Genomic DNA, 56,097 nt, shown 5'->3' on the forward strand with positions numbered 1-56,097 from the left:
CCTCGAGGCACAGCAGGAAGTCCTCGCCGATCCGGACGCCTTCGTCGTACCGGATCTTGTGCCGGTTGAGGGTCTCGGCCCGGATCATGGGCTTGAGGTAGCCGAGCTTGGTCCCTGGCCTGAGAAGTTGATTGCAGGCGATGTACTTGGCGAGATCGATCTCGAACAGGTACGGCTCCCGGCCGCCCTCCATCATCCCCGGTCCCCGGGGATCGAACACGTCCGTGAACGGGATCGGGTTGTCGGCGACGATGTCGGCATCCGCCGCCAGGGCAAGGTCGAGCAGCGACCGGGAGCGATCTGGCAGGATCAAGTCGTCGGCGTCGAGGATCGCGATCCAGCGGCCCCGGGCGGCGTCCAGGGCCGCGTTCCGGGCGCTCGACGGGCCCCGGGGCGATCCCGGCCCGGCCCCGGCGAGGGAGATCACGCGGACGCGCCGATCGGCCTCCGCCAAGCGCGCCAGCACGGTCCCGGTCCCGTCCCGCGAGCCGTCATCGACCGCCACGACCTCCACGGCGACGCCGGTCTGGGCGAGGGCGGAGCGAACGGCCATCTCGATCCAGGGCGCCGCATCGTGCGCGGCCATGATGAACGAGACATCCACGGACGTGCCCCGGGCATCGGACAAGAGTTGATCCGCCATCGCGTTTCCTGGCCCGACGGGCGCGGCCTCCCGGGCCGCCCTCGACATGAGCCCGAAGTGATCGGCGCGCACGACGCTCAAAGGGCGTAGGGCCGCCGGCAGCCCTTCCTCTTGCGGCGGATGGCTCCGGTGGCGGGGGGCGCTCAGCGCGACCCGGGCTTCGATTCGCCGCCGGGACGCGGCTCCTGCGGGGTGAGGCCCTGCGTCAGGATCGACCGGACATGGGCGCGCAATTTCTGCTTTCGCTCCGCGGAGGCGGAAGGATCCTTCTTGAGGCTCGAATCGCCGGAGGCTGTCATGTCGAACGCCGCTGAGGCCCGTCACCGCGCGTCGCCATGGCCGACGCGGCCGGAAGGGTGATCGGCGATACCTATAATGGATTATTTGGATGGAATCTCGACATTATTGCAACGCGACTGGCGAAAACAGTTTTGGTGTTTGTTAAGGTTTATGTCTCCTACTGAGCATTGTCGGGCACGGGCGAACTACGTAGGTAGTATCCGAGGGGGCCCTCCCGAGGGCAGCATTCAGGGAGGAGATGGGTGCCCAGTCGCTTCTATTTCGATATCGAGAACGGCAAGGAAACGATCCGCGACGCGCAGGGCGTGGAAGCCGAAGACCTGGCCGAGGCGCTGGCGGAGGCCCGCAGCGTGATCGACGAAGTGGCAGGCGATCTGGGTGCCGCAGGCTCGGACGGCAGGTGGACGCTCGTCGTGCGCGACGCCACCGGTGCCGAGGTCGGCCGGTTGCCGATCAAGAGCTAGACAGGGCCCGCCCGCGGGCATCCGCAAACCGGCCCGGCCGCTGCCGCCGCGGGACGCGGCTACGGGCCGATCAGCGCAGACGAGCCGACCCGCCGGGGTGGCGCCCGCAGGAGCCGGCGGGCCGGCGCCTCGAGGAGCCGCCACGACAATTCCGCCAGCAACAGCGTGAGGATCAGGTCCAGCGCCATCGAGACCGGGCGCGGGCCGGCGACGTCGAGGCCGATTGGCGCGAGCACCCGTTCCGCGTGGAGCGGAACGTGGAACAGGTAGGCGGCGTAGCTGATCACGCCGATCCGGCGCAGCCACGGGATCTCCAGCAGGGCGACCGCGCGGCCGTCCCGCACCTGAACCACCTGCAGCAGGAGCAGCGCCGCCAGGACGCCGCTGAGGCGGCCGAGGATCAGCCACCAGCCGGTCGGCGCGACCACGAGCGGCAGGGTCAGGAACAGGATCGCCACGCCGGCCAGGGCGGCGTCGTGGGCGAGCCAGGCCGGAAGCGGCTTGGTGCGCAGACCGGCGAGGCCGCCCAGCGCGATCAGCCCGAGATTGGCCAGCGTATCGACATCGAAGCGCGTCGGCCCGGCGCCCGACAGCCACAGGGCGCCGTGCGTCACGACGCTGACCCCGATCAGGATCCCGCACAGCGTGCCGAGGTGCCGCCGCGGCAGGAACAGCGCCGCCGGCGCGAACAGCAGGTAGAATTGCTGCTCGACGGCGAGGCTCCAGAGGTGGCCGAGTTCGGTCCCCCAGCCGTTCTGCGCGATGTAGACGTTCGTGACGTAGAACCACGTCGCGCCCTTGAACGCGGCGGTGCCGAGACTGGACGGGTCGCCGGGCCGGACCGTGTAGAGCACGAACAGGAAGACGTAGTAGACCGGCACGATGCGGGCGATCCGGTTCCGGTAGAACAGTCCGAGGCTGCCGAGCGGCGTCGCCGTGCCGGCCTCCACCGCCGCGCGGGCGGCGTCGAGGATGCGGACGATCAGGAAGCCGCTCAGGACGAAGAACAGCCACACCCCGGCTGTGCCGAGGGCTTCGGTCCTCGGGCTCGACGCCTTGTGGCTGATGAACACCATCAGGAACGCCACGGCCCGGAGGCCGTCGAACCCGATGATGCGGCGCTCTGGAGGGGCCACGGCGCGCCTCGTCCGGTGATCGTCCGCGCCGCGCCGGGGCAGACCTGAGTGCCGATCTCGCCCGTGCGGCTTCGTTCGCGTCCGGAAGGGCCGGACACGCCGCCATAGACCGGGCTGAGAGCCGGAGGTCCCTACCTCGATCGGGGGAGCGGGGCTCCCCGAAAGCGGTCTTGCCGCTCAGCGGCGCCGGGCGAGGAGGGCGACGAGGCCGACGGAAACGGCCGCCGCAGCCTGGGCGGCCAGCAGCGCGACCAGGATCCCCTTCGGCAGGACCAGTGTGAAGCCGATCGCTCCTCCTATCAGCGCAGCGAAGACCAGCACCACCAGCAACGATTTACCTCCATTGATGGATCGGCGGCCGTCTTGTTGCCGAACCTCTCGCCGGCCCAGAGTCGGCGCAAGGGTTCCGCCTGCGATCGACGCCCCTTCGGACCGGCTGACAGCCGTCGAAGCCGGCTGCGGCGACGCGGGCCGGACCGGCCGGGCGCGCACGCCGCTCCGCAGGTTCGGACCCCGTCTCGCTTCGAGTCAAGGAGCCGACATGTTGCGCCCGGCCGGGACCCCGACGCCGATCGAGTCGTCGACGCCGCAGGATGTGGTCGAGACGATCAACGAGGCCTTGGTCAAGACGTTGCCGGCGACGGTGCAGGCCGGCCCGGGCCTCAGGGCGAGCTGGGTGACGAAGCGCATCCTCGACGCCACCATCGCCCTGACGGCCCTGCTCCTGCTGCTGCCGCTCCTGCTGTTCATCGCCCTGCTGATCTGGGGGAGCGACGGCCGGTCGCCGATCTTCCGCCACAAGCGCCTCGGCCGGTACGGGCGCCCCTTCGGCTGCCTGAAGTTCCGGTCCATGGTGCCGGACAGCGACACGGTTCTGACGCGGCACTTCGCCGAGCATCCCGAGGCCCGGGCCGAGTGGGAGGCGTCCTACAAGCTCACGCACGACCCCCGCGTGACGGCGCTGGGCCAGGTCCTGCGCAAGACCTCCCTCGACGAGCTGCCGCAGCTCTGGAACGTGCTGTGCGGAGAGATGAGCCTCGTCGGTCCGCGGCCGATCGTGCAGGCGGAGGTCGTCCGCTACGGCGCCGACTTCATCACCTGCTTCTCGGTTCCGCCGGGGCTGACCGGCCTGTGGCAGGTCTCCGGGCGCAGCGACACGGGCTACGCCGAGCGCGTCGCCCTGGATTGCGCCTATGCCAGCCAGTGGAGCCTCGCCCGCGACCTCGGCATCCTGCTCAAGACGGTGCCGGCCGTGTTGAGCCAGCGCGGCAGCCGCTAGGGCCATGGCCTGGCGGCCGCGTCCCAATCGCCGCGCACACCGTGGAATGCGCCGATGAAGGGCATGATGCTCAACGCCCTGCTGGGTGTGATGCTCGGACGCTTCGGTTCGGTCTGGCGGCTGCTGGTCTTCGTTCCGATCGTGGCGGCGGAGGTCGGCTACGGCCTCTGCGTCTACAACCTGAGCGCAGGTGCGTGTCTGCGCCGCGGTACGGCGCTGCTGATCTGCGGCCAGCTGGCCTTTCTGCTCGGCGCGCTGCTGCGGCCCATCGCCAATCCGCGGTGACGCCCCCGGGGCCGGCCCGGGCCACCGCGGCGACGCGGGCACGTCAGGCCGCATCGTCCTCGGCGGTGGGTGCCTCGATGCAGAGGCGCCAGAACTCCACGAATCCGGCGGCGTAGGCGGCGATGACGAGGCTCGACCAATGCATCGCGCAGCTCCGGGCACATTCGCGGGCTGAGCGTGATGCGGAGACGTTAAGATTCCGCCCCGTCCGGTGTCCGGGGCGCGGCCGACCGACGGGGGCCGCTACCGGCAGACGATCGATTCCTTGAAGCCGCACGGATCGCCCATCCGGGTGAACGCCACCCGCTCGAACAGCGCGATGACCGGCCGTCCCGGATAGACCGTCGGCCCGAGCCAGGACGCGAAATCCTGGCCCTGTCCCGACCAGACGCTGAGCATGATCTTGCCCGGATGCGACGGGAGCGGCCGGTCGGGCGCGGCGCGCACCTCGCGCAGCAGGCGTCCGTTGACGTACCAGCGCAGGCGGTCGGGCAGCCACTCGAGGGCGTAGTCGGCGGTGGCGGTCGCGGCGTCGAATCCGAGCGGGTCGAAGCTGTCGTGGCCGCCGACGCCGCCGACGAAGTAGTTGAGCTGGACCTTGCCGGTGTCCTTGCCGAGGAACTCGAAGTCGATCTCGTCGTTCGTGCGCCGGTCGCCGTTCTCGGGGCCGTTGTAGGTGAAGAACGCCGAGACCATGCCGGACCCGGCGCCGGGCCGCATCCGGACCTCGTAGGTGCCGTAGCCGTAGCGCTCGTGGGTCTGGATCTCGGCGCAGCTGAACGGGCGCTCCTTGTAGGCGATGTTCGCCAGGGCCAGCGTCAGTTCGCCGGGCTTGGCGATCCGGACGCGCTGCTTCGACCACATGCAGCCCTGCCAGTCGCCGTTGGCCCAGCCGTCCGAGATGTACCAGCGGCGGTCGCTCAAGGTGTTGAAGGTCTCGACGAAGGATCCGCCGCCCTGTTCGGCCGGGGCGCCGGCCGGCGGAGCGGCGGTCTCGCCGGCGCTGCCGGGATGGGCCTGCAGGAGGAGCGTCGCCGCCACGCAGAGGCGGCGGACCGGGCCGGACCAGATCGTCATGCGCGCGTCCTTATCTTCGCCGCCCGATCGCGGCGGTGCGGATCGTAGCGACGGGGGCGCCGCGGACCGGTGATCATTCGGACGATCCGGGCCGGGGCGCTCCCTCTCCTTTCGGACGATCTCGCGCCCCGCGGCGGAGCCGTCCTACCGTGCGGCGGACCGGCCGCGGCGCGGACCGGCCCGTGAGTCGCGGAGTCGTCCGGTGCGCAGATTACAGGCCCCGTCCCCCGTCCCGGAGGTCTGCGTCATCATCGCGGCCCGGGACGCCGCGGACACGATCGCGACCGCCATCGCCTCGGCGCTCCGGCAGCCGGAGGTCGCGGAGGTCATCGTGGTGGACGATGCCTCCGCGGACCGGACCGGCGGGGCCGCCGCGGCGGCCGACGACGGTTCGGGCCGCCTGAAGCTGATCCGGCTGTCCGTCAATGTCGGACCCGCGGCCGCCCGCAACCGGGCCATCGCGGCCGCGACCGCCCCGCTGCTCTGCATCCTCGACGCCGACGACCACTTCATCGACGGCCGGCTCGGCCGGCTCCTGTCCGCGCCCCGGACCTGGGACCTGATCGCCGACGACATCATCATGGTCCGCGGCCGCGAGGCGGGCTCCGCCGCCGGCCTCGTGACCGGGCCCGGGCGGCCGCAGCGGCTCACCCTCGCGACCTTCGTGGCCGGCAACATCCCCCGTCCCGGCGCGTACCGGCGCGAACTCGGCTTCCTGAAGCCGGTCATGCGGCGGGGATTCCTGGAGCGGCAGGGGCTGCGCTACGACGTGCGCCTGCGCCTCGGGGAGGATTACGCCCTCTACGTGGAGGCGCTGGCGGCCGGGGCGGTGTTCGCCGTGACGGCGCCCTGCGGCTATGTGGCGGTCGAACGGGCGAACTCGCTGAGCGCCCAGCACCGGACGGACGATCTCGCGGCGATCCTGGCCTTCGACGACGCCATGCTGGACCGGCCGGGTCTCACCCCGGATGCCCGGGCGGCGCTCCGGGCTCACCGGACCGCGACGGCCAAGCGCTGGCAACACCGGCGCGTTCTCGACCGGCGACGCGCCCAGGGCTACGCGGCGGCCGTGAGGGAACTGCTCGGCACGCCCATGGCGTGGCGGCACATCCTGTCGGTGACTCTTGCGGCCAAGCTCGCGCGCCTGATGCCCGCGGCTGCGCCGGACCGGGAGATCCGGCCGCGCCTGCTCCTCGGGCCCGAGCGCCGCCTCGAGCCCGTGCGCTGATCCCAGGCTCCGGCCGAGCCTGCCTGGCGGATCAGCGGTCGCGCTCCGCCTTGCGGGTGCGCACGGCCGCCACGTCGAAGCAGACGTCGTCCAGCGCGCAGCGGACCCGTTCGAGGGCGGTCGAGAACGCCGCGTCCAGATTCGGATCGACGGCGTCCCGCTTCGTGCCCTGGTGGAAGCTGTCCAGCAGGTAGGGCATCATCTTGCCATGGAGCGCCACGTAGGCACCGGGGCTGGACAGCTCGTAGACGACCGCAAGAGCGTGATAGGCCCGGATCAGGACCTCGAGCGCGACATCCGCACTGCGTGCGCCTCGATCACAATCATCGCTACATATCATCGTGATTGATATTCTATTGCTGCCCTTTTCTCCGGGTAACATGCTCAATTATATCTGTCGATATTGAGGCCATTTGCAATTCTCGACACAGCGTGCGGCACGGCGATTTAGCGGAGGCCCATGGCTCGACTGCAACAGTCGCGGAATGGACAAGCTCAGCGCAAGTCTATGTCAAGCCTATGTCAAGTCTATGCCTAGCCGCGCACATGTCGTGTCGGCCGGATCATCGTGGCAATCTTGTTTTCAACCTCAACGAGGACACTGTTCACAAGTTGAACGGCGTCATCGACCGTCCCGGTTGTCAGGCTTCCGTTGCGGCTAGTTTCTTGAATGATGCGGAAATTATCTTCGACGAACGAGCGGATCTTCTGCTGAACATCGCCGAACTCGCCAGGATGAGCCGTCTCATAGAGCAGGGCGAGGGCCAAATAGGCGCGTCCGACCATGTCCAGCGCCAGGGTTGTGCTGATATCCGAATTTTCCGCTTCTGGCGCCGGCACGACGACTGAATTTCCTGTCGCAAGCTGAACTGCTACTCTATCACATTCTCAATTCGACGCCAGCCATGTCGAATTTTTTCAATGGGATGGCGCCTTTCACGCATCCCGTTCGGACCGCGACCGTCCCGGAACCGCTTTCCGGCGGAGCTGGCCCGCGGGGGGACTGTCCAAGACACGGCGTGCCGCTTCGGCCGGATCGGGCGCGAGGCGGGCGACCGCGCGTGGAGAGCCCGCATCCGCCGACGCCGAGCGGCACGGTCGCCGCATGGCCGGATCGGCGGATCGGCCGCCCCGGGGGCATCGGTCAGGGCCGGGCCCGTCGCATGACGGGACAGGCGCCGGCCGTGGAGGCGCGGCGCGCAATCGGCGCCGGTGCGGGCGCGGGGGCCTGTGCCCGGGACGCCCTGTCTCGACGGGAGCGGAACCGGACGTGCCGCGTCGCTCCGGGCGGAACCGTCAGCGGGTCGCGCTGTCCTGACGCCGGGCGCGGTCGCGGCTCGGGAGCGGCGCGAGACCGTGCTCGACCCGCAGCTTGAGTCCGAGGATCCGGTTGTGCCGCGCCATGGCGCGAAGCGATTCGGCCGTCTCGATATCGCCGCGCAACTGCAGGGCGTCGGCGGCCAGCGCCATCTGGGCGGCCATGGCATCAGCCTGCAGGGCGGCGCGCGGGTCGGTCGAGGAGTGGGGCATTCCGGCCATGGCTGCCACGGTGCGAGGGCTGGCCCGATCCTCAAGACGATCCGTTAACGATATCTTAACAGCGCGCCTGGGAGGCGGCGGGTGCGGCCAGTGCCGTCACTTCCGGATGGGCAACCGGCCGACCAGCCAGCCGGCCTCGTTGCGCACGAGCAGGGTCCAGAGCGGTTCCCGGCCGCCTCCGGTGATCTCCTCGGCCATCTCGGCGATCACGCTGCGGGCCTCGATCAGGGCTTCCTCGAGGCCCGCGGCCTCGACGCCGACCAAGTCGCGGATCGTCTCCTCGGCATTTGCGATCTCGAAGTAGAAACGCGCCGCCAACAGGATTCTCCTCGGTCGGAACTCTTTCGGGAGTTCTCTGCTATAGCCCGATGCGCGCATCTTAGCCGCGTGCGCCCTGAGATGAAGCGGTCAGAAAAGAGCAGCCGTCTTTGGCAATTCGGGTGATGCCTGTGCGCAATCTTCGCCGGATCGCCGAAGGATGGCTCGATCTAGGCCGAAGGGCGTAGCCGTCTGACACCCGCGATGTCCGGACGGTGATGTCGGGGCAGCACGGGTGCGGATCGAAGGACGGGGGATGTCGAGCCCTGCGCGGACGTGCCGGCGCCTCCCAGGCTCCCAGGCTCCCAGGCTGGGGCGGGGGGACGCGTCCGGCGCCGCGCTGCGGGGCGCCGCCAAGCGCGAGGCGGGCGTGGCCCTGAATGCGGGTGGCGGCGGTCGGCGGCCGGGTGCGCGATGCCTGGACGGGCAGCGGCCCGCCAGCGGCCGAAGCGGCCAGTTCCGGTGCGGCCCGGCGCCCGCATGCCCGACGGGGCGGGCGACACGCTGCGCGAACTGCCCGCGACGGAGCGGGGCGGCCGGCAGGGAAGCGATCTCGACTTCGCCCGCGATGGGGCCCGTCGCCGCGCGAGCCGGGATCTGCGCCGATGATCGCGCCCGCCGGGGCGGCGCGGGCGATCCGTCCGCTTCAGGAGCCCGATGCATCAAGCGGCGGCGAGGCTGACGAGGCCCCTCCCGGGCCGATCAAGCCGTCGACCGGAGAGGAGTCCGTGAAGCCCCGCTTGGCGCCGCCGGATCGCGGTCTCGCCGGGGTCACCCTGCGACCGCGGGAGGGGCGCCGGGAGCGATCAGGCCGCGGGGGCCTTCACGCTCGCCAGGCTCGAATCCTCCCGGAGGAAGTACTTGTTCGTCAGATAGGCGACTTCCGTCCGGTTCTTGGCCTTGAGCTTCTTCATGATATTGCGGACATGAACCTTCACGGTGCTCTCGCACATGTTCAGTTCATACGCGATGATCTTGTTCGGCGTGCCCTTCCGCAGCGCCCGCGCCACGCAGAGCTGCCGCGGCGAGAAGATCTCATCGTCGCCGGCCTCGACCGGCTCGTCCACCTTGATGTTGGCCAGCAGGGGCAGGAGGCACTCGGCCGGGATGTAGACGCCGCCGGCCTGCACGAGCTGGAGGGCCTGCAGGGCGATGTCGACGGAGGTCGTCGTCGGAATGTAGCCTTTGACCCCGAGCTTGATGATCCGCACGATCTGCTCGAGGTGCTCGCCGTCCGAGATGACCGCCACCGGCGGCGTGCCGGCCTCGCCCTGCAGGAAGGTCAGCTCCCGGGTGATCTCGGCCCACTCGGTCTCGGACAGATTGCCGTCCGGCCGACAGAGGACGACCACGCTCGCCGGAACGAAGGGCGTCTGACGCTTCCACGATTCGATGTCCGCGAAGACTTCGAACGAAGTCTCCCGGTCGGCCTCGCTGAGCGAGGCGGCGAGGCATCGGCCGACGAGCTGGCGTCGATCGATGATCACGATGCGGCTGGAGCGGCCCCGGGACTGGTCCCGTTGCTCGACGACGGCCGGGTTGTCACCGGCATGTGCACCCGAAAAGCCGCCGCGGCTCTCGGCCGTGTCCCGCTCAACGATGATGAGCGCGTCTCGAGTACCAAGACTGGCCATGAGAAATTACCTCCTTTCGAAGGAAGTCCATTGTCAGCGATGACGTGAGTACCCAATGAGCCCGCCGACGGCGTGACACTGAGATACGCGGTCGCTCCGGTCGTCTGGGGCGATGGCCGATGACCACGGATACAATGCTAACTTTCGTAAAATCGCCTGTAAATACCCTGTATGAAATTAACTGCCTAAATTTCTTCTCTAAATACAATCATCGCTCACTACGTACGTACAGGGTGATTTGTTTGATAGCCGGTTCTTGAACTGATCGAGATGTGCATTCGCAAGGTCGTTTGTCGTCGGGCAGCGATCGGTCTCAAGATCTTTGCGAATGTAGTCCATCGTTCATCGATTTTCTGAATGATCAAACTTTGCTTTGCTTGCCTCCGCTTATTGCTAAGGCGTTTGGCTTGGCTTTCGAACCGATTTCGATGATCCGAATGCGCTTCAGGTATTCGATTGCAAGTATTCGCCCCAATGCGATCCGGTGTCAAATGATGAGGCTAAAATGCAACATATGTGGGTGTTTGTTGGGGCTGTTTTGAGTCGAGTACTGATTTCATGGGTACGCTGCGGTACCGAATGGCAGGGCATCCGGATCCGCGGCGCGGCTGGGCGTGCCGCCCGGCGCGGCGGGCGAATCAGCCCGCGCCTGCGCGCCGGAATTGCGATGCCCGGACTGCTCTGAAGAGGCCTGTTCAGTCCACCCGGACCAGGAGATCGCGCATGCCGCCGACATCGACGAACGTGGCGAGGTCGCAGGCGAGCAGGCGGGCGTGTCGCTGCGCGTAGACGGCGGGCGTCAGCGTCCGCAGGAACGCCGTCACGGAATCCGCGAGCGGCTCGGGGAAGGCCCAGCCGAGCCCTTCGGCGACCGCGTAGCGCCCGGTGGCGGTCGAGGCGCGCGCGAGCGTCAGCGCCCCGCACAGGCCGCCCTCGTAGAGCCGGTTCGGCAGCAGCCAGTCCGAATTCAGTCCGTCGTCGAGGTAATCGACGGCCCAGCTGAAGTGGATCCCACTGTAGATCTCGGGGAGATCGCGGGGATTGGCGTAAGGACCGCGGAACGCCATGTTCGCACGGCCGTCCAGGGTTTCGGCCAGCATGTGCGGGGCTATGTCCTCCTCGGAGAGACGCCCGGCCAGGACGATCCGCACCGAGTCGCCAAGGGCGTCGGCAATGGCGGCGAGAAGCGTCAGGCTCCTGCGGCAGCGCAGCGTCCCGAACCAGCCGATCACCCAGGGCGGCTCAGCCGCGCGGGTGCGATCGAGCCGGTCCGCCACCTCGCCGAGGCGATGGCCCATGACCTTGTTCTCCAGCAGATGCCACGCGCCGGTGAAGCCTTGGACGGGCCGGAAGTACCGGTCGATGAAGTCCGGTGCGCTCACGACGAGGAGGGCGCTGCGGCGGAGGAGCCAGCGCTCGACCGTGCGGGCGATCCACCCCGGGGCGTCCGGCCGGACCATCAGCCGCTGGATGTCGAGCACCTCGTAGACGAGGCGCGCGCGGCTTCCGGCGAGGCGTGATGAGGTCCAGGCCACGAGGGCCATGTCGAGGTTGCGCACGTAGATCACGTCCGCCGCGCGCAGGTCGGGCCCGCGGCGCAGGGCGCGGAGGATGCCGAGGGCGAGGCGCGGCAGCCGGCTTGCGTAGTTCCGGTCGACGGTCCGGCCGAGCGGGACGGTGTCGTCCGCCTCCCGGGGCGTGGCTGCGCCGCCGGGTCGGGCCCGCTCGAAGGCGTAGACGACCACGGACCAGCCGGCTTCCCGGATGGCATCGACCCGCTTCCGGACCGTCGGCTCGGCCAGATCGTGGCCGAAGAAGGCGACCCGACGGCCGGGCACGGTCTTCGGGTTCGCGACCGCCGGGGGCGCGGTGGCCGCGCCCGGCCCGAAGGCCGAGGTCCGGCCGATGCCCCGGCTGAGCGGGTCGATCACAGAGCCGCCTGGGTTGCGTCGTGGGGCCGCCGCGGGGCCGTGGCCCAGCGCCGGAGCGCGCTCCTGAGGCCGCCCCGCCGGACCGTCGTCCCGTCGCTCGTCTTGTTGAGCACGATGCCCAGGACGGTGCTGCCGCTCGACTCGAGATCGTGGACGGCGGCGGCGACCTCGTCGATGCTCGTCCGCCCCGCCTCCACCACGATGATCAGACCGTCGAGGCTGTCGAGGAGCGGCTGAAGCGTGGGCAATTCGTCCACCGGCGGCAGATCGACGACGACGCGGTCGAGGGTGGTGCGCTCGTCCCCGACGACGGACGCGACGCCCTCCGGGGTCATCAGGTCGCTGAAATGGGGGTCGTTCGGGTGGCGGTTCCCGCAGGCGAGCAGGCGGACTTCCCCGGGCTGGGGCCGGACCGCCTCCGTGGCGCAGCAGCGGCCGGCGAGCACATCGAGCAGGCCGCGCTGGTCCGTGGCCCGGTTGATCTGCGAGAGCGTCGCCCGCCTGACGTCCGCGTCGATCACCAGCACCCGCCCGGCGCTCGACCGGACGCGGGCGAGGAGCTGGCCGAAATTGCTCGCGAACAGGGTCTTGCCCGCGCCGGACCCCACCGAGGTGACGCCGATCGCGAAGACCGCACCGCGGCGATCGCTGCCCAGCACATGGGCCTTCAGGCTGTGCAGGCGCTCGACGAAGACCGATTGGGGCATGAACCGCACCGCGCTCGCCTTGAACGCTTCGACATTGGCCGGGCGCTGCGCCTCGCTGGCATGGGCCTGAGCCAGCGCCAGGGCGGCCCGGAAGCCCGGCTCGCGCCGCAGCTCGGGGAGAGCGGCGAGGCAGGTCAGGCCGTGGCCGGTGAGCTGCCGGGGCGAGCGGATCGTCCGGTCGAACCAGTGCCGCGCGAAGGCGCCGCTCACCCCGAACCCGGTGCCGACGAAGAGGCCGAGGAGCAGGATCAGGCTGCCGCGGGGCGCGCTCGGAGCCTCCGGCACGGTCGCCGGCGTGATCACGTGGGCAGAGGGCTGCGGATAGGATTGCTGGTTGACGGCGTCGATGTAGCGCTGGAGCAGGTTCGTGTAGATCTGGTCGTAGGTCTCGGCGGTGCGGTCGAGTTCTTTCGCCTTGACCCGGGCATTGCTCATGATCAGCGTCTTCGAGATCAGGGCGTCGAAGGCCGCCGTCATGCTGTCCTCACGTGCCTTGGCGACCTCGTAATCGTGGTCCAGGGACATGGCGAGGCGCTCGAGTTCGGTGCGCAGCGACTGCTTGGCCGCCTGAATGTCCCGCTGGATCGCCTGGACCGCCTCGTGGTCGGGGCCGAGCCGGCGCTTCAGGTCGTCGGCGCGCTGCACGAGGTCGACATATTGCCGGCGCAGCTGGATGATCACGCTATCCTTGAAGGCCTCGGTGATCCCGGGATCGGCGATGTCCGAATCGAGGAGCCCGCGGATCTGGTCGCGCACCGCCCGGGCATCCATGGTCTTGGCGCGGGCCGCGGCCACGGCGGTGTTGAGCTCCTCCACCTGCTGCTCGCCCACGAGGCCGCGCTTGCCCAGGTCGATGATGGTGTGCTCGGCCTTGTAGGTCTGGGCCTCGCGCGAGGCCTGGCTGGCGCGCTGCTGGAGTTCCTTCAGCCGCGGCAGCATCCACTCGCCGGCGACCTTCCAGATCTGGGCCCGGTTTTCCAGCTCGGTGCTGACATAGGCCTCGGCCACCGCGTTCGCGACGGCGGCGGCGGTGGTCGGGTTGTCGGCGCTGTACCCGACCTCGATGACGTAGGCCGCGCCGATGCGGTTGGCCTCCACGTTCTCCCGGAGGGTCCGTGCCTGGCTCAGTTCCGGGCTCACGGGGGCAGTCTCCCGGACCGGCGGTTCGGTGCCGATCAATCGATGGGGGAGCGCCTTGAGGGCCTTCACGACCTCACGGATCTTCGCCACCAGCGGGTGCGAGGGCACCGCGAGGTCCTGCAGGGGGGGGAGGCCGAGCCGGCGCACGGCGGCCAGCGCGATCTTCTCCGAGCGTATGTACTCGACCTGGCTCTCCACCTCGGCGATCTCGAGCGGGGCCCCGGCATTGGGCGTGTCGCGGGCCGTCACCGGGCTGGTGCGGCTCTCGATGTAGATGCGCGTCCGGGCCGTGAAGATCGCGGGCGCGGTCGCGACGTAGAATCCGGCGCAGACCAGGCCGATGGTGGCGAAGACCAAGATCGACCGCCAGTTCTGCCGGGCAATCGTCAGGATGGAGACCTGCGCCTCCGTCTCGGACGAGAACGGCAGGCTGCGCCAGGGGCCCGTCCCACCGGCGCGGGCCGCACCGATCGGCAGGAAGGACGCGCTGGTCGAGTGTCGGTTCATGGCTCTCTCCTCACCGCGGCGGACACCGCCTCGGAGCGCTCTCTGTCAAAGGGGGTGTCGGCTCGGCCCATGGGGTGCCGAACCGGGGGGCGTCAGTTCTGGCCGGCTCCGTCACCGATGCCCCGCAGGGTGGGATCCGGCTTGAGCGCGACCTCCAGGACGTCGCCCGGCTGAAGCTCCATGTCCTCGGCGGCGTCGAGCTGGGTCCGGGACGTGCTGCCCTGGCGGAAGACCGAGATCGCGGCCTGCGCCCGGCTTCCGGATAGGAGCTGGGCCCGCAGGGCGCCGGTGTAGACGAGCTTGTCGTTGATGCTGTTCAGCTTCGAGCGAAGTGCCGACAGGTTGCTCTCCGCGGCCTGGAGCTTCTCCAGGGCGTCCATGGCCTGCAGGTCCTCGACCCGCTCGAGCTTGCGGGCGACGTCGCTCTTGTCACGGTCGAGCTGGGTGAGCTGGACCGTCGTCTGCAGGGCGCGGGTCGAGGAGAGCAGCACCGCCCGCCGGGCGTCGGTCAGCCGCGTGGTGACCACCGCGCCGCGCTGGAACAGGGCACGCACCGTGTCGTACTCCTCGGCATCGGCGTTGACGCCCTCCTTCTCCTTGACCTGCTGCTCGCTGAGATTGGCGTACTGCGTCTGGGCCCGGGCGAGGGAGCGCTGCAGATGCTCCTTCTCCTTCGCGATGTCGGTCAGCTGGATCCGGAGCTGCTGCTCGGCGAGCTTCTGCGCCGGTGTCGGGCGGCCGCCCGAGGCGGCCTGCGGGTCCGCGGCCGGGGCGCTCCTGTCCCGCGGCGCGGCGATGATCGCCTTCAGGCGCCAGATCGTCGCATTCTCCCGCGCGATGCTCGCCCAGGTCGCGTCGTAGTCGGCGCGCAGGTTCGCGGATTCGATGATCGGGTTCTCCATCCGGAACCGCAGGAGATTGTAGCCGCCCGCGAGGGCGACCGCCTGCCGGACGGTCATGCCCGGATGGAACGGGTGCTCGCCCTGCTTGGTCACGTCGCCGCTCAGGTAGATCGGCTGGTACTTCGCGACCCGCACGCCGATCTCGTCCGGCTCGATCACGGCGATCGTTTCCCTGCCGTCCGGCCCGCGCTGCCGCACCGCCTTGGCGGCCAGGGTCTTCTGCAGGTTCCGGCGCAGCTCCGCGAGGGTCAGGCCGGCGGCCGGCACGTCCCCGAGCAGCGGGACCATGAGGGCGCCATCGGTCGAGACCGTGGATTCCTGCTTGAAGTTCGGGAGGCTCAGGGCCGACACCTCGATCGTGTCCCCGGGGGCGATCCGGTACTCCGCCGCCGCGGGGACCGTGAACAGGGCGAGCAGGCAGGCCATGATGCCGGCTCGGGAGGCGCGCCGGGTGACGGCGGACCGATATCCGGCAGGCATAGGCTCAGTCTTCGCCAGAATCCTCGACACGCGTCGTCCCCTCGAATGCGCTGCCATGTCCGGGCGTGGCCATCGAGCGGCGAACCGCGCGTCGGCCTCACGGGCTTATGGGTGGCTGAGGCGGCATGATGCGTAACGGCAAAGTCCGCCGGGACTCCTCCAAAAGGTGGGCCGGCGCCGTCCCGTCGGGGCAGGATCCCCGCCTTTCGGCGTAGGCGCGGCGACCGGAGCGCCGCCGGATCGCGACGGCCGGCAGCATCGGGCAGACGCTATTCGCCTTTCGACGGACGAACGACATCGAAAGCCTGGGTTCCCGGCCACCTGCAGCTCTGTGCAGCTTTACCGCACGGAAATTCGGCGGGTGGAGCGACCGGTATGCCGATTAATGATGTCAATATTGGTTCTGATGTGGGCATATTGTACCCAGATCTGGTCAATATTTATGGATGTCGAATCGAAGACGGCTCGCGCATCGGCCCGTTCGTGGAGATCCAGCGCGGCAGCCATATCGGCCCGCGCTGCAAGATCTCCTCGCACAGCTTCATCTGCGCGGGCGTCTCGATCGGGGCCGAAGTGTTCATCGGCCACGGCGTGGTCTTCACCAACGAGCTCTATCCGGAAGCCACCAACGCGGACGGGAGCCTGAAGCGGGACGGCGAGTGGGAGCTCGTCGAGACCGTGGTCGAGGCCCGCGCCTCCATCGGCTCCAACGCCACCATCGTGGCGGGGATCACCATCGGCGAGGGCGCCCTGGTCGGCGCCGGTGCCGTCGTCACCCGGGATGTCCCGGCCTTCGCCATCGTCGCCGGATGCCCCGCGCGGGTCGTCGGGGACACGCGCACCAAGCGCGCCGAGAGCGCCGCGCGCGCCCGTTCCGTCCAGTCGCCGCGGCCCGAGCCGGCCGAGCCTCTGCAGATTGCTTGAGGGGAATGCACTCATGATCTCGATCGGTATCGTCGGATACGGCTACTGGGGGCCGAACCTCGCCCGGTGCACGTCGGAGAGCGAGCGCTGCCAGCTGGTGGCCATCGCCGACCAGTCGCCCGCCGCGCTCGCCCGGGCCGGCAAGCGCTACCCCGCCGTCCAGCTCCATCAGGACTGGCGCGACCTCGTGGCCGATCCCGCGATCGACGCCGTCATGGTGGCGACGCCGGTGAGTTCGCATTTCGAGATCGCCATCAACGCGCTGCGGGCCGGCAAGCACGTCTTCATCGAGAAGCCGATCACGCCCTCGGCCTTCGAGGCCCGGCTGCTGATCGAGGAGGCGGCCAAGCGCAACCTGAGGCTGATGGTCGATCACACCTTCGTCTACACGGGTGCGGTCGAGAAGATCCACGAGCTCGTCACGACCGACGCCATCGGCGACGTGTTCTACTACGACTCGACCCGGGTGAACCTCGGCCTGTTCCAGCGCGACGTGAACGTGATCTGGGACCTGGCGGTCCACGACCTCGCGATCCTCGACCACATCCTGGACCTCGCCCCGGTGGCGATCTCGGCGAGCGGCACCGGCCATTTCAGCGGCCGTCCCGAGAACATGGCCCACCTGACCGTCTTCTACCCGCGCGGCGTCGTCGCGCAGATCAACGTCAACTGGCTCGCGCCCGTGAAGGTGCGGCAGACGCTGATCGGCGGCAGCAAGAAGATGATCGTCTACAACGACCTCGACCCGATCGAGAAGGTCAAGGTCTACGACCGCGGCGTCACGGTCGGCGGCGGCTCGGACGACATCACCGAGCTGATGGTCTCCTACCGGACCGGCGACATGTGGTCGCCGCACCTGTCCTTCCGCGAGGCGCTGATCGTCGAGATCGAGCACTTCGCCGATTCCATCGAGAACGGCACCGCGCCCATGACCGACGGCCACAGCGGCCTGCGCGTCGTCGAGATGCTCGAAGCCGCCATGCGCTCCCTGCGCCAGAACGGCGCCCCCATCGACCTCATGCCACTTGCGAGGGCCTCGTGATCCCCTTCCTCGACCTCAAGGCGCAGTACGCGGCGATCGGCGGCGACGTCGAGACCGCAATCCTCAACGTCCTGCGCAGCGGCGACTTCGTCCTCGGCCCGGCGGTCAGCGCCTTCGAGACGGCCTTCGCCGAGGCCTGCGGCGCCCGCCACGCGGTCGCCGTCAGCAGCGGCACCGCGGCCCTGCACCTCGCCCTCCTCGCCCTCGACATCGGTCCGGGCGACGAGGTGATCACGGTCTCGTCGACCTTCGTGGCGACGGTCGCGGCGGTCCTGTATGCCGGTGCCACCCCGGTCCTCGTCGACATCGACCCGGTCGGCTGGACCATGGACCCGGCCCTGGTCGAGGCGGCGATCACGCCCCGCACCAAGGCGATCCTGCCGGTGCACCTCCACGGCCGGATGGCCGATCTCGACGCGCTCGGCGCCATCGCCCGGCGCCACGGGCTCGCCCTCGTCGAGGACGCCGCCCAGGCGCATCTCGCCGAGCGCGGCGGCCGCAAGGCCGGCACGATCGGGGATATCGGCTGCTTCAGCTTCTATCCCGGCAAGAATCTCGGGGCCTACGGCGAGGGCGGCGCCATCGTCACGGACCGGGACGACCTCGCCTCGGCGGCCCGCTGCCTGCGCGACTGGGGCCAGCAGGGCAAGTACAACCACGTCCGCCACGGCTTCAACCTGCGCATGGACGGCGTCCAGGGCGCGGTGCTGGGGGTCAAGCTCCCGCACCTGGAGGGCTGGACCCGCGCCCGCCAGGCGGTGGCGGCGGAGTACGGTGCCCGGCTCGCGGGCCTCGGCCTGGAGCTGCCGGCGCCCGCCGGGCTCGACCACGTGTTCCACGTCTACGCCGTGTCGACGGCGGACCGCGAGGGGCTGCGCCAGTACCTCAACGCGGCCGGCATCGCCACCGGCATCCACTATCCCGTCCCGGTCCACCGGCAGCCCGCCTACAGCCACCTCGACGACGGCGCCGGCCGCCTGCCGGTCACCGAGCGGCTGGCCGCCCGGACCCTGTCCCTCCCGATGTTCCCCGAGATGACGTCCGCGCAGATCGACACCGTCTGCCGGGCCGTCGCGAGCTACTGCGAGGTCGCCGATGCCCAAGCTGCGTGAGGTCACCAAGGGAAGCCGGTTCAGCGGCGACCTGCGCGGGACCCGGATCCTGGTCACCGGCGGATCGGGCTTCATCGGCTCGCACATCATCGACCTTCTGGTCGAGGCCGGCTGCGAGGAGATCGTGGCCATCGACAACATGATCCGCGGCCGCCCCGAGAATCTCGGGGACGCCCTCGGCTCCGGCCGCGTCCGCCTTGTCCAGGGCGACATCCGCGACCGCGCCCTGATGGACACGCTGGTCAAGGGCACCGACGTGGTGTTCCACCAGGCGGCCCTGCGGATCACGCAATGCGCCGCGGAGCCGCGCCACGCCTTCGAGGTGATGGCCGCCGCGACCTTCAACCTGCTTGAGAGCTGCGTCGAGGCCGGCGTCGCCAAGGTGGTGATGGCCTCCTCGGCTTCGGTCTACGGGATGGCGGAGGTCTTCCCGACGACCGAGAAGCACCACCCCTACGACAACCGGACCCTGTACGGCGCCGCCAAGTCCTTCGGCGAAGGTCTGCTGCGCTCGTTCAACGACATGTACGGGCTGGACTACGTCGCGCTCCGGTACTTCAACGCCTACGGCCCGCGGATGGACCTGACCGGCCGCTACACCGAGGTCATGGTCCGCTGGATGCAGCGCCTGGCCGAGGGCCAGTCGCCGATCGTCTTCGGCGACGGCCTGCAGACCATGGACCTCGTCCATGTCCGCGACATCGCCCGGGCCAACATCCTGTCGGCGATCTCGCCGGCCACCGACGTGGTGCTCAACGTCGGCACCGGCGTCGAGACCTCGCTGGTCGACCTCGCCGGCCACCTCACCCGGATCATGGGCCGGGACGGCACGCCGCTGATCCACGAGGCCGAGCGGGCCGTGAACCCGGTGCCCCGGCGCCTCTGCGACACGAGCCTCGCCAAGGCGCTGATCGGCTTCGAGGCGAAGATCGGGGCGGCCGAGGGCCTCGCCGACCTCGTCGCCTGGTGGCAGGACGAGTCCCGCTCGGAACACCTGCGGCGGGCGCTGGCATGATCCCGATCGCCAAGCCCGAAGTCGGCGACCCCGAGGCCGAGGCCGCCGCCGCCGTCGTCCGCTCCGGATGGCTGACCCAGGGGCCGCAGGTCGCGGCCTTCGAGACGGAGTTCGCCGCGATCGTCGGCGCGCCCCATGCCTGCGCGGTCTCGAACTGCACGACCGCGCTGCATCTCGCCCTCCTCGCCGTCGGGGTCGGCCCCGGCGACGAGGTGGTGACGGTGAGCCACAGCTTCATCGCCACCGCCAACGCCATCGCCCAGTGCGGGGCGACGCCGATCTTCGTCGACATCGACCCGGCGACCTACAACATGGCCCCGGACGCCGCCGCGGCGGCGATCACCGGGAAGACGAAGGCCATCGTCTGCGTCCACCAGATGGGCATGCCCTGCGACCTGGAGGCGATCGTGGCGATCGGGCGCCGGTCCGGCATCCCGGTGATCGAGGACGCGGCCTGCGCCATCGGCTCCGAGCGGCTCCAGGGCGACGTCTGGCGGCCGATCGGCAGCCCGGCGGGGGACATCGCCTGCTTCTCGTTCCACCCGCGCAAGGTGCTGACCACCGGCGACGGCGGCATGATCACCACCGCCAACGCCGCGTGGGACCGAACCTTCCGGCTGCTGCGCCAGCACGGGATGAGCGTCTCCGACATCGCCCGCCACGGCAGCGCCCGGGTGGTGGTCGAGGAATACGCCATCGCGGGTTTCAACTACCGGATGACCGACGTGCAGGCGGCCATCGGCCGGGAGCAGCTGAAGCGGCTGCCCGACCTGATCGCCCGGCGCCGCGACCTCGCCGACGGCTACCGCGTGCGGCTGGCCGACCTCCCCGGGGTGACGCCGCCGCCCGAGCCGATGGGGCTGCGCAGCAACTGGCAGAGCTACTGCGTCCGCCTCCCGGACGATGCGGACCAGCAGGCGGTCATGCAGGCGATGCTCGACCGGGGCATCGCCACCCGCCGGGGCATCATGTGCGCGCATCTGGAGCCGCCCTACGCCGAGGCGCCGCGGCGGTTCGCGCTGCCGGAATCCGAGCGGGCCCGCGACCACGCGATCCTGCTGCCGCTCTACGCGGCGATGACGGAGGCGGCGCAGGATCAGGTCGTCGACGGCCTGCGCGCCGCCCTGCGATGATCCCCGCACCGGTCAAGAGCCTCGCCCGGACGGTCGGCCTGACCCGCCCGCGCGTCGCCGCCGCCCGGATGGCCTGCGAGCGCACGACGCTCGCCCTCGCCCGCCGGCGTCGGGCCCTGCCGGGCGGGCGCATCCTCTGCTACCACTCGGTGGGCCAGCCGGAATGCGGCGTCAACGACGTCGCCCCCGGGCGCTTCCGGCATCAGATCGAGCGGGCGCTCCGTCTGGGCTACCGCTTCGTGCCGGCGGCCGCCATCGCCGAGGGACGCGGCGGCGCCCGCGACCTCGCCATCACCTTCGACGATGGCTGGCACAGCGTGCTGAGCGCGGCGGCCCCGATCCTGCGTGATTACGGGATCCCGTGGACCCTGTTCATCGTGGCAGGCTGGCTGGACCGGCCCGAGACCGGGCCGCGCGGCATCCTGGACTGGCGCGCCATCGAGGCGCTCGCCGCGGCCGGGGTCGAGATCGGCAGCCACTCGGTGACGCACCCGGATTTCGGGCGCCTCGACACAGATCGGACCGTCGAGGAACTCGTCGTCTCCCGGGCCATCATCGCGCGGCGCCTGGGCGTCGCTCCGGCGAGCTTCGCGATCCCGCTCGGTCAATCGATGAACTGGACGCCCTTCGCCCAACAGGCGGCCCGCGAGGCCGGCTACCGGACCCTCTATGCGCAGGCGGAGGAGACCAAACCTGAGGGCACCGTGGGGCGGACCTTCGTCACCTGCTTCGACCATGATCTGATCTTCCAGGCCCTGCTGCGCGGCGCCTTCGATGCGTGGGAAGAATGGGTCTGATCTCCGGCGTCTCGGGGTGTTCCGACAGTCCGAGGCCGTACTGCCCTGTCATGTCGCAGCAGATCCATCGGCCTGGGAGGCGCCCCGATGCAAGACGGTCCGAGGCTGGTTTCGGTCATCGTGCCGACATTCCGGCGGCCCCATCTTCTGCGCGGTGCGCTCGCAAGCATCCGGCGCCTCGAAGATCGCGATCTCGCGTTTGAAATCCTCGTCGCGGACAATGGGGGCGCGTGCGAGAACCGGGCGATCGCCGAGGCGTTCGGGGCCACCTACGTGGCGGTGGAGCGCCGCGGGCCGAGCGCGGCACGGAATGCGGGCCTGCGTTTGGCGACCGGCGACTTCATCGCTTTCCTCGACGATGACGACGCGTGGCTTCCGGGGAATGTGCGTGCGCAGATTGCAGTCCTCGATGCGGATCCCGCCTTGGACGGCGTTCTGGGGCAGGCCGTCGGCACGGACCCGGACCTGAAGAATCCCTCAGCCCCTTGGCCGGAACGGCATCCGGGCGTCGGCGACGCGCTTCTTCGGACCATGCTGAGCGGCTACTTTCCTCAACTGGGCACGCTCGTGGTCCGCAGACGCGTCCGCGATTTGGTGGGACTGTTCGACGAGACGCTCATCGGTGGAGAAGACCTGGATTGGCAGCTCCGTATCGCCCGCCGGCGGACCCTGGGCTATGTCGAGACACCCTGCATGCTCTTCCGCGGCCGCGCCCACGGCACCTACGACGCGATTCAGTACGACCGTCTTGCCTACGACCGGCTGGTCTTCTTCAGGCATAGTGTGCCGGAATGGCGTATCTGGCCCTCGCCCCTCGCGTTCCTCAGGGCGTATCAAGGAACGCTGCAGCACTTTTACTGGTATTTCGTCACGATCATGATCGCCGCGGCCTCGCGCGGCCAGAAGCGCCGGGCCTTCAGGGCCATCGTCGGAGCGCTGAGGGTCTTCCCGGTCCGCGCGACCTATCATCTGGTCGCGCGCCGGGATTGCCGAAGGGCGCTGGTTCAGATGGCCTCGATGCATCGGCCGATCTGATCGGACGCCAGCCGGGCCGTCACGGGGATCGGCGGGATCGCCCCCCGCGGCCGCCCTCACGCCGTCAAGCGCATCGACCGCATCGACGCGGAACGGGCCGAAGCCGATGCCCGTCCGGTCGCGCGCAGGCCCGAACCGCCGCGGGACCGAACGAACCGATCTATGGCAGAGGCGACTCCGTCGACGGCCGCATCCAGCCGGGTGTCGCGGCTCATCTGCGGCTCCGCATGCGACAGCTGCTGCAGACGCTTCGCGGCGATCCAGGTCAGCATCTGATTGACGGGCTTGAGAGTCGGCATCGTGCTCGAACGCGCCGCGCGCCAGACTTCGGCGTTGGGCCAAACGGCGTGATACATCTCGCGGATGTTGCTCGGCAGCAAGGCATGCGGGCGCAGGTCGATCTCGAGGGACTCGGACCAGTCCCGCCACTTCATGCGATGCGAGTGATGGAGCGGCTTGGCGGCGATCCAGGGCGTGCGGAGGGCATCGGCGACGATGGCGCCGTGCATCGCCTCGGTGATGAGGAGCCTGGCGCCCCTGATCTGGGACAGGATCCGCCCGACATCGTCCCGGGGATCGATCAGCGTGACGCCCGCCATCCGGCAGGCCACCTGCCAGAAGCCACGCTCCAGGCTTTCGTAATGCGGCATGAAGGCGACCGTGATGCCCGACGCGGCCTCCGGCAGCGGCAGCAGGCGCAGCAGGACGGCTGGATCGCAGATCGCCCGCTCCGCCGGGAGGCCGAGGCGCCGCGCGGTCCCGGGGCCACGGACGAACAGGACGTCCCAGGATCCGTCATGCACGTCCGGCATCGCCGAATAGCCGCCGTAGCCGGACCCGATAACGTATTTTCTTGCCGATCTCGGGTAGATGTCTTGGATGATCGAGCCGATCCCGAGGAACAGCGCCTCCTCGCGATCATCCAGAAAGCCGTCCGGAAGCATCGCGCTCCAGACCAGCGGGTTGAGTTCATCCCCGAAGTTCGGCGGATCGCCGGCAAAGTAGGTCAGCTTCATGTCGGGCGCCGTGGCGTGTCGGGGTTCGACCGGGGCCGCGTCGGCGCGTTCGGCGCCGGCACGCTTCCGAGAAACTCAGGAGAAGGCCGGCTTCGCTATTGGAGGCCGAGGTTCCATCTGCAGAAGCATCTGAAATTCCACAGCAGCCAGCGCAGACGCCATTTGAGCCGGGTCTTGAAGCCGATGCCCGCATTGCGCAGGAGGCTCAGGCCGAACTCGGCACCGCGCAGCTCCTTCAGGTAAAGCCACGCCAGAGGATGCCATTCGTCGCGGCGCCAGGGTTTGGTCGCGTCGGTGAAGTGGATGATCTTCGGCCGCGGGGCGCTCCGGGTCAGAGCGGTCCACGTTGCGAACTTCTCGTAGAGGAAATTGCGCTGGAAGTTCCAGTCCGGTGGAATGCTGGTCCAGCGGTTCCAGAAGCTGATGTTCAACGCATCCTGATCGTCGTAATCGTAGACGTTGCTTGCAAGGAGCGCGATCGTGTGATCGAAGCTCTGGTCCGCTCTGAGTTTCTGGACATCCAGCAGGAGCACGCCCGCGTTGAAGTATCGGCCCTGGGCCGGCAGGCCGTACCGCGCGGCGAAGTCGCGCGGGTTGAGGCCGGCATCGACCACGGCTCCGAGCGCATGGGCGCCGAGGTCGAAGTCCCAGAGTTCGGCGATGTCGCTTTGAAGGATGAGATCGGAATCGAGATAGATCGCACGGCTGACGTCAGGCGGCATAAATCGCGGGATCATCAACCGGAAATACGTCGCCCGACTCATGCTCGGGCGATGGGCGTCGAACCCGAGCAGGACCGGATCGCAGATCTGAATCCACTCGATCGTGGCGCGTTGGGTCGAAACCTGGGCTCGGCTGGCCGCGTCGATGCCGTCATGGAAGACGAAAAACCGCAGCGGGTTGCGTTCGTTTCGTGTCTCGATCGAGCGCATGACCACACGAAGTTGTGGGATGTACGACTGATCGATGCCGAATGCGACGTTTATGACGGGCCTCTGCACGTCGTCCTCCGCTCGATTGCACCTGTGCTGACATGCGGCGCCGAGAAGGCACCGTCCGCGACAGGATGTTCAGGCGGGCCACCAGCCGGTGACCTCGCCATGGTTCGTCCAGTCGAGACGACACTCCCGGATCGACCGTCCGTTCGATCGGTGCAGCTGCCTGCGGAAGGTATGGAGCGCCGGACGACCGATCACCCGCTTCAGGGCGAGCTTCCACCAGTCGCGCCGCAGGAGCAGGTGCGGATCGAACTCCGCTGCAGCTGCGAGGATCTCCTTCCAGTCGTCGTCGTGATGCAGGGTGAAGGAGTTGCTCGCCGTGATCAGGAGTTCGCGTCCGATCCGCCGCTGCATCGCGGCCACCCATCCCTGAAGCTCGGGGATCCTGTCTCCCTGCTCCTGCAGGATGACGCGGCAGGTTTCCATCTGCTCACGGCGATCGCTGATCGCCTGTGCATAGTAATGAGAACTCATGTTCTGGTTATGCCAGCGGTAATAGGCCTGCTTTGCATTCAGGATGACCACGGGCCCATGGCACGCGAAGCGCATCCACATCTCCATGTCGGAGGTGTGCCGCATCTTCGGATTGTAGCCGCCGAGACGATGCTGGACGGATGTGCGGACGATCACGACCGGGGACGCGAACTGGTTTCCGAAGTCGCAGAAGCGCTTGATGAACGTGCGCCCCGGGACGAGCCGGCATTCCGGGTCCGACGCGTCGGCGACGGCCACCGGCTCCACGTCGCCGGCCTGGGACACCGCCATCCCGCAGACGAGCCCCGCTTCGGGATGCCGGTTCAGCGCCTGCGCCGCGCGGGCGAGCGCCCCGGGCGTCAGCATGTCGTCGGCCGAAAGCAGCAGCGTGTAGTCGGCCGTGGCCCAGTCGATGATTCCTTCGTTGAAGGTCTTGATGTGTCCCTGGTTGACCGTGTGGCGCCGATAGGTGACGCGGGCATCCTCCCGGGCCAGGGCCCGTCCCACCTCTTCGGATGAGTCGTTCGACATGTCGTCGATGATGAGAATCCGGACGTCCACATCGCGCTGCGTCAGGATACTGTCGACGCATGCGCGGAGGTAGCGGCCGTAATTGTAGCAGGGGACGACGACATCGACCGTGCTCATGGTTCCTTGCCTTCCCGATAAGTCTACCTGCCGAAGGTCCAGTGACCTTCTTCGTGGAAGATGCCGAAGATGTACGGATCGAGATCCGGGTGCTGAACGTGGAACCGGGCGCCGATCTTGGCGTCGGCGATCGTGTCGAAGCCCTTGCGGCGCACGGAGATCGACACCCGGTAATCGTCCGCGGTGAGCCGGAGCGGCGGTGTCAGCAGCTCGATCGTCCCCGTACCGGTGATCACCGGCACCGGTGCCGCGTCGAGCAGCGTGCTGAACGTGCAGCAATGGGTCTCGTCGGCGCGGGTGAAGGAGCAGGAGACGTTCGCGTCGTGGATCGGCAGATCGGCCGCATACCGCATGCGGATCCGCATCCGCTCGCCGTGGGAGAAGACCGTCTTGCCCTCTCCGGCCGCGTCGACGATCTCGACGCCGGTGATCCGGAAGTCCTGGCTCGACTGTTCGGGTCTGTACCACGAGGGGTGGGACAGGTAGCTGTCCTGCTCGTAGATTTTGAGGCCCGCATCCACGGGCCCGTCATAGGCCACCGTCCCGTTCTTGATGTAGATCACGCGCTTGCACATCGTCTTCACGCTGAACATGTTGTGCGACACGATCAGGATGGTGGCGCCGCTCGCTTGCAGGCGATGGGCGAAGTCCATGCATTTTCTCTGGAAGGCGTAGTCTCCGACGGCCAGGACTTCATCCAGGAGCAGGATGTCGGGCTCGAGATGGGCCGCGACCGAGAAGGCCAGCCGGACATACATGCCGCTCGAGTAGCGTTTGACCGGCGTGTCGATGAAGTCTCCGATCTCCGAGAACGCGACGATCGCGTCGAACTTGTCGGCGATCTCCTGCCGGCCCATGCCCAGGATCGAGCCGTACAGGAAGATGTTCTCCCGGCCGGTCAGCTCTCTGTGGAAGCCGGTGCCGACCTCGAGCAGGGCACCGACCCGACCCTCGAGGCGGATGCGGCCGGTGGTGGGGGCGGCGATCCGTGAGAGCAGCTTGAGGAGCGTGCTCTTGCCGGCGCCGTTCAGGCCGATGATGCCGACATTCTCACCGTGCTTGATGCCGAAGCTGACGTCCCTGAGCGCCCAGAAGGATTCCCGTGCCGGGCGCGCCTCGGAGCGGCGGGACAGGAGGCCCCGGACGCCCTCGCTGAGGGCGTCGCGCAGGGAGTTCTGGTGCGCGGCCCGCGGCGCGCGCCAGTACTGCTTGCCGATATCTTGTACGCTGATTGCCATCGACATCAGATTACATCCGCGAAGGAGCGCTCCATGCGCTGGAAGAAGATCAGTCCGCTGACGAGCAGGACGAACGCTGCCGTGACCGAGACCGTGATCGCGAAGGCGTCGGGCGGCGTCCCGCCGAGGACGGCGAACCGGAACGCCTCGATCAGGCCGACCATGGGATTGAGTGCGTAGAGCCAGCGCACCGAGGCGGGCACGATGCTCGACGCGTAGACGATCGGCGAGGCGTACATCCAGATCTGGATCAGGAACGGCAGCGTATGCTTGACGTCCCGGAAGCGGACATTGATCGGGCCGAGCCACAGACTCACGCCGAGGGCGAGCATCGCCGTGACGATCAGGGTCGGGACGGCCAGCACGAGGTGCCAGTCCGGCACCACGCCGTACCAGACCATCAGGGCCAGCATGACGGCCAGCGCGATGGCGAAATCGACCATCGGCGAGATCACCGTGGCGAGCGGGATGACCAACCGCGGGAAGTAGATCTTGCGGATGAGTTCGGCCTCCGCCACGAGGCCGTTGGCGCTGCGCCGGACCGCTTCGGCGAAGTAGGTCCACAGGACGACCGCGCTGCCCGCGAACAGCGCGTAGGGCGCGCCGTCGGTGGGGATCTTGGCGAAGTGGCCGAAGATCACCGTGAAGATCAGCACGGTGAAGAGCGGCTGTGCGATCGCCCAGCAGGCGCCGAGGGCGGTCTGACGATAGAGGACCTTCAGGTCCCGCAGGATCAGGACGCGCAAGAGACCGCGATACTGCCAGAGGCCCACGGCGTCGAAGGCGATGATCCGGTCGTCGGGCGCAATCTCGGTGACCCGCAGCGTCGACGGATCGCCTCGCTGTTCGGTCAGCCCGCATTCCGACGGGCCGAGGGCAAGCGCATCCAAAGATTTCATCATTCGAGGGGGTCCCGCATGACGCTTCGAGCCCGTGATCGAGCTCGCGGGATCCGGTTCGAATCGACTGTCGAGCCGTCCGGCTGTCCCGCCGGAACGGGCTATCATTGCGGTGGGGCGGTCAGAATTACACCTTTCGTCGTATCGGAGCGGCCAACCGAAGTGGTGGTTGTGATCAATGACCGTAATCGCGGCCAATCACGGCAGATGAGCCCTCGGATGCGGGACCGTCGGCGTCCGCTTCCCTCCGGAACGGCCGGCCCGGATCCGCCGACCACCGGGGCCCGGTGTCGGGAGAGCCCCCATGAGATCACCCACGAGCCCCCCCGCGCGCGCCGCCGGTGCTCCGCTCGTGACGATCGCCATGCCGGCCCTCGACGAGGCCGGCCACATCGCCGAGGCCATCGCGTCCGTTCTGCCCGACCGGGATGCGGTCGCCTGCGAATTGCTGGTGTTGGACGGCGGCAGCCGCGATGGCACCTGCGCGATCGTCTCCGCCCTGAGCGCCGGGGATCCGCGGATCCGGCTCGTCCACAACGAGCGCCGGATCCAGGCGGCGGCCCTCAACCTCGCGGCACGGCTGGCGCATCCCGCCTCCGCCTACCTGGTCCGCGCCGATTGCCACGCCGTCTATCCGGAGGGGTTCGTGCAGAACCTCGTCCGCACGATGCAGCTGCGGGAAGCCGTCTCGGTGGTCGTGCCGCTCCGGACCGTCGGGGTCACGCCGCTGCAGCGGGCCATCGCGGCGGCGCAGAACAGCCGCCTCGGCAACGGCGGCTCGGCCCACCGTCAGGGCGGCATCTCGGGCTACGTCGCCCACGGCCACCACGCGGCCTTCGACCGGCGGGCGTTCCTGCGGGTGGGCGGCTACGACGAGACCTTCACCCACAACGAGGATGCCGAGCTCGACCGGCGGCTCTGCGCGGCGGGCGGGCGGATCTACCTCGCCGCCGACCTCGCGATCACGTATTTTCCCCGCGCGCGCTTCGGCAGCCTCGCGCGGCAATACCGTCAGTACGGTCGCGGCTGCGCGCGGACCCTCGAGAAGCACGCCAGCCTGCCGCGCGCCCGCCAGATGCTGCCGGCCCTGGTTCTGCTCTACGCCGTCGCGGCCCTGCCCCTGGCAGCCCTGATGCCCGCCCTGCTGATCCCGCTGCTGCTCTACGCCGGAGCCTGCGGCCTGTGCGGCCTCGCCCTGGCCCTCAAGGCGCGGGACCCCGTCCTGCTCCTGAGCGGACCGGCGGCGGTGGCCATGCATCTGTCCTGGGCGGCGGGGTTCCTGTCCCATCCGGGCTACTGGCGGACCGTCCTCCGGGCCGCCCTGCGCCGCAAGCGGCCCGGGCTCGGCGTCCCGCCGGGATCCGACGCGGCGCGCGTCAACTGACCGGTTGACGCCGGGCCGGTGCCGCGCCTGGCGATGGGCTGGGCGCGGCCCTGCCATGTCAGAAGCCCGACGCTCTCTCGCATCCGTCGCCCATTCGCCCATTGGGGCGGTGGCCTCACGGGGCCAAGGCGATTATCGACACGCGCAACGATCCGGCCGCGCAGGGCCCGGAGACCGGCCGCGCCCCGCGTGCGGCAGCGCAGGAGAGTTGTGACCGTGCCCGACAGTACGCCGCGTCCCGTGATGCTCGTGATCCTCGACGGCTGGGGTCTGCGGGACGCGGTGGCCGACAACGCCGTCCACCAAGCCAAGACCCCGGTCTTCGACGCGCTGATGCAGGCGCATCCCCGGGCGCAGCTGAAAACCTTCGGCGCCGATGTCGGCCTCCCCGCGGGGCAGATGGGCAATTCCGAGGTTGGGCATCTCAATATCGGGGCGGGCCGCGTGGTCCTGCAGGACCTGCCGCGGATCGACTCCGCCGTCGCCGACGGTTCGCTCGCCCGGAATCCGGCGCTGATCCGGTTCATCGAGACCCTCCGCGCATCGGGGGGCACCTGCCACCTCGTCGGCCTGCTCTCGCCCGGCGGCGTCCACGCCCATCAGGACCACGCCGTGGCGCTGGCGCGGTTGCTGGTCGCGGCGGGGATCCCGGTCCGTCTCCATGGCTTCACCGACGGGCGCGACATGCCGCCCCGCTCCGCGGCCACCTGCATCGCCGATGTGGCGGCCACCCTGCCCAAGGGCGCGCGCATCGCCACCCTGTGCGGCCGCTATTTCGGGATGGACCGCGACCGGCGCTGGGAGCGGGTCCAGACGGCCTACGACGCCCTCACGGAGGCGCGCGGGACCCGGTTCGAGCGGGCCGGGCAGGCGGTCGCCGCGTCCTACGCGCAGGACGTGTCGGATGAGTTCATGCGGCCCGCGATCATCGGCGACTATGCCGGCATGCGGGACGGCGACGGCCTGCTGTGCTTCAACTTCCGCGCCGACCGGACCCGGCAGATCCTGGAGGCGCTCCTCGACCCGGCCTTCGCGGGATTCGACCGCACGCGGACGGTCCGGTTCGCCGCCGCCCTGGGGATCGTCCAGTACAGCGTCGAGATCGACGCCTTCGCCGAGACCCTGTTCGGCCCCCTCGACCTGCCCAACGGCCTCGGCGAGACCGTAGCCCGGGCCGGCCGCACGCAGTTGCGCATGGCCGAGACCGAGAAGTACCCGCACGTCACCTACTTCATGAACGGCGGCCGCGAGGACCCGTTCGCGGGGCAGGACGCGGTCCTCGTGCCCTCGCCCAAGGTCGCAACCTACGACCTGCAGCCGGAGATGTCGGCGCCGGAACTCACCGATCGCGCCGTGGAGGCGATCGGCTCCGGGCGCTACGACCTCATCATCCTGAACTTCGCCAATCCCGACATGGTCGGCCATACCGGCAGTCTCGCGGCCGCCGTGAAGGCGGTAGAGACCGTCGACACCTGCCTCGGCCGCGTAGTCGAGGCGGTGACGGCGCAGGGCGGGGCGCTGCTGGTGACCGCCGACCATGGCAATTGCGAGATGATGCGCGATCCCGAGACCGGGGAGCCCCACACCGCCCACACCCTCAACCCGGTCCCGGCCCTGCTCATCGGCGTCGACGGCGTGTCCCTGGCCGACGGCCGCCTGGCGGATGTGGCGCCCACCCTCCTCGACCTGATGGGGCTCGACCAGCCGGCCGAGATGACCGGCGCGTCGCTGATCCGGAAGCGGGGCGCGGGCTGAGGGCCGGGGCCGGCGGCACGCCGCCTGCACGGCCCGGGCTGTCATGCCCGCCGTCCCTGCGTTACGTCCCGCCACGAAGCCGGTCTGTCCCAGCGTGGTGCGAGGTCGTGGTGCGTGTGACCGGTTCTAGGACATGATCGCCCGACACAGCCTGATCTATGTCGGCTCCCGGGGCTTCGCGGCAGCCCTGAACATGGCCTCCGTGGCGGTGTTCACGCGGCTCGCGCCGGTGGAGAGCTACGGCACCTACCTCTACGTCCTGTCCTGGTCGCTGGTGCTCTACGGGGCGACCTGCCAGTGGCCGAAATTCGCGTTCTTCGCCCTCTACGACGAGGCGCGCGAGCCCGCGCAGGTCGGCACCGTGGTGCGGATCCTGGGCGGCACGCTGCTGCTCGCGGGGCTCGGGAGCGCGCTGGCCGCCGGCCTCGGGCTGATGTCGGCGCGGATGGCGGCCGCGATCCTGGCGCTCGCCTTCGGGAGCACCCTGTTCGAGGGCTCCACCGAGATCGCCCGGACGCGCCTCCGGGCCGGGGCGGTGGCAGCCTCGGTGATGAGCCGGGCCGTCCTGATCCTCGCCCTCGGCAGCCTCGCGCTGCATCTCTCGCAGGATCCGCTGCATCTCGCCTTCGCGGTGGCGGCCGCCAACGTCCTGGCCTCGCTCCCCGCCGCCGCCACGATCGCGCCGATGATGCCCGGCCGCGGCAGCCGGGCCGAGGCCCTGCGGCTCTTCGCCTATGGCTGGCCGCTGGTCCTGTCCTTCGGGACGGCGGCGCTCGCCCAGAGCCTCGACCGGCTGATCATCGCCAAGACGGTGGGGCCAGCGGGGCTCGGCGCCTACGGGGCGCTGGCCGACTTCCTGAAGCAGAGCTTCATCGTGTTCGGCGAGGCGATCGCCCTGTCGCTGATCTCCATCGCCAAGCGCGAGGCGCGGGCGGGCGGGATGGCGGCGGCCTCCGGGGTGCTGCGCGACGCCGCCCGGGCCATGACGCTGATCGCCGCCTTCGGGGCGGTGTTCTTCCTGTGCTTCGACGATCTGGTCGTGGCGGTGCTGCTCGGGCCCGCCTACCGGGCGGAGGCGCGGGAGCTCGCGCCGGTCCTGATCCTGGCCTCCATCCTGATGATGTTCCGCGCCTATTATTTCGGGCAGGTGATCTACTTCACCCGCTCCAGCGGCCTGGAGGCCGCCGCCGCCTTCGCGACCCTCGCCGCGGTCGCCGCCCTGTCGCTCCTGCTGATCCCGCGGTTCGGTGCCGCCGGGGCGGCCCTCGCCTTCGCGGGCGGCCAGAGCGCGGCCTGCCTCGTGCTGGTGCTGGGCGCCCGCCGGGCCGGAACGACGATGCCGCTGCCCCTCGCCGACATGGCGGGGATCGCCGGGATCGCGCTCGCCTGCGGCGCGGTGAATGCCGGCATCGCCCTGGTCCCGGGCGGGCTGATGCCGCCGGGGCAGGCCCTGCGCCTGGTCCTGCTCGCCGTCGCCGCCGGCATGACGGCATGGCGCTACGACGTGCTCGGCTTCGCCGGCGCGATCCGCCACCGGCTCGCGGCCTGACGGTCCCGCCATGGCAGACATCGCCGCGCTACCGGGGGGGTTCGTGGCGGCGGTCCGGCCCCTCGATCCCCGAGCCCCCTGGATCCCGGCCTGGCGGGCGCTGGGCGCGGCGTCCCTCATCCGAAACCCGTTCTACGAGGCCGGCTACGCCCTAGCTGCCCGCGACGCCTTCGGGGCGGGCGTCCGGCTCCTCCTCGTCGCCGACCGGCCGCCGGAGGCGCCGGGGGCCCGGCTCGTCGCCGTCTGGCCGTTCCGGCTGTCGCGGCGGCGCTGGGGCCTGCCGCTGCCGCTGCTCATGGGCTGGACCCACGGCTACGCCCCGTTCGGCGCGCCGCTCCTCGACGGTGCCGATCCACAGGCCGGACTCGCGGGGCTGCTCGCCGCGCCGGGCGTGCTCGGCCTGCCGCCGCGGCTCCTCCTGCCGAACGCCCCCGCCGACGGCCCCCTGCCGGACCTCCTCACCGCGCAGGGCGGACGCCGGGCCGCCTACTGGCCGCATGACCGCGGCCTGCTGGATCTGAGCGGGTTCGGGCCGGAGGCGCGGAGCGGCTATCTCGGGCACCTCTCCGGTCAGCGCCGCCGCAAGCTGCGCCGCGCCCGCGCGCGCCTGGAGGCGGCGGGGCCCGTGACCTTCGAGATCCTCGCCGCGCCCGAAGCCCTCGGCCCGGCCCTGGACGCCCACGTCGCCCTCGAGACCGCCGGCTGGAAGGGGCAGGCCGGGACGAGCCTGGCGCAGCGGCCGGCGGAGATCGCCTTCCTGCGCGCCGCCCTGGCCGATCTCGGCGCGGCGGATGGCGTGCGCATCGCCCGCCTGCGCCGGGGGGAGCAACTTCTGGCCTCCCTGATCCTGCCGGTCACCGGCCGGGAGGCCTGGGTGCTGAAAATCGCCAACGACGAGACCCGACCGGAGACCGCGCCGGGCGTCCAGCTCGTCCACCGGCTGACCGAGGCCCTGGCCGCGGGCGACTGGCCGATCGACCGGATCGATTCCTGCGCGCCGCCGGGCTTCGCCCTCGGCAGCACCTTCTGGACGGAGCGCCGGCCGATCGCCCATCTCCTGGTCGAGGCGGGGCGCGATCCCCTGTTCCCGGTCGCCCGGACCCTGGAGCGCGCCCGGGAGCGCGTCGCCCGGGCGCGTGTCACCATCCGAAACGGGCGATCTGCTCCAGCCGTGCCCGCGTCGCCGCCGCGTCGCCGCCCATGACGGCGATCCGCCCGGACAGGTCGTAGCAGGCCGCGCAGAACGGCAGCTGCAGCAGCGTGTACCCATCGTCGCGCGCCCGGGCGACGGAGGCGATCAGGCAGGGCAGGACCGGCCCGTCCGCGGGCCCGGCGAGGCAATCGGCCCGGGGGCTGCCGAAGGCCGGGCGGTTCGGCCAGGTCAGCAGGAGCGTGGTGCCGCCCCGGCGGTCGGGGGCCGGCGGCAGGGTGTAGCTGCGCAGGAACAGCGCGCAGGCGGCGAGGAGCAGGAGCGGCAGGATCAGGGCTGTGCGCATCGACGGATTCCTCGCGCCTCAATCCCCCGCGTCGAAGCGCGTGCGATAGAACACCTCGCGGCCGGCACCGTCGATCACCCGGACGGCCTCGGCCGGCTCCCCCGACCGCTGCGGCACCCGGGCGCGGGCGAACAGGCGCAGAGCCCGCTCCTGCGCGCTCTCCAGACTGCCGACCCGCACGGAGATCCGCGTCTGGATCTCGTCCGGTTCCGGTCCGAGGACTTCGATGTGGAAGGTCTCGCGCACGGGGATCCGTTTCATCGAGGGGCATGAAGACCGGATGTTGGAATCCGGCCGGCGGGCGCCATAGCATGTTCCGGTCCGGTTTCGGCTCGGATCGCCCGCATCGGCCCATCAACACCGTCGTCGCGTGCGCCGCGCAGCGACCCAGAGACGCGCCCCGCGCTCGATCGCGGCGCTGCCGGGGAGTTCCGCGCGCATCGACGAGCCGCGCGAGGTCGATCTTGGCCCGAAGTCCAGTTGCCCCGCGGCCGGGCGCGGCTCTAAGAGGGCCGCTCCGACCCGAGGAGACATCACCGGAGAAACCCGTGGATCCGCTCAAGGCCGCCGCCGCGACGCTTCTCTGCCTCGCTCTGTTCTGGCTGGCCTTCCGGCTGACCCGGCGCCTGGTCGATCTCGCCATCGCGGGGGGCTACGCCGAGGAGCGCCGGCGGCTCGCCGAGGAAGAGGCCGCTCAGGCCGAGGCGGGCGCCGTTCCGCAGGCCTCGGCCATCCGGGCCACCCCGGCGAGCTTCGCCGCGAACAGGGACCAGTCATCCGCCGCGGCGATCGGCGCCCACAACGCCTCCACCTCGTCGATCAGGAGCGTGCAGGGCGCCTCCGCGAAGTAAGGATGGTCGAGCCGCGCGCCCGGTGCGGGCGCCAGCGGTTCCAGCGCGGCCCGCACGGCCGTGAAGGCCTCGGACCGGTACTGCGCGGCGGCCGGTCCCGCCTCCGCCCGCCCGGCGCTCGCGAGCCCCCCGTACCAGTCGAAGAAGAACCGCTCGAAGGGCGCCCGCGTCTCGGCGAGGAACCGCCAGACCGCCGAGACCAGCCGGTCGGTCTCCGGCTGCGGCGCCGCGGCGAGGCCGAGGCGGCGGAACAGGGCTTCGGCGAAGGCCGCCTGCAGGGCCGGGCCGAAGCCGGAAAGGGCGGCTTCGAGGCGCGCCTGGGGGGCCAGCGTCAGCAGGCAGTCGGCGAGCCGGGCGAGATTCCAGAACAGGGCCTCGGGCTGACGGCCGAAGCTGTAGAGCCCGGTCTCGTCGAAATAGGCCGCGGTGAAGTCCCGGTCGAAATGCGGCAGGAAGCGCCAGGGCCCGTAATCGAAACTTTCGCCGGTGACGTTGATGTTGTCGCTGTTGAGCACGCCATGGACGAAGCCGGCCGCCGCCCATTGCGCGCCCATCCGGGCGACGCGGAAAACCACATCCTCCAGGAAGGCGACGCCGCGATCCTCCAGGCCGGCCCGCCAGAGGTCCGGCCTATGGGTCTCGATCGTGTGGTCGAGGAGCCGGGCGACGTTGTCCGGTTCGCCAAGCGCCAGGACGCGCTGGAAGCTGCCGATCCGGATATGCCCGTGCGAGAGGCGCACCAGCACGGAGGAGCGGGCCGGCGAGGGCTCGTCGCCGCGCACGAGGTCCTCGCCGGTCTCGATCAGGCTGAAGCTCTTCGAGGTGTAGACGCCCTGTGCCTCCAGGAGCGCGGTGGCCAGCACCTCGCGCACGCCGCCCTTGAGGGTGAGCCGTCCATCGGCGCCGCGGGACCAGGGCGTGGTGCCGCTGCCCTTGGTGCCGAGGTCGAGCAGCCGCCCGTCCTCGAGGTCGTGGAGCTGCGCGAACAGGAAGCCGCGGCCGTCGCCGAGCTCCGGATTGTAGGAGCGGAACTGATGGCCGTGGTAGCGCAGGGCCAGGGGCGTCTCGAAGCTGCCGGGCAGCGGCTCGAACCGGCCGAAATGGGCGATCCACGCCGCCTCCGAAAGGCCGCCGAGGCCCACCCGCTCCGCCCAGGCCTGATTGCGGTAGCGCAGGATCGTCTGCGGGAAACGGGCCGGGGTGACCGGATCGAAGAAGGCGGGCCCGAGCTCGGCGTGGCGCCGGGAGGGCTTGAAGGCGGTGTCGTCCATGCGGCGCGTCTCTCGGGTCGGGCCGGGCGTGCCCCTCCCGTCACCAAGCCGGCGGAACGGGATCCGTTGCAGCATTCCGGTTCTTGCGCGCGGAACGAAGCAGGCCGGCGTCGCAGGCGGCTTCGGGCGTGGTGCTGCGGGCGTGCTTCGCTCTGCGCGCAGGGGGCGTCCGGCACCAGGGCTGCCGTCGGCGCCCGTGCGTGTGCGCGCGATCCGCCTGGCCGTGCGACTGTCTAAAAGGAGTGGTCTCGTGGCGGTCTGCTACCGCGCGGACGGTCGAGGACGCAGACATTCGAGCTGTGGCAGCAGGGGTCGACAGTCGTGCGCTCGGCACCAGAAGCGCATCGCGCTGGATTGGACATGCCCCTGCCCGATCGATCGTAAGCGAGACCGCTCTTCCGAGGTCTGACGAGCCGACACGATCCCCCGACAGCATGGGGGCCGGATTGAGGTGATCCAGCCTGCCTCTCTGGCACGCGTCGGAGGAGCCCTCGTTTTATGGACACGGTCCGGCGCCGATATGAGACGACGCGGTGGGTCGGTCTACAGAATGTCCGGGTCCTTCAAGCGCGAAACGGCCCGCGCAGGCGCCCCGCAGCGCCAGCGCTCCTTCAAGGCAGGTCGATCCCGGAATGACCGCGATTGTTCGATGCGGCCTTGCGACGGGAGGAACAATTTAAGTCTTATCGGGACTCTCAATCTATTTTCGCATCCTGGCGATGCAGGATGTGATCAGACGTATCTATAAATATCATGCTCGGCGCGCCAATTAGGAGCAGATACATTTCATGGATGTGCGTCCAATACTGAAAGTACGAGACACCCCATCTCGCCGTCGAATCTCTAAAAGAGCTATTGTTTATCGAATGAAGAAGATAAAAATTAATCATAGCCCGAGCGTGTGATCTGTCACTTCGAGTCGGTCAAAATCAATTTATGAGTTGATGCCATAGACGCTAGCAGATGGCGGGAATGCGGTGGGATGTAAGTTTTTGGAATCCATACGAGCCCTACGCCCGTTCGACCAGATATTTTTGTGGCCCTCTATCTTCAGCGGGACAATCGAAAATCCTGCGCGCGCCAAGGAGCCTGTTCAATGCGTATGATCAAAGGTTTTATAAGAATTTGGCTTGTCGTGTCCGCTGCCGCCGCTTCATTACTGCTGGTGTATGTTGTGAACCAGTCCGCTCCGACTTGGGTAACCGCTGTCCTGCTGTCCCCTTTGTTTTTGATACCCATAACGCAAACCGATGAATTGCTGGCGCCCGTCATAAATTGGGTCAGGCGCGGGTTTCACGGCAATACTTCCGACAACCCGCATTGACCAAGTAAGAAATTTCCAAAACTTGTTGCGCATTGGGGTGGTTAGAATTTGATTTTGCGACCGTGAATAAATTATTGCGGCTAACAGTACATTCTATGAAGAGTGCGGATTGCGAACGACTCCGGCAGGCGGTGGCGGGATACCGACAACCGCGTCCGGCCGCATTCGTCCTCGGGCTACCGACCACCTGCGCCTGTCACCGTCCCGGATCTGGCCTTCCGGCTTCCCATGGCCCCGGCCCTGCAACAGCCTCTCAATCAGCCTGGTGAATAATACTGTTCAGCTCAGCGTCTATCGCACAATAGATTGTATTTTCTGACATTTCACACCTAATGGAAATCAATTTTAGCGCTTAATAATAGTTTTTAGTTTCTACAAATACTGACTGACCGCCTCACAACCTCAGCGATCACAGAGAAGGTATATTTGCCGATAACTCACTCTTAGATTTGTTTTTGGCTGAGATTTGTTAGATTTTGACATTACGCCGTTTCCATATCATAAGCCACATTGCATCAGAGTTCGTCGAGAATTCATGCATTACTAGTGATGGTATATTTGAATATAGACAAAAATACATGCGGACACTATTTTCAACGGAGAAATTTCATCCCCGCGACAGATTTAGAAGCTGGCGCGATGCCATGTCCGACATGCGCGTGCCGGCCGAGCAGAAGCGCCTGACCGACGATCCATTCGATGCCAAGATAGAGGTTGCTACCGTCGGCTCGATCGAAGCGATACGCACCTCCCATGGCGCTTTACGCGCTGAGGCGACGCCCGACCTGGTCAGGAATCATGGCCAGGAGAATGCTGTCGGAATATTCTTCCGGCAGGCAGGAATTGCAAAGACCGGTCAATCCGACAGGACCTCGGTGCAACGGCCCGGCGATCTCATGGTACTCGACTGTCGTCCGGCAGCGCAGGAATACAGCTCGGGCAGCCAGATGCTCACCCTCCACATCCCCCGTGAGCGGCTCGAGTCTGTCCTCGGTCCAGCTCGGCTCTACAGCGGGCTGACCATCGGTGCAGACCTCGGCAGCACCGCCTTGGCGACAGGCTTCCTCACTGAGCTGATGCGTGTCAGTGATAGCCTCACGCCGGCCGTGGCAGACCGCATGTCGGCCATCGGCATCGACCTGATCGCGGCCAGCATCGCCGAGCGCTTGGCACAGGAGGTGTCTCGCCCCTTGCATGAAACAGTCACGGTTCAGCGCGCCAAGACCTATGTCGAGGCCAATCTGGGTGACCCCGACTTCGGACCTCCGGAACTCGCCGCGGCTGTCGGCGTCTCGCTGCGCCGGCTACAGGAGATGTTTCATGAGCGTGGCAGGCACGTGTCCGACTACATCTGGGAGCGCCGTCTTCTGAGGGCCGGGCATCAGCTGAGCAAGATCGAGCATGGCCATCTGCAGATCGGCGCAGTCGCGTATAGCTGTGGCTTCTCCAGCCAGGCCCACTTCTCCCGCCGCTTCAAAGCGCATCACGGCATGACGCCGAGCGAGTTCCGGCAGGCTGCTCTTGAGGTGGCCCGGTAGGGCTCTCATCCGTTGACGATCCGAGCCTGGGCTGCGCTGCGTGCCGTGGCCGAACGCTTCGAGCCGCCCAGTCCCGATGAAGGCTTCGACGCCGTGCGCATCGTGCGCCCCTGAGAGCGCGGGCGATCCTTGGCCAAGCTCTGGATCCTGTCCGACCGGCACCTCGAGGCGGTGCTGTATCCGGATCAGTTCCGGTCCGAGCCGCCCGCCTTCGACATGCTGGTCGCGGCCGGCGATATGTGGAAGGCCGCCCCCCGGCAGACGTTCAGGGTCCTGCGCCGCCTCGCCAACGACGAGCCCGTCGTATCCGTGATGGGCAACCACGAGCACGGGCACGGCATCGTGCCCGAGGCTCTCGCCCGCGCTCAGATCCTGGTCGGATGCCGGTTCGTCGGCACCACCCTGCGGGGCGATTGTCGGTTGGCCGGACAGCTCGATCCCAACACGCCGACCGGCGAGCCGATCGATGTCGCCCATGACGGCGGCCATCACCTGCTCACGGCCGGGGACGCCGCGGCCCTGCACCGTCACGCCCGCGCCGAGCTGGCCGCGCTCATGGACGAGGGTGATGGGTGCTGCCGCTCATCGGGGTCACCCACCACGCCCCGCATCCGGACTGCATCGCTCCCGCTTGGCGCGGCACCTGGAACGCAGGGAACTTAACCTTGGACCTGTCCGCCCTGACCGATACCGGCCGCGCGGCTCTGTGGTGCACGGCCATGTCCACCACAGCCTCGACCTGGTTCGGCCCGGCGGAGCCCGGATCCTGTGCAACCCGGCCGGTCCCCGCTTCGCCAATCCCGCCTTCGACGCGGCTCGGGCGATCGCGATCGGCTGATCTCACACGGGCTCAAGCCGAGGGGGCGTCGCGTGTCAGCTCTTGGACGAACAGCTCGGCCTGATCGACGAGCAGGTTCAGATGCGCCACGCTGTCGCTCATCTGGCCGACCAACGCCGCGGTGAGCTCGGTCAGCCGGGTCTCGGCACTCGGCTGCACGCTCTGCAGATTGGCAATCTGGGCCTTCAGCTCCGTCCGTCTCCGACGCAACACCTGCAGGAGCGTCTCGATCCGCGCCACGACCAGATCCGCGGCGAGCGCGTCCGTCCGTGATCCGACGGCGGTCTCATCCTCCTTGGAGCCCAGCGGGATGTTCGTTCCGGTCATGGCGGCTTGGTTCTGCCTCAAGGTGAAGCAGCTTAGGCCGTGACACATTCCTCAGGCTGACCGGCGTCGGCGATGACGCTCGGATGGCCGAGCCCCGTATCGCACCCGATCCAGCCGCCTGCACGCAGTCGGGCGACCGGGAGGGGGCTCGGAGCCCGCGCCAGTCTCAGGCGGCTCGGACGGTGGCGAGGAAGCGCGCCACCTCCGCCCCGAGATGCTCGGACTGGCGCGACAGCTCGTCCGCCGCGCTGAGCACCTGGGCCGCGGCCGCGCCCGTCTCCTCGGAGGCCTCGGCCACGCCGGTGATGTTGCTCGTCACCTCGGCCGTGCCGGTGGCCGCCTGAGCGACGTTGCGCACGATCTCCTGCGTGGCGGCGCCCTGCTCCTCGACCGCCGCGGCGATCGAGGCCGCCACGCCGTTGATCTCCCGGATCCGCGCCGTGATCGCCCCGATGGCACCGACCGCCTCGGCCGTCACGCCCTGAACACGCGTGATCTGGCCTGAGATCTCCTCGGTGGCCCGGGCGGTCTGCCCGGCGAGTTCCTTGACCTCGGCAGCGACCACCGCGAAGCCGCGCCCGGCATCGCCGGCGCGGGCCGCCTCGATCGTGGCGTTCAGCGCCAGCAGGTTGGTCTGCCCGGCGATCGAGGAGATCAGCCCGACCACGTCGCCGATCCGCGCGACCGTCCCGCTCAGCTCCTGCACCAAAGCCGCCGTCTGATCCGACTCGTCCACCGCCGCTTGCGCGAGCTTGGAAGAGCCGTCCACCTGCCGGCTGATCTCCTGCACGGACGTGCCCAGCTCCTCGGCGGCGACCGCCACGGTGTTGACGTTGCTCGCGGCCTGTTCGGCGGCGGACGCCACGGTCGTGGACTGGCCGGCCGTCTGGGTGGCGGTGGCGGTCATGGCCTGGGCGGTGGCCTGCAGGTCCGTGGCCGAGGACGAGACTTGGCCGACGATGCTGCCGACAGCCCGCTCGAACTCGTCGGCCAGCTCCAGCATGGTGCGCTTGCGCTGCGCCTCGCCGGCGGCCCGCGCTTGAGCAGCCTCCAGCTCCAGGTGCCGGCTCCGGATCAGATTATCCTTGAAGACCTGCACGGCCGCCGCCATCGCGCCGATCTCGTTCTTCGTGGCCGTGTCGGGAACGACGAGGCTGGTGTCACCGTCGGAAATCCGGCTCATGACCTGTGCCATGCGGCGGATCGGCATCGAGATCCTCCGGACGCAAACCACGATCACGCCGCCGCACATCACGAGCACCGCGCCGCCGCCCATCAGGAAGAGGACGAAGCGCGTCCGGGCCGCGGCGATGCGCGCCTTGATCAGGTCGAAAGCCCGGACGAACAATCGATCGCGAAGTTCGACGATCGCGCTCATGGCCGGGACATAACGGGCGGCAAAGTCGTGTACCGTCAGGGTCGCGGCCTGACCGGATAAGCTTTGGGCCACGAGATCGGCAGCCAATTTCTGGCCGCCTTCGATGTATTGCGCCCGCATGGTCCTGATGAGCTCATCGACACCCGCATCGTCGCCGATTTTGCCACGGGCGAGCAGGATCTGCCGCATCTGCGCGTCGACATAGCCGCTCAATCGATTGTATTGCCCGATCTCCTCGTCCGTCATACGCCGCCTGGTCACGAGAGCAGGGGTGAACACGGATCCGATCTGACCCGCGAAGTCGCGCAGCTCCGTCGCGGTCCGGGCCATCGTCAGCCAGGAGCCCAGGCTCGGATCGGCCGACATCGTGGCATCGTCCACAGCATTCAACGCCTGGTCGAGCACTGGCGGGACGGCGATCAAGGCCTTCACGATCCCCGCCACCGCGTCCTGGGATCGCTGTGCCTGAACATGAGCCGTCACGGCATCGGCTTGCTGCCGCACGGTGGCGAGGCGCCGAACGGTCTCGGAGACGGCCTCGGCGGCCTTGGCTCCCCATCGCTCCGGCAATGTGGACACGGCGAGGCTGGCCTCTCGTAGGGCCGCATCGGTGTCGGTGCGAGCCTCGCTGAGCGCCTGCTCGACAGCGCGTGGCACCGGTCTCTCACTGCCGAGACTGCTGTTGGTGGGCCCCCGTTCCTGCGCGATGCGGGTCGAAGCGCCCAGGATCTTCAACGACGCGGAAGCACCCGTCAGCGCATTGACGCTATCGCTGTATGATTTGTACTCGTCGATTTCCATCTTCGCAGTAACAGTCACGCACAGCGCACCGACACATCCCGACACAGCGACGATCAAAGTCGATATTTTCACAACAACCTCCGCAATCGACCAAAATCTCTAGGTTAAATCATATTACGGTTTTGCAAATTTTTGGTTTAAAACTGTGATACAGGCAGTTGATCGATCCGTTTTTTGGATCTATGTCCGCAAACCTAAGAAGATTGGAATTCCTAGGGAGATCGTACGGACGAAATAGAATTACACATGGAGGACAAATTGGGGACAAATTCAAAAAATGACGGTATTTTCGATTACGGATACGCGGCTTGGGCGGGATTCCTGGGCGGAAATCTTTCGAGCTTCGTCAAGTGGGGATCCGAGATCCCTTTCCCGCCCCGGGAGGCCGGCCGCATCTCGCCACCCTTCGCCATCCTCAAAGCGCTTGGCCTGAACGCCGAGGACATGACCTACGTCTTCACCGGTCACGTCATCAATTACGGCGTCGCCCTGGTGCACCAGGGCTTCTCGATCGTCTTCGGCCTGCTCTATTGCCTGCTCGCAACGGCATGCCCGCTCGTGACGCTGGGGCAAGGACTGGCCTTCGGACTGATCATAACCCTCCTGTTCCACGCCATCCTGCTGCCGCTGGGCGGCTGGGCGCCCCAGGTCTGGGACATTTCCGCCCATGAGGTGTTCTCGGAGGTGTTCGGGCACCTGCTCTGGGCTTGGACGATCGAGATCGTCCGGCGTGACATGGTGAGGATGCGGTTCGCGTCAGCGTCCACCTTGGCGAAAGCCAGCTCTGACGTTCGATCGATGGCAACGAACAGGTAGAGGGTGCCATCTCCCGTCCAGACCTCTGCGAGATCGATGTGGACATAGCCGATGACATCATCGGCAAAGCGCGTCGTCTTGCGCTGATCGCCTTTTCGGCCCTTCGCCGCATCGGCCGCCGTCTGCCGAGCTCGCCACGTCTGGCGTCGTCGGGCTGACGCCGCAGCGTCCGGCGGCGGCCCTCACACCGTCTTGACGGCGCTGTCTTGCGCGACGGAGCGCCTCCGTCGTGCGGGCGCTGCCGTGGCGCCTTCGGCCCAGCGCGCATCCCAAGGGATCCAGCACCCGATCTCAGGGGTCTGCCCGCAGCATCGCCGACATGGCGGGGTCCGCGGGAATGTCGGCTTCCGCCGCCTCCGGGGAGGACGGGAGCGGGCCGCTTTCAGCCTTTGCATCGGTTGCCGCTCATCCAGCGCGTCTTCGGGGACGCGGTGCTGGCGTGTCTCGCACCTCTCCTTGCACAGGGCTTGCAGGTTGCCGACGGCAGTCGGGCAACTGAGGTGCGATCAGCCATGGAGGAGCGGGCAGGCAACGCAACGTCGAGCACTTACTGGCGCACGCAGGAGATGTTCCTCATCCAAGAGGTCATGAACCTCGTCGGTAAGGGCCTGCACCTCGACCAGGTCGCCCGCGAGATGCTGCACCTGCTTTCGGAGATCGTCGGGCTCAACCGTGGACGCATCGTCCTGAAGGACCCTGACGGCGCCGGCTATCGCATCGCCCATTCCTACGGCCTGACCCGCGAGGAGGTCGCCCGCGGCCGGTATGCGCCGGGCGAGGGCATCACCGGGCGTGTCATCCAGGATGGTCACCTCGTCATCGTCCAGGACATCGACAATGACCCGGTCTTCCTAGGGCGTGCGGTCGAGCGCGCGCGACTGCCCCGTGGCGCGGTGTCGTTCCTGGCGCTCCCGATCCGGGTCGAGCAGAAAACTGTCGGCGCCATCGCCTGCCACAGGATCCGCCACCGGGAGCGACCGCTCTCCGACGACCTCACCCTCCTTCGCATCATCGCCACGATGGTCAGCCAGTTGCTGACCCTGAACGAGCGGGTCGAGCGGAAGACACGCGCGCTCGAGGAGCACAACGATATGTTGGCTCGCGAGTTGCGCATCAAGCGGGCCCGCTACGGCATCATCGGCACCTCGCCCGCGCTGCTGCGCGCGCTCGTACAGGTCGAGAAGGTCGCGGACGCGACCGCGAGCGTCCTGCTGCTCGGCGAGTCCGGCACCGGCAAGGAACTGTTCGCCCGCGCGCTCCACCTCGCAAGCCCCCGGCGGGACCGGCCGTTCGTCAAAGTGAACTGTGCGGCCATTCCAGAGAGCCTCTTCGAATCCGAACTGTTCGGCCACGAGCGCGGCGCGTTCACCGGGGCGGTCGCGGCACGCGCCGGCTGGTTCGAGCAGGCGAGCGGCGGCACCATCTTCCTCGACGAGATCGGCGAGATGCCGGCGATCCTCCAAACCAAGCTGCTGCGGACCCTGCAGGAGGGGACGGTCGTTCGCCTCGGCGGCAAACGGGAGATCCGCGTCGACATGCGCCTGGTCGCCGCGACCAACCGGGATCTCGCGGCCGAGGTCGCCCACGGCCGCTTCAGGGAGGACCTCTTCTACAGACTCAACGTCATCCCGATCACCCTGCCGCCCCTGGCCGAACGGCGAGACGACATTCCGGACCTCGTGCTGCATTTCCTGACGCAGGCGAACCAGGCCAACCAGCGCAACGTCAACCTGACCCGGTCGGCCGTCGCACATCTCGCGCGCCAGCCCTGGCCGGGCAATATCCGCCAACTCGCCAACTTCATCGAGCGGCTCGTCTTGCTGGCCAGCGAGGGCGTTCTCGACGTCGACGACCTGCAGCCGATGCTTGGGGGCGTGACTGTCTCGGGGGCGGTTGCGCCGGGGCCGGCACGGCTCATCGTGCCGACAGGGGGAGACCCGGTCCATGCGATGGGCGGCCTTCGGCCCTATCTGCCCGCCGACTCGCACGATGGCGCGCAGTTGCGCCTGGCCCTCACGCAAGCGGGTGGCAACAAGACCCGCGCCGCGCAGAGGCTTGGCCTCACCGAGCGCCAGTTCTCCTACCGCTGGCGGAAGCTCCAGCCGAGGGCCTAACCAGCCTCGTCCAAGTCCGACAATGTCGACACAATGTCGACATTCACTGTCGGAACCGGGCGATCAAATCACCGCGGCCCTCACCTAAGAATTTGGAAAACCTGGATTTTCAAAGATAATCACCGGCTCGGCCATCCTGGCATCTGCCTTGCGCAAGTCCTTCCGAGCCGCCCCCGACAATTGCGGGGCTGAGCCGGAAGGAACACCAGATGAGCGCGAGCGCCGCCCCGAAGACTGTCACCACCTACCTGCGTCCGATCGACCGCGACGGCCTGATGCAGTTCGCCGAGAAGGGCCGCTGCAATCCCGGCTCGCGCGGCACCAACAAGGTGCACACGGTCGTCGACGGCCAGTACCGCACCCTCAGCTACGTCGGCGACCATGCGCCCGTCGTGGTCGACGAGCCGCTGCATCTGTTCGGCGAGAACACCGCGCCGGCGCCCGGCGAGATCGTGCTCTCCGCCCTCGGCGGCTGCCTCGCGGTCGGAATCACCGCGGTGGCGACCTGGAAGCAGGTGCGCCTCTCCCGCCTGGAGCTCCACCTCGAGGGCGACATCGGCAACCCGGCCGCCTGGGGCGCCGGCGGGGCGGAGAAGAAGCCGGAGGATATGGGCTTTCAGGAGATCCGGGTCGCCGTGACCATCGAGGGCGACGCGACCCGCGAGGCGCTCGACGAGATCGTGCGCCACGCGAACCACTTCTCGCCGGTGGCCAACACCATGCGCAACCCGGTCCCCTTCAAGATCGGACTGGCCGATTGAGCGCGTCGGCGGGACCCGGCGGCCCCGCCCCCTTTCCCCTTCCTGAGGAGATTGCACGATGTCGAGCGCCCTCGCCCTTCCACCGGCCGGGCCCTCCGTGACGGAGGCGCCGTTCGCGAGCCCGGCCGGCCGCACGTGGACGGACGAGACCGTCCTCGCCGAGACGACGGCCATTGCCGACGGCCCCCTGGGCGCGGCGGCGAGCAAGATCGACCACGGCGCGTACCCGCTCGACATCATGGGCAGGCTCGGAGACGCAGGCGCGCTCGGCGTCCATCTCGACCGGCACGGCGCGCGCGTCGGCCTGGCCATCGCCGCCATGCAGGCGGCGAGCCGGGCCTGCGGCGCCACCGGCTTCCTGATGTGGTGCCACGATGTCTGCGGCCTCTACCTGGAGCGCTCGGGCAACCCGGCGCTCTCCGGCGCATTCCTCGACGACCACGTCGCGGGCCGCACCTTCGGCGGCACGGCGCTCTCCAACCCGATGAAGGCGTTCGCCGGGATCGAGCCGATCCTGCTGCGCGCCCGTCGCGTGCCCGGCGGCTACCGGGTCAGCGGCATGCTGCCCTGGGTCAGCCACATCGGCGCCGGCCAGTACTGCGGGGCCATCGCGGGCGTCCTCGGCGCCGGCGACGCCATCAGCCACGAGATCATGTTCCTGCTGCGCTGCGACCGCGCGGAGCTTCGGCCCTGCCCGCACTTCTCCGGCATGGAGGGCACCAGCACCTGGGGCGTGCGGCTCGACGAGTACTTCGTCGGGCAGGACGACCTGATCGCCGATCCGGCCCGGCCCTTTATCGGAGGGATCCGGGGCGCCTTCATCCTGCTCCAATGCGGCATGGGGCTCGGCGTGGCCGAGGGAAGCCTCAACGCCATGCTGGCGGTTGAGGAGACCCTTGGGCACGTCAACCAGTTCCTCGATGACCGCCCCGACACGGTCGCGGCCGAGCTCGCGGAGCTCCGCGCCCGGGTGATGCGGCTCGCCGAGACGCCCTACGATGGCTCGACCGACTACCTGATCGACGTCCTCGACGCCCGGGCCCAGACCGCCGAGCTGGCCCTGCGCGCGTCGCAGTCGGCGCTCCTGCATCAGGGCGCGCGCGGCTACCTGATGTCGGCGGCCCCGCAGCGCCGCGTCCGCGAGGCGCACTTCGTCGCCATCGTCACGCCGGCGATCAAGCACCTGCGCTGGGAGATGGCGCGCCTGTCCCGGGAGGTGCTGCCGAGCGGCACCGGCGTGGGAGGTCGGGCATGACCGTCCTGGAACCCACCGATGGCCTCGGCCCCTGGAAGCAGTTCCTCTGCCGGGCCTGCGGGCTGATCTACGACGAGGGCGAGGGCGATCCCGACAGCGGCCTGGCGCCCGGAACCCGGTTCGCCGACATCCCGGACGATTGGGCCTGCCCGATCTGCGGGGTGACCAAGTCCGACTTCGAACCGTACCGGCGGCGGGCCCCGGTCGCGCCGGTGCCGGCGGCCGCGGCCGCGCAGCGCCGGCCGGGCGTGGTGATCGTCGGCGCCGGTGCCGGGGGATGGGCGGCCGCGGAGGCGATCCGGGCCGAGGACACCCAGGTTCCGATCACACTGGTGACGGCCTGCGGCGGCGACGTCTACCACAAACCGGAACTCTCGGTTGCGCTGGGACGCGGCCTGTCGCCGGACAGGCTGCGTCGGGAGACGGGCGCCGCGGCGGCTGCCCGCCTGGGCCTGCGCCTGATGGCCGACACCGTGGCCGTGGGCCTTTCCCCGGAGCCGCACAGCCTGCGCACCACGCGCGGCACCCTGGGGTACACCGCCCTCGTCCTGGCCCACGGCGCGCGTCCGGCGCTGCCGGCCTGCCTCGACCCGACCCTGTGCTGGCGCGTGAACGACCTCGCGGCCTGGGCCTCCCTGCACGCCGAACTCGCACAGGGCCCCCGTGCCGTCGCGGTGATCGGCGCCGGCATGGTCGGCTGCGAACTCGCGGAGGACCTCGCCCGGGCCGGACACGCCGTGACGCTCGTCGGGATCGGGGCGCTGCCGCTGCCCGAGCTCCTGCCGGACGTGGCGGGCCGCCGGCTCCTGGCCGGACTCGAAGGGCTGGGCGTGCGCTACCGGGCCAACGCCGTCGTGCGCGGCCTCGGCCGCCGGCCGGACGGCGAGGTCGCGCTCACGTTCGCGGACGGGACGATTCTGGTCGCCACGACGGTGATCGCCGCGACCGGGCTCGCCACGCCCTCGCGGCTCGTGCGCGGGGCCGGGCTCGCCTTCGACCGCGGGATCGTCGTCGATCCGGCGACCCTGCGCACGAGCGGCCCCGACATCTTCGCGCTCGGCGACTGCATCAGCATCGCGGGGCGACCCTGCCGCTTCATCGAGCCGGTCGCCCGCCAGGCCGAGGCCATCGCCCACGCGATCCTGGGCCGGGAGCATCCGGGCTACGCGCACGCTTTACCCGTCATCCGTCTGAAGACGCGTTCGACACCGATCGCGCTGCACGGTGCGCCGCTCCCCGGGGAGCCCTGGCACATCGTCGAGCACACCGAGAGCCGGCTCGCGATGGAACAGCGGCGCGACGGCGAGGTCACCGCCTGGCTGGCCGCCTGAGGCGCTGACGATGACGAACGATTTTCACGCAACCGATCCCGCCTTGGCGCAGGCGCACGGGCAGGTCGAGGCCAGTCTCTCGGCCACGACCCCGCGCCCCGCCGTGCACGGCCTCATCGACGAACCGACCCATACCGCAACCTTCGCCATGCACGATCCCCGGAGCCGCGCCGCGGCGGTGATCGACAGCGTGATCGCCCAGGTCGGCGAACAGGGCCGGACCGTCGCGTGGATCCTGGAGACCCCCGGCCACGCCGACCCCCTCTCGGCCGCGCCGCACCTCCGGGAGGGTCTTGGCGGCCGGCTCGGGATCGGGTGCGGCATCCTCCAGGTGCAGGACGCGTGCGGCACGCTGTTCAACGCGGGGACTGAGGTCGCCCGCCCAGGCGCCGCGTTCGACCGGTTGTTCGACGAGGGTGACGGCTTCCGTGACGGTCGGGACGGGAGCGTTCGCGATCGCGGGCGTCTCCCGCGTCTCCCGCGTCGACTGAGCCCTGGTCCCGGCCTTCGCGGAAGGCGCCGGCAGCGGCCGCTCTGGGCTTCCCCGGCCCGCCGCCCGTGCAACCCGCAAGAGCCCGCTCGACACGGTGCCGGTAAGGCTCATCGGAGGTGCCGGCCTCGCGATGCTGCTCCGGTGATCCGGCACGGTTCGACGCTGCCGAGAGACCGTCACCGGCCCACCGTCTCGACCTTCGCCAGCCAGGCGGGGGGATGCTGATCCGAGCGAAGATTTCATGATGCGGCGCGCTTGGCGCGACAGTTGCTGCGAATTTCAAGACTTCAACGCCGGAGTTCTCGATGGCCCGTTCCGACAATCCTTTTGATGCCCGGCGCAGGCTCGGCGGCTGCTCCTGCGGTGCGCATGCGGACCAAGCCGCGCACGAAGCCTCTCTCCCGTCGGGCGACGCCGCGGTCGTGCGCGTCGTCGAGGCAGCGATGCTGCGGGCGCTGTTCCCGCACGATGCCGGACGCCGCGCCTTCCTGAAGAGCGTCGGCGCCGCGACCGCCGCAGCGGCGGTCGCCCAGTTCCTGCCCACGCAGTTCGTGGCCGAGGCGTTCGCCGAGGCCGGCAGGCCGGAAAGGGCGGATCTCAAGGTCGGCTTCATCCCGATCACCTGCGCCACGCCGATCATCATGGCCAAGCCCATGGGCTTCTACGAGAAGCAGGGCCTGAACGTCGACGTCGTCAAGACCGCCGGGTGGGCGGTGGTGCGCGACAAGACCCTGAACAAGGAATACGACGCCGCCCACATGCTCGCGCCGATGCCGATCGCGATCACGCTCGGCCTCGGCTCGAATCCCGTTCCCTTCGCGGTGCCGGCGATCGAGAACGTCAACGGCCAAGCGATCTGCCTCGCCAACAAGCACAAGGACAATCGCGACCCGAAGAACTGGAAGGGCTTCAAACTCGCCATCCCGTTCGACTACTCGAACCACAACTACTTGCTGCGCTATTACTTGGCCGAGCACGGCATCGATCCCGACACCGACGTGCAGCTCCGCTCGGTGCCGCCGCCGGAGATGGTCGCGAACCTGCGCGCCGACAACATCGACGGCTTCCTGGCGCCGGACAACATCGTCCAGCGCGCGGTCTACGACGGCGTCGGCTTCATCCACGTGTTGTCGAAGGAGATCTGGGACGGGCATCCCTGCTGCTCGTTCTCGGTCGCGCAGGACACGATCCGCGAGATGCCGAACGCCACGGCCGCGCTCCTGCGCGCCATCCTCCAGGCGACCGCCTACGCCTCGCGACTGGAGAACCGCAAGGAGATCGCCGCCGCAATCGCGCCCGCGAACTACCTGAACCAGCCGCTCACCGTCGTGGAGCAAGTCCTGACCGGCACCTACGCGGACGGCCTCGGCAGCGTCAGGAAGGATCCGCGGCGGGTCGCCTTCGACCCGTTCCCGTACGAGAGCTTCGCGATCTGGACGCTGACCCAGATGAAGCGCTGGGGCCAGATCAAGGGCGATGTCGACTACGCCGCCGTAGCGAGGCAGGTCTACCGCGCCACCGATGCCGCCAAGCTGATGAAGCAGGACGGCCTCGCCCCGCCGGAAGCCACCACGAAGACGTTCGTGGTCATGGGCAAGCCCTTCGATCCGGCCAAGCCCCAAGAATACCTGGATTCCTTCAAGATCAAGCGCGCGAGCTGAGTCATGCAACGCACCCTGACCCTGCGCGCCGGCATCCTCTCCCTGGCGCTCCTCGCGGTGATCCTACTCGGCTGGCAGGTCGCGGTGAGCGGCACGGCCAAGACCGAGGCGATGGACCCGGAATACGCGGCCCTGATGGGTCAGGCGGCCACCACCGGCAAGTCGGCCATGCCCGGCCCCCTGGATGTCGGGGCGACCATCTGGGGGCACCTGAGTGACCCGTTCTACGACCGCGGCCCGAACGACAAGGGCATCGGTATCCAGCTCGCCTACTCGATCGGGCGCGTGGCGCTCGGCTACGGCTTGGCGGTGCTGGTGGCGATCCCGGTCGGCTTCCTCATCGGCATGTCGCCGCTGATGAGCCGGGCGCTCGATCCGTTCATCCAGATCCTGAAGCCGGTCTCGCCGCTCGCCTGGATGCCGCTCGCCCTCTACACCATCAAGGACTCGGCCCTGTCGGCGATCTTCGTGATCTTCATCTGCTCGCTCTGGCCGATGCTGATGAACACCGTGTTCGGCGTGTCGAGCACGCGGAAGGAGTGGCTCAACGTCGCCCGGACCCTGGAGGTCGGGCCGGTGCGCCGGGCGTTCACGGTGATCCTGCCGGCCGCCGCGCCGACCATCCTCACCGGAATGCGCATCTCCATCGGCATCGCCTGGCTCGTGATCGTCGCGGCCGAGATGCTCGTGGGCGGCACCGGCATCGGCTACTTCGTCTGGAATGAGTGGAACAACCTCTCGATCACCAACGTGATCACCTCGATCTTGGTGATCGGCGTCGTCGGCATGGCCCTCGACCAGCTGCTGGCGCGCGCGCAGCGCCTCGTCACCTTCCCCGAATGAGGCACCCGATGAGCAAGCTGCTTCCCTTCGTGCGGCGCTCCAGCCGTGCCGCCCCCGCTCCCGTTCAGGCCGGGACCAGCCGCATGTCGAACGCAGAGAAGTTCATCTCCATCGAGGGGATCGCGCGCCGCTATCCGGGGCCAGGGGGCAAGACGGCCACGATCTTCGAGGACCTGTGGCTGCCCATGCGCCGGGGAGAGTTCGTGTGCATGATCGGGCACTCGGGCTGCGGCAAGACCACGGTGCTCAACATCCTGGCGGGGCTCGAGGCCCCGTCCGAGGGGGTCGTCATCGTGGATGGGCAGGCGATCGAAGGAACCAGCCTCAATCGGGCGGTGATCTTCCAGGGCCACGCCCTGCTGCCCTGGCGCAGCGTGCTCGGCAACGTCGCCTACGCGGTCTCCGCGCGCTGGCGGACGGCGCCCAGGGCCGAGGTCGAGGCGCGCGCGAGGAAGGCCATCGCCACGGTGGGACTGGCGGGCTCCGAGCACAAGCGCCCGTCCGAACTGTCGGGCGGCATGAAGCAGCGCGTCGGCATCGCCCGGGCGCTCTCGATCGAGCCGAAGATCTTGCTGATGGATGAGCCCTTCTCGGCGCTGGACGCGCTGACCCGGGGAACCCTGCAGGACGAGGTCCGCCGCATCTGCGTCGAGACCGGCCAGACGGTGTTCATGATCACACACGACGTCGACGAGGCGATCTATCTCGCCGACCGGATCGTGCTGATGACCAACGGACCCCGAGCGAGGGTCGCGGAGATCGTCGAGAACCCGCTGCCGAAGGACCGTGATCGCACGCAGCTCCACCATGCGCCCGGGTATTACGCCCTGCGCAACCACCTGATCGACTTCCTGGTGACCCGCTCCACGACGCTGCGGGACGCGATGCCGGACGGGTACGACCCGCGCCATCCGCCGGTCGTGCGGCCTTCCCTGAGCGAGGCGGACGCGGCAGCCGGCGCCGCCGAGCCTCCAGCCCGCCGGGCCTGATCCGCGGCCATCGCCCACGCGGCGGGATGGCCGCCGGATCGCGCGGAAGGCATCGGCAGTCCCGACGGTAAACCGCTTCGCCCGTCGCCCTCCCCCGGTGCGCGAACGCGAGGCGTGACTTGCCGAACTCCTCGGCCTCACCGAGGCGGAAGAGCGAATGCTCAACGAACCGCTGATCTACCGGTTCTACGAGCGGGTGATGGTCTACGGCACGACCTTCAAGGAGCTGATCCAGGAGGGGTTCGGCGCGGCATCGTGTCGGCGATCGACTTCAACATGGACATGGTCCGCGAGGCCAGCAACAAGGGCGACCGGGCGAAGCTCACCATGTCGGGCAAGTTCCCGCCGCACAAATCTTACGGCAACAACGACGACAGGCCGGAATACGAGCTCAAAGCATAATGAAATCAGGTCCGACCGGCGACTCGCAGCGTGGCTGGAATGCTTCCAGTATAATTTTAGTCAGAACAACTTGAGATTTACGATCTGCCAATGAGCCTGTAATGTTTCGGTGTGAGCCCGGTCAACCGCCGAAAAGCCGTTGCCAGATGGCTTTGACTGGAGAAGCCCGTATCGAAGGCAATCGCCGTGATGGCAAGGTCGGTCGAGAGGAGCATGGTCTTGGCCCGCTCGACACGGCGTGAGAGGACATACTGGTGAACCGTCGTTCCCCATTGCTTGAGGCACACGCGGGATAGGGTGCGGGGGGATACGCCGATCTCGGCGGCAAGCGCCTCCAGGGAGAGGTCCTCGGCGAGCCGCTCTTCGATCAGGTCGCGGATGCGCCGCATCTCGCCGCGATCCAGCGCATCGTTGTCCAAAACCGTCCGTGATGAGCGACCGTTCGCCGTATAGGCCCGGACAAGGCGCACGACCATCGCGTGGACCAGCTCGTCGACATAGAGCGCCGATGAGGCATCGGGCTCCTCCCGCAGGATCTCCAGGATGGCCAGGGCCAGCTGCTCGAGGAGCGGATCAGACGTTCCGAGCGGAATGTCGAGCTCGACCCGTGGCGCCGTCGCACTCCACATCTGGCGCGCGGTCTCGTCGATCAAGCCCTGGCGGAGATGCATCGCAAGCATCTCGGAGCGTCCGCGTCTTTGCCACTCGCTCTTGTCATGGGCGGGGATCAGGTGGAACTGCCGGGGGCGCAACGTGCTCGCCTCGGTCGCGCCGCCGCGCCCGATGCGTCGACGGATCTGGGCCGGACGCGCGACGCAGTAGCCGAGGCAGGGATTGCCGACCGGATCGAGCGTCCCCGTCCACGGCTCGACGGCGACGTGCTGCGCGTGAATGTCCCGCCAGCCCCGCCCCGTGCTGCGGGCCAGCGCGATATTCTTCGGCCAGGAGCCGATGTCACGCGTCTGCATCGTCGCGCTCGTCATGTCCCCGACCCTGTCGGCACGTCCCGCCAGCCTCCGCGCTGCACGCTGTCCGGAATCTGTTCGAGCCCGGCCCGAATTTGGAAGAGTGCCGTCCAAAGCTAAGGGCAGTCTAGGGCTTGAACAAGTCATCACTGGCGGACAGCTCGGCATTCGACTGCTCGTTCCGCAACTGTATTGGCTCAATTTCGAGCAGATAGCTCGCTTCTCCGGCAGGATGTTCGGCTGGACGGAGCGTGCGTGGAGAGCGGGCACGATGTCCTCCTTGTTCAGCGAACTCCGGGTCCGCGATGTCACGTTGCGCAACCGCATCGCGGTCTCGCCGATGACCCAGTTCTCGTCGCCGGACGGCCTCGTGAACGATTGGCACTTGGTCCATCTGGGCTCGAAGGCGGCGGGCGGCGCCGCGCTCGTGGTGGTCGAGCAGGCGGCCGTGTCGCCGGAAGGCCGCATGTCCACGCAATGCGCGGGCATCTGGAACGACGAGCAGGGTGAAGCCCTGGCCCGGATCGCCCGCTTCGTCTCGACCGTCGGGGCCGTGCCCGGCATCCAGCTCGGCCACACGGGCCGGCGGGGCTGCGTCGAGCCTCCGTGGAAAGGCGGCGGCCACCTGCCGGAAGACCACCCCGACGCGTGGGAGATGATCGGCCCCTCCGCGGATGCGTTCGGCGGGGTCATGCCGCGCATCCCGCGGGCCATGACGCACGACGATATCGCGACCGTCACGCGCCAGTACGCCGAGGCCGCACGCCGGGCGCGGGACGCCGGCTTTCAGTGGCTGGAGATCCACTGCGCGCACGGCTTCCTCCTGTCGAGCTTCTTTTCGCCCCTGGCCAACCGGCGCACCGATGAATACGGCGGCGATTTCGCCGGGCGCAGCCGGCTGCTTGTCGAGGTCTTCGAGGCCGTCCGCTCGGAATGGCCCGAGCGGCTGCCGCTCTCCATGCGGTTCGGCGTGACGGAATTCGCACCCGGCGGCCAGACCATCGACGAGTCGGTCGAACTGGCTCGCCTCCTCGCGCCCCGGGGACTCGACCTCGTGGACGTCTCCTTCGGCGGCAACTCGGGCCGCGCCCAAACGCCGTGGGACGAAGAGGGCTTCATGGTCCCGGCGGCGCAGCGAATCCGCAAGGAGGCGGGGGTCCTGACCGCCGCGAACTGGAACCTGGCTGATCCCGTCTTCGCGGAGTCGATCGTCAGGGAGGGCCAAGTCGACATCGTCATGCTCGGCAGGCCGATGCTCGCGAACCCCCACTGGCCGGTCTACGCGGCGATGGTTCTGGGCGAGGCGCGCCCCTACGACATGCTGCCCGTCCAGTTCAAAACTTGGCTCAACAAGTATCAACGCAGCCGCGTCAACAACGGATTCGGCCACGTGGTCGCCGATGCCGCATCGAAGGCTGCCGAATAAACGCCCGATCCAACATCAACGCGTCGAAGCCGGAGGTCGAACGGTGTCAGCAGAGGAAACACATCTCGAAGCCCCGAAGAACGATCTGCCGCAGGCCCGACTCGGATGGATCATGGCGTGCATTCAGACGGTGATCTACGGCAGCTTCGTCGGCACCTTCATCGTTTCGCCCGCCACCATGACGCGGCCGATCGCGCCCGGGATGGCCGTGACGGTCGCCACCGTCGGCGGCCTCCTCGCCATCCTGTCCACCATGATCCTGACGGGACTCTACGTCCTGCTCGCCAACCGTCTCACCGCGCGCTGAGGAGGCGACCCCATGCGAAGATCCCTATTGGCCACCCTGCTGCTCCTGGGCGCGACCGCCCCGGCGCTCGCGGGCGATCCCGGCGGCGGCCTGAACGCCGCGGCGATCGGAATGTTCGTCGGCATCGTCATCGTGACGCTGGGCATCACCTACTGGGCGGCCCGGCGCGCTCAATCCGCCGATCAGTTCTATGCCGCCGGAGGCCAGATCTCCGGCTTCCAGAATGGCATCGCGCTGGCCGGTGACATGATATCGGCCGGCGCGCTCCTCGGCCTCGCCGGGTTGATCTGCTCCTCCGGCTTCGACGGCCTGATCTTCGCC

General features: G+C 68.8%; 54 protein-coding genes and 3 pseudogenes (2 of these 57 only partly in view). 32 read left to right on the forward strand and 25 right to left on the reverse strand.

Translation table 11 applies throughout. The annotated features are described in order from the left end of the window. On the reverse strand, positions 1–643 hold the 5' portion of the coding sequence (locus tag GGQ91_RS04030) for a glycosyltransferase family 2 protein (protein ID WP_182591413.1). 392 nt of this gene lie to the left of the window's left edge; only the first 643 of its 1,035 coding nucleotides appear in the window; its start codon is at positions 641–643; its stop codon lies beyond the left edge, outside the window. A gap of 542 nt (positions 644–1,185) precedes the next feature. Between GGQ91_RS04030 and GGQ91_RS04035 the strand changes: the two genes are divergently transcribed. Next, entirely contained in the window at positions 1,186–1,407 is a 222-nt protein-coding gene (locus GGQ91_RS04035) for a DUF6894 family protein (RefSeq protein ID WP_043355176.1), read from the forward strand. Between the two features lie 59 nt (positions 1,408–1,466). On the opposite strand, the gene GGQ91_RS04040 is transcribed toward GGQ91_RS04035, so the two are convergent. Further along, on the reverse strand, positions 1,467–2,543 hold the full coding sequence (locus tag GGQ91_RS04040; protein WP_043379157.1) for an acyltransferase family protein: 1,077 nt from the start codon (positions 2,541–2,543) through the stop codon (positions 1,467–1,469). Between the two features lie 177 nt (positions 2,544–2,720). After that, entirely contained in the window at positions 2,721–2,873 is a 153-nt protein-coding gene (locus GGQ91_RS04045) for a hypothetical protein (protein WP_164706357.1), read from the reverse strand. A 211-nt stretch (positions 2,874–3,084) separates the two neighbouring features. Here GGQ91_RS04045 and GGQ91_RS04050 point away from each other — a divergent pair, with 211 nt between their 5' ends. Together GGQ91_RS04050 and GGQ91_RS04055 are read left to right on the forward strand one after the other, a co-directional pair. Then, complete coding sequence (locus tag GGQ91_RS04050; RefSeq protein WP_051045014.1) at positions 3,085–3,822, forward strand: sugar transferase; 738 nt, start codon at positions 3,085–3,087, stop codon at positions 3,820–3,822. Between the two features lie 54 nt (positions 3,823–3,876). After that, entirely contained in the window at positions 3,877–4,107 is a 231-nt protein-coding gene (locus GGQ91_RS04055) for a hypothetical protein (protein ID WP_182591414.1), read from the forward strand. Positions 4,108–4,350: 243 nt separating this feature from the next. On the opposite strand, the gene GGQ91_RS04060 is transcribed toward GGQ91_RS04055, so the two are convergent. Next, complete coding sequence (locus tag GGQ91_RS04060; RefSeq protein ID WP_043379159.1) at positions 4,351–5,184, reverse strand: family 16 glycosylhydrolase; 834 nt, start codon at positions 5,182–5,184, stop codon at positions 4,351–4,353. Between the two features lie 202 nt (positions 5,185–5,386). Between GGQ91_RS04060 and GGQ91_RS04065 the strand changes: the two genes are divergently transcribed. Further along, positions 5,387–6,412 carry a glycosyltransferase gene (locus tag GGQ91_RS04065; protein ID WP_182591416.1) on the forward strand — a complete coding sequence of 342 codons (1,026 nt, stop codon included), beginning with the start codon at positions 5,387–5,389 and terminating at the stop codon, positions 6,410–6,412. 31 nt (positions 6,413–6,443) lie between these two features. Here GGQ91_RS04065 and GGQ91_RS04070 read toward each other — a convergent pair whose 3' ends face one another. From GGQ91_RS04070 to GGQ91_RS04105, 8 genes are all read right to left on the reverse strand, one after another. After that, positions 6,444–6,752: a hypothetical protein gene (locus tag GGQ91_RS04070; RefSeq protein WP_246410540.1), complete on the reverse strand. Its 309-nt coding sequence runs from the start codon at positions 6,750–6,752 to the stop codon at positions 6,444–6,446. Positions 6,753–6,946: 194 nt separating this feature from the next. Continuing rightward, positions 6,947–7,252 carry a hypothetical protein gene (locus GGQ91_RS04075; RefSeq protein WP_182591418.1) on the reverse strand — a complete coding sequence of 102 codons (306 nt, stop codon included), beginning with the start codon at positions 7,250–7,252 and terminating at the stop codon, positions 6,947–6,949. Between the two features lie 456 nt (positions 7,253–7,708). After that, positions 7,709–7,951, reverse strand: coding sequence for a hypothetical protein (locus GGQ91_RS04080; protein WP_043759834.1), 243 nt, complete (start codon positions 7,949–7,951; stop codon positions 7,709–7,711). A 96-nt stretch (positions 7,952–8,047) separates the two neighbouring features. Then, positions 8,048–8,269 carry a DUF6894 family protein gene (locus GGQ91_RS04085; RefSeq protein WP_043355162.1) on the reverse strand — a complete coding sequence of 74 codons (222 nt, stop codon included), beginning with the start codon at positions 8,267–8,269 and terminating at the stop codon, positions 8,048–8,050. 806 nt (positions 8,270–9,075) lie between these two features. Beyond that, complete coding sequence (locus GGQ91_RS04090; RefSeq protein ID WP_043355160.1) at positions 9,076–9,903, reverse strand: LuxR C-terminal-related transcriptional regulator; 828 nt, start codon at positions 9,901–9,903, stop codon at positions 9,076–9,078. Positions 9,904–10,598: 695 nt separating this feature from the next. Further along, positions 10,599–11,834: a glycosyltransferase family protein gene (locus GGQ91_RS04095; protein WP_182591419.1), complete on the reverse strand. Its 1,236-nt coding sequence runs from the start codon at positions 11,832–11,834 to the stop codon at positions 10,599–10,601. Next, positions 11,831–14,188, reverse strand: coding sequence for a GumC family protein (locus GGQ91_RS04100; RefSeq protein ID WP_043355156.1), 2,358 nt, complete (start codon positions 14,186–14,188; stop codon positions 11,831–11,833). The genes GGQ91_RS04095 and GGQ91_RS04100 overlap by 4 nt, the downstream gene beginning before the upstream one ends. Positions 14,189–14,280: 92 nt before the next feature. After that, positions 14,281–15,570, reverse strand: a complete 1,290-nt coding sequence (locus tag GGQ91_RS04105; RefSeq protein ID WP_043379172.1) for a polysaccharide biosynthesis/export family protein — start codon at positions 15,568–15,570, stop codon at positions 14,281–14,283. Between the two features lie 375 nt (positions 15,571–15,945). On the opposite strand from GGQ91_RS04105, the gene GGQ91_RS04110 reads away from it, so the two are divergent. The 7 genes from GGQ91_RS04110 to GGQ91_RS04140 all read left to right on the forward strand — a co-directional run bounded on the left by GGQ91_RS04110 (position 15,946) and on the right by GGQ91_RS04140 (position 22,628). Further along, positions 15,946–16,494 (forward strand): acyltransferase, encoded by a 549-nt coding sequence (locus GGQ91_RS04110; protein WP_043355152.1) that lies wholly within the window; start codon positions 15,946–15,948, stop codon positions 16,492–16,494. A 13-nt stretch (positions 16,495–16,507) separates the two neighbouring features. Continuing rightward, positions 16,508–17,536: a Gfo/Idh/MocA family protein gene (locus GGQ91_RS04115; protein WP_043379174.1), complete on the forward strand. Its 1,029-nt coding sequence runs from the start codon at positions 16,508–16,510 to the stop codon at positions 17,534–17,536. Next, positions 17,533–18,648, forward strand: a complete 1,116-nt coding sequence (locus tag GGQ91_RS04120; protein ID WP_182591420.1) for an aminotransferase class I/II-fold pyridoxal phosphate-dependent enzyme — start codon at positions 17,533–17,535, stop codon at positions 18,646–18,648. Before GGQ91_RS04115 ends, GGQ91_RS04120 begins: the two co-directional genes overlap by 4 nt. Further along, a complete protein-coding gene (locus GGQ91_RS04125) occupies positions 18,632–19,663 on the forward strand; it encodes an NAD-dependent epimerase/dehydratase family protein (protein WP_043759825.1) in 1,032 nt (343 codons plus the stop codon). The genes GGQ91_RS04120 and GGQ91_RS04125 overlap by 17 nt, the downstream gene beginning before the upstream one ends. Beyond that, entirely contained in the window at positions 19,660–20,796 is a 1,137-nt protein-coding gene (locus tag GGQ91_RS04130) for a DegT/DnrJ/EryC1/StrS family aminotransferase (RefSeq protein WP_182591421.1), read from the forward strand. The genes GGQ91_RS04125 and GGQ91_RS04130 overlap by 4 nt, the downstream gene beginning before the upstream one ends. Next, positions 20,793–21,593, forward strand: coding sequence for a polysaccharide deacetylase family protein (locus GGQ91_RS04135; RefSeq protein ID WP_043759821.1), 801 nt, complete (start codon positions 20,793–20,795; stop codon positions 21,591–21,593). Before GGQ91_RS04130 ends, GGQ91_RS04135 begins: the two co-directional genes overlap by 4 nt. A gap of 87 nt (positions 21,594–21,680) precedes the next feature. After that, positions 21,681–22,628, forward strand: a complete 948-nt coding sequence (locus GGQ91_RS04140; protein WP_043379183.1) for a glycosyltransferase family 2 protein — start codon at positions 21,681–21,683, stop codon at positions 22,626–22,628. A gap of 56 nt (positions 22,629–22,684) precedes the next feature. Here the strand turns inward: GGQ91_RS04140 and GGQ91_RS04145 are convergent, their stop codons facing one another. The 5 genes from GGQ91_RS04145 to GGQ91_RS04165 all read right to left on the reverse strand — a co-directional run bounded on the left by GGQ91_RS04145 (position 22,685) and on the right by GGQ91_RS04165 (position 27,904). Beyond that, a complete protein-coding gene (locus tag GGQ91_RS04145) occupies positions 22,685–23,644 on the reverse strand; it encodes a polysaccharide pyruvyl transferase family protein (protein ID WP_210165931.1) in 960 nt (319 codons plus the stop codon). Between the two features lie 95 nt (positions 23,645–23,739). Continuing rightward, positions 23,740–24,645 carry a glycosyltransferase gene (locus tag GGQ91_RS04150; protein ID WP_078947106.1) on the reverse strand — a complete coding sequence of 302 codons (906 nt, stop codon included), beginning with the start codon at positions 24,643–24,645 and terminating at the stop codon, positions 23,740–23,742. A gap of 69 nt (positions 24,646–24,714) precedes the next feature. Beyond that, positions 24,715–25,764 (reverse strand): glycosyltransferase family 2 protein, encoded by a 1,050-nt coding sequence (locus GGQ91_RS04155; protein WP_053609331.1) that lies wholly within the window; start codon positions 25,762–25,764, stop codon positions 24,715–24,717. Positions 25,765–25,787: 23 nt separating this feature from the next. After that, positions 25,788–27,008 carry an ABC transporter ATP-binding protein gene (locus tag GGQ91_RS04160; RefSeq protein ID WP_182591422.1) on the reverse strand — a complete coding sequence of 407 codons (1,221 nt, stop codon included), beginning with the start codon at positions 27,006–27,008 and terminating at the stop codon, positions 25,788–25,790. Beyond that, positions 27,008–27,904: an ABC transporter permease gene (locus tag GGQ91_RS04165; protein WP_043355138.1), complete on the reverse strand. Its 897-nt coding sequence runs from the start codon at positions 27,902–27,904 to the stop codon at positions 27,008–27,010. Before GGQ91_RS04165 ends, GGQ91_RS04160 begins: the two co-directional genes overlap by 1 nt. A gap of 301 nt (positions 27,905–28,205) precedes the next feature. On the opposite strand from GGQ91_RS04165, the gene GGQ91_RS04170 reads away from it, so the two are divergent. The 4 genes from GGQ91_RS04170 (at position 28,206) to GGQ91_RS04185 (ending at position 33,793) form a co-directional block, all read left to right on the forward strand. Further along, positions 28,206–29,285 (forward strand): glycosyltransferase family 2 protein, encoded by a 1,080-nt coding sequence (locus GGQ91_RS04170; protein WP_182591423.1) that lies wholly within the window; start codon positions 28,206–28,208, stop codon positions 29,283–29,285. 243 nt (positions 29,286–29,528) lie between these two features. Then, positions 29,529–31,040, forward strand: coding sequence for a 2,3-bisphosphoglycerate-independent phosphoglycerate mutase (gene gpmI, locus GGQ91_RS04175; protein WP_043379441.1), 1,512 nt, complete (start codon positions 29,529–29,531; stop codon positions 31,038–31,040). A 133-nt stretch (positions 31,041–31,173) separates the two neighbouring features. Continuing rightward, positions 31,174–32,589, forward strand: coding sequence for a lipopolysaccharide biosynthesis protein (locus GGQ91_RS04180; RefSeq protein WP_043379193.1), 1,416 nt, complete (start codon positions 31,174–31,176; stop codon positions 32,587–32,589). Between the two features lie 10 nt (positions 32,590–32,599). Continuing rightward, positions 32,600–33,793, forward strand: coding sequence for a GNAT family N-acetyltransferase (locus tag GGQ91_RS04185; RefSeq protein WP_182591424.1), 1,194 nt, complete (start codon positions 32,600–32,602; stop codon positions 33,791–33,793). On the opposite strand, the gene GGQ91_RS04190 is transcribed toward GGQ91_RS04185, so the two are convergent. From GGQ91_RS04190 to GGQ91_RS04200, 3 genes are all read right to left on the reverse strand, one after another. Further along, positions 33,729–34,085, reverse strand: coding sequence for a hypothetical protein (locus tag GGQ91_RS04190; protein WP_043759809.1), 357 nt, complete (start codon positions 34,083–34,085; stop codon positions 33,729–33,731). The genes GGQ91_RS04185 and GGQ91_RS04190 overlap by 65 nt on opposite strands. Before the next feature lie 18 nt (positions 34,086–34,103). Continuing rightward, positions 34,104–34,331 (reverse strand): hypothetical protein, encoded by a 228-nt coding sequence (locus tag GGQ91_RS04195; RefSeq protein ID WP_020091174.1) that lies wholly within the window; start codon positions 34,329–34,331, stop codon positions 34,104–34,106. Between the two features lie 448 nt (positions 34,332–34,779). Next, positions 34,780–36,207, reverse strand: coding sequence for a protein adenylyltransferase SelO (locus GGQ91_RS04200; RefSeq protein ID WP_053609335.1), 1,428 nt, complete (start codon positions 36,205–36,207; stop codon positions 34,780–34,782). 1,096 nt (positions 36,208–37,303) lie between these two features. Here GGQ91_RS04200 and GGQ91_RS04205 point away from each other — a divergent pair. The 5 genes and pseudogenes from GGQ91_RS04205 to GGQ91_RS28345 all read left to right on the forward strand — a co-directional run bounded on the left by GGQ91_RS04205 (position 37,304) and on the right by GGQ91_RS28345 (position 39,907). Beyond that, positions 37,304–37,531: a hypothetical protein gene (locus GGQ91_RS04205; RefSeq protein ID WP_182591425.1), complete on the forward strand. Its 228-nt coding sequence runs from the start codon at positions 37,304–37,306 to the stop codon at positions 37,529–37,531. A 132-nt stretch (positions 37,532–37,663) separates the two neighbouring features. Next, a pseudogene (locus GGQ91_RS28645) lies at positions 37,664–37,804 on the forward strand (IS3 family transposase); the annotation flags it as partial. A 305-nt stretch (positions 37,805–38,109) separates the two neighbouring features. Next, on the forward strand, positions 38,110–39,069 hold the full coding sequence (locus GGQ91_RS04210) for a helix-turn-helix domain-containing protein (RefSeq protein WP_043345703.1): 960 nt from the start codon (positions 38,110–38,112) through the stop codon (positions 39,067–39,069). Positions 39,070–39,198: 129 nt separating this feature from the next. Next, positions 39,199–39,732: a metallophosphoesterase family protein gene (locus GGQ91_RS04215; RefSeq protein WP_246410541.1), complete on the forward strand. Its 534-nt coding sequence runs from the start codon at positions 39,199–39,201 to the stop codon at positions 39,730–39,732. Between the two features lie 46 nt (positions 39,733–39,778). Then, the gene (locus GGQ91_RS28345; protein ID WP_281374992.1) at positions 39,779–39,907 is read left to right on the forward strand and encodes a hypothetical protein; all 129 of its coding nucleotides are present in this window, start codon (positions 39,779–39,781) and stop codon (positions 39,905–39,907) included. 12 nt (positions 39,908–39,919) lie between these two features. Here GGQ91_RS28345 and GGQ91_RS04220 read toward each other — a convergent pair whose 3' ends face one another. Next, on the reverse strand, positions 39,920–40,234 hold the full coding sequence (locus tag GGQ91_RS04220; RefSeq protein ID WP_043379206.1) for a hypothetical protein: 315 nt from the start codon (positions 40,232–40,234) through the stop codon (positions 39,920–39,922). A 166-nt stretch (positions 40,235–40,400) separates the two neighbouring features. Beyond that, complete coding sequence (locus GGQ91_RS04225; protein ID WP_343066750.1) at positions 40,401–42,269, reverse strand: methyl-accepting chemotaxis protein; 1,869 nt, start codon at positions 42,267–42,269, stop codon at positions 40,401–40,403. Positions 42,270–42,659: 390 nt separating this feature from the next. On the opposite strand from GGQ91_RS04225, the gene GGQ91_RS04230 reads away from it, so the two are divergent. Next, positions 42,660–43,229, forward strand: a complete 570-nt coding sequence (locus GGQ91_RS04230) for a YagU family protein (protein WP_182591426.1) — start codon at positions 42,660–42,662, stop codon at positions 43,227–43,229. Here GGQ91_RS04230 and GGQ91_RS28575 read toward each other — a convergent pair. After that, a pseudogene (locus GGQ91_RS28575) lies at positions 43,178–43,297 on the reverse strand (IS481 family transposase); the annotation flags it as partial. The gene GGQ91_RS04230 and the pseudogene GGQ91_RS28575 overlap by 52 nt on opposite strands. Before the next feature lie 444 nt (positions 43,298–43,741). On the opposite strand from GGQ91_RS28575, the gene GGQ91_RS04235 reads away from it, so the two are divergent. The 4 genes from GGQ91_RS04235 to GGQ91_RS04250 all read left to right on the forward strand — a co-directional run bounded on the left by GGQ91_RS04235 (position 43,742) and on the right by GGQ91_RS04250 (position 48,690). After that, positions 43,742–45,343: a sigma-54-dependent Fis family transcriptional regulator gene (locus GGQ91_RS04235; RefSeq protein WP_182591488.1), complete on the forward strand. Its 1,602-nt coding sequence runs from the start codon at positions 43,742–43,744 to the stop codon at positions 45,341–45,343. 209 nt (positions 45,344–45,552) lie between these two features. Then, a complete protein-coding gene (locus GGQ91_RS04240) occupies positions 45,553–46,104 on the forward strand; it encodes an OsmC family protein (protein ID WP_179697508.1) in 552 nt (183 codons plus the stop codon). A 58-nt stretch (positions 46,105–46,162) separates the two neighbouring features. Beyond that, entirely contained in the window at positions 46,163–47,359 is a 1,197-nt protein-coding gene (locus tag GGQ91_RS04245) for an acyl-CoA dehydrogenase family protein (protein WP_182591427.1), read from the forward strand. After that, on the forward strand, positions 47,356–48,690 hold the full coding sequence (locus tag GGQ91_RS04250; RefSeq protein WP_043351278.1) for an FAD-dependent oxidoreductase: 1,335 nt from the start codon (positions 47,356–47,358) through the stop codon (positions 48,688–48,690). Before GGQ91_RS04245 ends, GGQ91_RS04250 begins: the two co-directional genes overlap by 4 nt. Here GGQ91_RS04250 and GGQ91_RS04255 read toward each other — a convergent pair. Then, complete coding sequence (locus tag GGQ91_RS04255; RefSeq protein ID WP_182591428.1) at positions 48,668–49,294, reverse strand: hypothetical protein; 627 nt, start codon at positions 49,292–49,294, stop codon at positions 48,668–48,670. The genes GGQ91_RS04250 and GGQ91_RS04255 overlap by 23 nt on opposite strands. Positions 49,295–49,488: 194 nt before the next feature. Here GGQ91_RS04255 and GGQ91_RS04260 point away from each other — a divergent pair, with 194 nt between their 5' ends. The 4 genes and pseudogenes from GGQ91_RS04260 to GGQ91_RS04275 all read left to right on the forward strand — a co-directional run. Then, positions 49,489–50,844 carry a CmpA/NrtA family ABC transporter substrate-binding protein gene (locus GGQ91_RS04260; RefSeq protein ID WP_043379219.1) on the forward strand — a complete coding sequence of 452 codons (1,356 nt, stop codon included), beginning with the start codon at positions 49,489–49,491 and terminating at the stop codon, positions 50,842–50,844. 3 nt (positions 50,845–50,847) lie between these two features. Continuing rightward, entirely contained in the window at positions 50,848–51,687 is an 840-nt protein-coding gene (gene ntrB / locus GGQ91_RS04265; RefSeq protein ID WP_043759789.1) for a nitrate ABC transporter permease, read from the forward strand. A gap of 8 nt (positions 51,688–51,695) precedes the next feature. Further along, positions 51,696–52,676 carry an ABC transporter ATP-binding protein gene (locus tag GGQ91_RS04270; protein ID WP_182591429.1) on the forward strand — a complete coding sequence of 327 codons (981 nt, stop codon included), beginning with the start codon at positions 51,696–51,698 and terminating at the stop codon, positions 52,674–52,676. Between the two features lie 121 nt (positions 52,677–52,797). Next, positions 52,798–53,078, forward strand: a pseudogene (locus GGQ91_RS04275) (cyanase); the annotation flags it as partial. A 77-nt stretch (positions 53,079–53,155) separates the two neighbouring features. Here the strand turns inward: GGQ91_RS04275 and GGQ91_RS04280 are convergent. After that, positions 53,156–54,061, reverse strand: a complete 906-nt coding sequence (locus GGQ91_RS04280) for a helix-turn-helix domain-containing protein (protein ID WP_182591430.1) — start codon at positions 54,059–54,061, stop codon at positions 53,156–53,158. Positions 54,062–54,146: 85 nt separating this feature from the next. Here GGQ91_RS04280 and GGQ91_RS04285 point away from each other — a divergent pair, with 85 nt between their 5' ends. The 3 genes in view from GGQ91_RS04285 to GGQ91_RS04295 are tightly spaced (at most 12 nt apart) and all read left to right on the forward strand, a layout consistent with a single transcriptional unit that may run on beyond the window. Further along, entirely contained in the window at positions 54,147–55,469 is a 1,323-nt protein-coding gene (locus tag GGQ91_RS04285; protein ID WP_236952753.1) for an NADH:flavin oxidoreductase/NADH oxidase, read from the forward strand. Beyond that, positions 55,444–55,776 carry a DUF485 domain-containing protein gene (locus tag GGQ91_RS28350; protein WP_257787429.1) on the forward strand — a complete coding sequence of 111 codons (333 nt, stop codon included), beginning with the start codon at positions 55,444–55,446 and terminating at the stop codon, positions 55,774–55,776. Before GGQ91_RS04285 ends, GGQ91_RS28350 begins: the two co-directional genes overlap by 26 nt. A 12-nt stretch (positions 55,777–55,788) precedes the next feature. Further along, positions 55,789–56,097, forward strand: the 5' portion of a protein-coding gene (locus tag GGQ91_RS04295) for a sodium:solute symporter family transporter (RefSeq protein WP_111473522.1). The gene runs 1,278 nt beyond the window's last position; the window shows 309 of its 1,587 coding nt (coding positions 1–309); the start codon lies at positions 55,789–55,791; its stop codon lies off the right edge, out of view.

It is taken from the genome of Methylobacterium fujisawaense, assembly GCF_014138435.1.
Taxonomy (GTDB): domain Bacteria; phylum Pseudomonadota; class Alphaproteobacteria; order Rhizobiales; family Beijerinckiaceae; genus Methylobacterium; species Methylobacterium fujisawaense.

Coding starts and splice junctions, on each gene's coding strand:
- GGQ91_RS04050 (WP_051045014.1), top strand. CDS start 3,085: ATGTTGCGCCCGGCCGGGACCCCGACGCCGATCGAGTCGTCGACGCCG.
- GGQ91_RS04055 (WP_182591414.1), top strand. CDS start 3,877: ATGAAGGGCATGATGCTCAACGCCCTGCTGGGTGTGATGCTCGGACGC.
- GGQ91_RS04060 (WP_043379159.1), bottom strand. CDS start 5,184: ATGACGATCTGGTCCGGCCCGGTCCGCCGCCTCTGCGTGGCGGCGACG.
- GGQ91_RS04070 (WP_246410540.1), bottom strand. CDS start 6,752: ATGATATGTAGCGATGATTGTGATCGAGGCGCACGCAGTGCGGATGTC.
- GGQ91_RS04080 (WP_043759834.1), bottom strand. CDS start 7,951: ATGGCCGGAATGCCCCACTCCTCGACCGACCCGCGCGCCGCCCTGCAG.
- GGQ91_RS04090 (WP_043355160.1), bottom strand. CDS start 9,903: ATGGCCAGTCTTGGTACTCGAGACGCGCTCATCATCGTTGAGCGGGAC.
- GGQ91_RS04100 (WP_043355156.1), bottom strand. CDS start 14,188: ATGAACCGACACTCGACCAGCGCGTCCTTCCTGCCGATCGGTGCGGCC.
- GGQ91_RS04105 (WP_043379172.1), bottom strand. CDS start 15,570: ATGCCTGCCGGATATCGGTCCGCCGTCACCCGGCGCGCCTCCCGAGCC.
- GGQ91_RS04110 (WP_043355152.1), top strand. CDS start 15,946: ATGCCGATTAATGATGTCAATATTGGTTCTGATGTGGGCATATTGTAC.
- GGQ91_RS04115 (WP_043379174.1), top strand. CDS start 16,508: ATGATCTCGATCGGTATCGTCGGATACGGCTACTGGGGGCCGAACCTC.
- GGQ91_RS04125 (WP_043759825.1), top strand. CDS start 18,632: ATGCCCAAGCTGCGTGAGGTCACCAAGGGAAGCCGGTTCAGCGGCGAC.
- GGQ91_RS04130 (WP_182591421.1), top strand. CDS start 19,660: ATGATCCCGATCGCCAAGCCCGAAGTCGGCGACCCCGAGGCCGAGGCC.
- GGQ91_RS04135 (WP_043759821.1), top strand. CDS start 20,793: ATGATCCCCGCACCGGTCAAGAGCCTCGCCCGGACGGTCGGCCTGACC.
- GGQ91_RS04140 (WP_043379183.1), top strand. CDS start 21,681: ATGCAAGACGGTCCGAGGCTGGTTTCGGTCATCGTGCCGACATTCCGG.
- GGQ91_RS04145 (WP_210165931.1), bottom strand. CDS start 23,644: ATGAAGCTGACCTACTTTGCCGGCGATCCGCCGAACTTCGGGGATGAA.
- GGQ91_RS04155 (WP_053609331.1), bottom strand. CDS start 25,764: ATGAGCACGGTCGATGTCGTCGTCCCCTGCTACAATTACGGCCGCTAC.
- GGQ91_RS04160 (WP_182591422.1), bottom strand. CDS start 27,008: ATGTCGATGGCAATCAGCGTACAAGATATCGGCAAGCAGTACTGGCGC.
- GGQ91_RS04165 (WP_043355138.1), bottom strand. CDS start 27,904: ATGATGAAATCTTTGGATGCGCTTGCCCTCGGCCCGTCGGAATGCGGG.
- GGQ91_RS04170 (WP_182591423.1), top strand. CDS start 28,206: ATGAGATCACCCACGAGCCCCCCCGCGCGCGCCGCCGGTGCTCCGCTC.
- gpmI (WP_043379441.1), top strand. CDS start 29,529: ATGCTCGTGATCCTCGACGGCTGGGGTCTGCGGGACGCGGTGGCCGAC.
- GGQ91_RS04180 (WP_043379193.1), top strand. CDS start 31,174: ATGATCGCCCGACACAGCCTGATCTATGTCGGCTCCCGGGGCTTCGCG.
- GGQ91_RS04185 (WP_182591424.1), top strand. CDS start 32,600: ATGGCAGACATCGCCGCGCTACCGGGGGGGTTCGTGGCGGCGGTCCGG.
- GGQ91_RS04190 (WP_043759809.1), bottom strand. CDS start 34,085: ATGCGCACAGCCCTGATCCTGCCGCTCCTGCTCCTCGCCGCCTGCGCG.
- GGQ91_RS04200 (WP_053609335.1), bottom strand. CDS start 36,207: ATGGACGACACCGCCTTCAAGCCCTCCCGGCGCCACGCCGAGCTCGGG.
- GGQ91_RS04205 (WP_182591425.1), top strand. CDS start 37,304: ATGCGTATGATCAAAGGTTTTATAAGAATTTGGCTTGTCGTGTCCGCT.
- GGQ91_RS04210 (WP_043345703.1), top strand. CDS start 38,110: ATGCGGACACTATTTTCAACGGAGAAATTTCATCCCCGCGACAGATTT.
- GGQ91_RS04220 (WP_043379206.1), bottom strand. CDS start 40,234: ATGACCGGAACGAACATCCCGCTGGGCTCCAAGGAGGATGAGACCGCC.
- GGQ91_RS04230 (WP_182591426.1), top strand. CDS start 42,660: ATGGAGGACAAATTGGGGACAAATTCAAAAAATGACGGTATTTTCGAT.
- GGQ91_RS04235 (WP_182591488.1), top strand. CDS start 43,742: ATGGAGGAGCGGGCAGGCAACGCAACGTCGAGCACTTACTGGCGCACG.
- GGQ91_RS04240 (WP_179697508.1), top strand. CDS start 45,553: ATGAGCGCGAGCGCCGCCCCGAAGACTGTCACCACCTACCTGCGTCCG.
- GGQ91_RS04245 (WP_182591427.1), top strand. CDS start 46,163: ATGTCGAGCGCCCTCGCCCTTCCACCGGCCGGGCCCTCCGTGACGGAG.
- GGQ91_RS04250 (WP_043351278.1), top strand. CDS start 47,356: ATGACCGTCCTGGAACCCACCGATGGCCTCGGCCCCTGGAAGCAGTTC.
- GGQ91_RS04255 (WP_182591428.1), bottom strand. CDS start 49,294: ATGAGCCTTACCGGCACCGTGTCGAGCGGGCTCTTGCGGGTTGCACGG.
- GGQ91_RS04260 (WP_043379219.1), top strand. CDS start 49,489: ATGGCCCGTTCCGACAATCCTTTTGATGCCCGGCGCAGGCTCGGCGGC.
- ntrB (WP_043759789.1), top strand. CDS start 50,848: ATGCAACGCACCCTGACCCTGCGCGCCGGCATCCTCTCCCTGGCGCTC.
- GGQ91_RS04270 (WP_182591429.1), top strand. CDS start 51,696: ATGAGCAAGCTGCTTCCCTTCGTGCGGCGCTCCAGCCGTGCCGCCCCC.
- GGQ91_RS04280 (WP_182591430.1), bottom strand. CDS start 54,061: ATGACGAGCGCGACGATGCAGACGCGTGACATCGGCTCCTGGCCGAAG.
- GGQ91_RS28350 (WP_257787429.1), top strand. CDS start 55,444: ATGCCGCATCGAAGGCTGCCGAATAAACGCCCGATCCAACATCAACGC.